Source organism: Kitasatospora sp. NBC_00039 (genome assembly GCF_045160625.1).
GTDB lineage: Bacteria > Actinomycetota > Actinomycetes > Streptomycetales > Streptomycetaceae > Kitasatospora.
In genome coordinates this window covers 3,137,128-3,194,798 of the sequence record NZ_CP108289.1, presented here as the reverse complement: position 1 = coordinate 3,194,798, position 57,671 = coordinate 3,137,128, and the positions used below count along the sequence as shown (strand labels likewise).

Sequence of the window (57,671 nt, the reverse complement as noted above, 5' to 3'; positions counted from 1 at the left end):
CTGGGCAAGGTCAAGCGGGTCGTCGAGAAGCACGGCCCGGTGGACGAGGTGCTGCTGGTGCTGGACGCCACCACCGGCCAGAACGGGCTGATCCAGGCCCGGGTCTTCGCCGAGGTGGTCGACATCACCGGCATCGTGCTGACCAAGCTGGACGGCACCGCCAAGGGCGGCATCGTGGTCGCGGTCCAGCGGGACCTGGGCGTGCCGGTCAAGCTGATCGGTCTCGGCGAGGGCGCGGACGACCTGGCGCCGTTCGAGCCGGGTGCGTTCGTGGACGCGCTGATCGGGGACTGATCCCCTTCCTGCCGGTGAAGGGTCCGCCTCGCGAGGGGCGGGCCCTTCGGCGTTCTCCGCCGGTGTCTACGAGGCGAGCCAGGCGGGCTCGGCGGTGCGCTCGCGTCCGCGGTGGCAGGCGTAGGCGAGGGTGCCGAGGAGCAGCCGGGCCTCGGGCGGGCAGCCGGCGTTGTCGCGGGTCGGCCGGCGCAGCCAGCGGACCGGGCCGAGGCCGCCGAGAACGGTGGGCGGGGCGGCCACGTAGCTGCCCTCGCCGTGGCAGGTGAGGTCGAGCGCGGCGTCGTCCCAGCCCATCCGGTAGAGCAGGTCGGGCAGCCGGCGGGCGGTGCCGGCGGCGACCAGGAACTGCAGCCGGCCGGTGGGCGCGGCCAGCACCGGGCCGACCTGGGTGCCCATCCGCTCCAGCCGGACCAGCGCCTGCAGGCCGGCCTGCTCGGGGACGTCCAGGACGTCGAAGGCGCGGCCGGTGGGGAACAGTACCGAGACGTCCGCTCCGGAGCGGGCGGCCGGTTCGCCGCCGGGGGCGGGGTGCAGGCCGGGCGCCGCACAGCGGGGGGTGCCGCAGTGACAGCGGGCCGCGGCACCGTTCGGGCTGCCGACGGCGACCGCCCAGCCCCAGCGGCCGGTGTACTCCGCGGCCGCCTGGGACGCGGTGACCCGGGTGCGGCGGCGCGCGCCCAGCGGGGCCAACCGCAGGTGCCCCAGTCGAAGTTCGCCGAACAGGTTGTCCATGCCTCCCCCAACAGGTTCTCGTTGCCGATGGTTACGGGATGGTGACTTTGTGTTGATTGTCCGTTGCGTTGTGCGTTGTGCGGTGGCGGCGCGCAGCGCGTGGCGTGCGCCGGTTGCGGGGTTGCACCTCGGGCGCCGCCTTGTGGCGGGCGATGCCGATGCCGGATCGTCGTGTGCGCGGACGGCCGCCGATCGGGGCGGGCGGCAAACTCGCCTGTGGCCGCTGTGGATTGCCGCGCTGAGCGGGAGTGCCGGTGGGGACTTGGCGGCCCGCATATGCCGGACCGTCGGGACTATCCAGTGAAGCGTGTGCCGACTTGCTTGGGTTCACTCCTGGGGGTGGCGAAAGGTGGCGTTTCGCCAGGGTCGCTCCCACGGGTACCACGCGGGGCATTACGTTCAGCACACGGACGCCGTCGGAGAGTCCGCTCCAGGCCCTTGGGGGACGGGAGTTGGGGAAGCTGACGACTCGTCCGCCAGGATGGCACACCAGTACGACCAGCGGTTCGACGAGCGGTTCGGCAGCACTCAGGTACGGCACGTCTGGCAAGAGCCCGCAACCGTCGGGCGGTCACGATCGGGGGCCCCGAAGCAGGGGCCGGGCGGGATGGGGACGTTCCCATGGCAGAGAAGCAACCCAACGAGAAGCTGACCACGTGGTTCGCCCGCAGCGGTTGGTCCAAGGGCGAGTTGGCACGTCAGGTCAACCGCCGGGCCCGCCAGATCGGCGCCCACCATGTCTCCACCGACACCTCCCGGGTGCGCCGCTGGCTCGACGGCGAGCAGCCCCGCGAGCCGATCCCCAAGATCATGTCGGAGCTGTTCTCCGAGCGCTTCGGATCCGTGGTCTCCATCGAGGACCTCGGGCTGCGGGCCGCCATCCCCGTCTCCACCGTGGGCGGCGGCGTCGACCTGCCGTGGAGCGCGCCGCAGACCGTCCAGCTGATCAGCGACTACTCGCGCAGTGACCTGATGCTCAACCGGCGCGGCTTCCTGGGCACCTCCCTCGCCCTGACGGCCGGCGCCGCGCTCATCGAGCCGATGCAGCGCTGGCTCACCCCCGGACCGACCGGCATGCCCACCCCGATCCTCACCGCGGCCAACGGCGGCGAGCCCTTCACCGGCCGGCTCTCCGAGCCCGAGCTGGAACTGCTGGAGCAGACCACCGTCATGTTCCGCCAGTGGGACGCCCAGAACGGCGGCGGGCTGCGCCGCAAGGCCGTCGTCGGCCAGCTCCACGAGGTCACCGACCTGCTCCAGGAGACGTACCCCGAGCAGGCCACCCGGCGGCTCTTCCGGCTCACCGCCGAGCTGGCCCACCTGGCCGGCTGGATGTCGTACGACGTCGGCATGCACCCGAGCGCGCAGAAGTACTACGTGCTGGCGCTGCACGCCGCCAAGGAGGCCGGCGACCGCCCGTTCGGCGCGCTGATCCTCACCGACATGAGCCGCCAGATGATCCACCTCAACCGTGGCGAGGACGCCCTGGAGCTGATCCACCTGGCCCAGTACGGCAGCCGCGACACCGCCACCCCGCGCCAGCAGTCGCTGCTGTACGCGATGGAGGCACGCGCGTACGCCACGATCGGCGAGGTGAACCGCTGCGCCCGGGCGGTCCGGCTGGCCGAGGACACCTTCACCGACATCCGCGAGGGCGACGGCGACCCGGACTGGCTGAAGTTCTTCTCGCCGGCCGAGCTGAACGCCGAGAACGCGCACTCCTTCCGCGACCTCGCCTACCACTCCGACCGGGCCGAGCTGTACGCGTCGATGGCCGCCCCGGTGATGGAGCGCGCGGTCGACCTCTTCCGCCAGGACGGCGACCACGTCCGCTCGTACGCCTTCAACCTGATCGGCATGGCCAGCGTCCACCTGCTGCAGAAGGAGCCGGAGCAGGCCGTGGAGTACGCCGAGCAGGCGGTGGAGATCGCCGGCAAGGTGCGTTCGGAGCGGCTGAACTCGCGGGTGCGCAAGACCACGGAGGCCGCCTCCGTCCGGTTCACGGGCGTGGACGCGGTGAGCCGGCTCAAGGAGCGGGTGGTCCAGGACATCCCGGAGTACGTCTCGGTGGTCTGACCCGCCTGCCTGCCCGACCGCCCGACCGCCCGTCTGTCCGACTGCCCGGTCGGGCCTGGGCCGGGCGCCCCCGAGGACCCCGCCGACCGTGACGGCCGCCGCCGCCACGGTCGGTGGCCGTTGCCGCACTCCTCGTGTCGCGCGGCGGCACGGTAACCCATTCGGCGGCGCGGCACGGCCGTGGTTCACGCAGGCGTAACCCCTGCGTCGCCGTCGTCACGGTCGCGAAACAACGGGCCGCATCGGCCGAAACCAGCCTTCGGCACTCTCCTTCTCATCGCCGACACCCCGGGTGGCACGGGACAGGAAACCCGGGTGTGGAGCGGCTTCCATTCATGAGGAGACGCCGATGCCGGACGGCTTCAGCGCGGGCGATACCGCCTTCGTGCTCATTTGTGCGGCCCTGGTCATGGTGATGACCCCGGGCCTGGCCTTCTTCTACGGAGGCATGGTCAGGGCCAAGAGCACACTCAACATGCTGGCGATGAGCTTCCTCTCGCTCGGCATCGTCAGCGTGCTCTGGGTCCTCTACGGGTACTCGCTCAGCTTCGGGCCCGACGCGGGCGCCGGCCTGATCGGCAACCTGGACTTCCTCGGGATGCGCGGGATCGGGCTGAACGACCTGGCCGGCACGATTCCGGTCACCGCGTTCTCCGCGTTCCAGCTGATGTTCGCGATCATCACCCCGGCGCTGATCAGCGGTGCGGTCGCGGACCGCGCCAAGTTCACCGCCTGGGGCCTGTTCATCGCCCTCTGGGTGACCGTCGTCTACTTCCCGGTCGCGCACTGGGTCTTCTTCTTCGACGGCGGCAACGGCGGCTGGCTCGGCGACCGCAACGGCGTGATCGACTTCGCCGGCGGCACCGCCGTGCACATCAACGCGGGCGTCGCGGGCCTGGCGCTCTGCCTGGTGCTGGGCAAGCGGGTCGGCTTCCGGAAGGACCCGATGCGCCCGCACAGCCTGCCGCTGGTCATGCTCGGCTCCGGGCTGCTCTGGTTCGGCTGGTTCGGCTTCAACGCGGGCTCGGCGCTGGCCGCCAACGGCGTCGCCGCGATGGCCCTGGTCAACACCCAGGTCGCCACGGGAGCCGCGCTGGTCGGCTGGCTGGTCTACGAGAAGCTGCGGCACGGCGCGTTCACCACGCTGGGCGCAGCCTCCGGCGCGGTGGCCGGCCTGGTCGCCATCACCCCGGCCTGCGGCTCGGTCAGCCCGCTCGGCGCGGTGGCGATCGGCCTGATCGCCGGCGCCGTCTGCGCCGCCGCGATCAGCCTCAAGTACCGCTTCGGCTTCGACGACTCGCTCGACGTGGTCGGCGTGCACGCGGTCGGCGGCGCGATCGGCTCGCTGCTGGTCGGGCTCTTCGCCACCGGCACCGTCGGCCAGACCGCCAAGGGCCTCTTCTACGGCGGCGGTCTGGAGCAGCTCGGCAAGCAGGCGATGGGCGTGGCCGTGGTCGGCGCGTACTCCTTCGTCCTCTCCTGGCTGCTGGCCAAGGCGATCGACAAGACGGTCGGCTTCCGGGTCGCCGAGGAGGTCGAGGTCGCCGGTATCGACCAGGCCGAGCACGCCGAGTCCGCGTACGACTTCAGTGCACTGGGCTCCGGGCTCGCCCGGACCACCCCGGCCCCGGCCGCGGCCGTGGTCGCCGCCCCCGCCGGGTCCGCCGCCGCGAAGACCACCGACAAGAGCACCGAGAAGACCGAGGTCGACGCCTGATGAAGCTCATCACCGCGGTCATCAAGCCGCACCGCCTGGACGATGTGAAGGCCGCCCTGCAGGCCTTCGGGGTGCACGGTCTGACCGTGACCGAGGCCAGCGGCTACGGCCGCCAGCGCGGCCACACCGAGGTCTACCGGGGCGCGGAGTACACCGTGGACCTGGTGCCCAAGGTGAGAATCGAGGTCCTGGTCGAGGACGACGACGCCGAGCAGCTGATCGACGTCCTGGTCAAGGCGGCCCGGACCGGCAAGATCGGGGACGGCAAGGTCTGGAGCGTCCCGGTCGAAACCGCCGTCCGGGTCCGGACCGGCGAGCGCGGCCCCGACGCCCTCTGAACCGGGCACGGCCCGGGCCGGGCAGGACCTAGCATTCAGCTCGTTCAGCTTGATCACGCAGGCGGACCTGCGACCGGCCCACGGTCGCAGGTCCGCTGACGGCGTATCGGCGCCGTTGGTTCAATCGCACGACGGACGGGGACTCCGCATGGCCACCGAAACCGACGACCCCTGCGACTACGGCGCCGCCCGCGCCCGGCTGCTGGGCGAACCAGGACCCGCCGGCAGCGCCCGCCGCACCGCACTGGCCGCGCTCACCGACGACTGGCTGGCCGGTCTGCTCACGGCGGCCGGAGCCCCGCCCGGCGTCGCCCTGGTCGCCGTCGGCGGCTACGGGCGCGGCGAACTCTCCCCGCGCAGCGACCTCGACGTGCTGCTGCTGCACGACGGCCCGCTCGACCCGGCGCTGCCCGAACGGATCTGGTACCCGGTCTGGGACACCGGCACCGCCCTCGACCACTCGGTACGCACCCCCGCCGAGGCCCGCGCGGTCGCCGCCGCCGACCTCAAGGCGCAGCTCGGCCTGCTGGACGCCCGGCACGTCGCCGGCGACCCGGCGCTCACCGCCGGGCTGCGCTCCGCCGTCCTCGCCGACTGGCGCGCCGCCGCCCCCGCACGCCTGCCCGAGCTGCGCGACCTCGGCCGGGAGCGGGCCGAGCGGCACGGCGAGCTCTCCTTCCTGCTGGAACCGGACCTCAAGGAGGCCCGCGGCGGCCTGCGCGACGTCGTCGCGCTCAACGCGATCGCCGCCACCTGGCTGGCCGACGCCCCGCGGGACGGCCTGGACGCCGCCGCGCTGCGGCTGGCGGACGTCCGGGACGCGCTGCACCTGGTCACCGGCCGGGCCACCGAGCGGCTCAGCCTCCAGGACCAGGACCAGGTCGCCGAGCGGCTCGGCGTGCTGGACGCCGACACCCTGCTGCGCCAGGTCTACGAGGCCGCCCGCACCGTCGCCTACGCGAGTGACGTCACCTGGCGGGCGGTGGACCGGGTGCTGGCCGCCCGCTCGGGCCGGGTCCGGCGCCCCTCCCGGCTCTCCTTCCCCTTCACCGGCTCCGGGCGTGGCGCGGGCGCGGTGGCCCGGGGCGCCGTCGAGCGCCGTCCGCTCGCCGAGGGCGTGGTCGAGCAGGACGGCGAGGCGGTGCTCGCCCAGGGCGCCCGCCCGGCCGCCGACCCGGTGCTGCCGTTGCGCGCCGCGGCCGCAGCCGCGCAGAACGGCCTGACCATCTCCTACGCGACGGTGCGCCGGCTGGCCGCCGAGTGCCGTCCGCTGCCGGTGCCCTGGCCGGACGAGGCCCGCGAACAGCTGGTCACGCTCCTCGGCGCGGGCGAGGCCTGTCTGCCGGTCTGGGAGGCACTGGAGGCGGAGGGGCTGATCACGCGGCTGCTGCCCGACTGGGAGCGGGTCCGCTGCCGTCCGCAGCGCAACGCGGTGCACCGCTGGACGGTGGACCGGCACCTGGTGGAGACGGCGGTGCGGGCCGCCGCGATGACCCGCCGGGTGGCCCGGCCGGACCTCCTGCTGGTCGCCGCGCTGCTGCACGACATCGGGAAGGGCTGGCCCGGCGACCACAGCGAGGCGGGCGAGGTGATCGTCCGCGACGTGGCGGTCCGGATGGGCTTCGACCGGGAGTCGGTCGAGACCCTGGCGATGCTGGTCCGCCACCACCTGACCCTGGTGGACACCGCGACCCGGCGGGACCCGGACGATCCGGCCACCGTGGAGGCGATCACCAAGGTGGTCGCCACGCTGCCGCAGCTGGAGCTGCTGCACGCGCTGACCGAGGCCGACGCGACGGCGACCGGCCCGGCCGCCTGGAGCCGCTGGCGGGCCTCGCTGGTGGACGGGCTGGCCGCCCGGGCCGCCGCCCAGCTGGCCGGCGCGTACCCCGCCCCGGGGGAGGCCGCGCCGACCGCCGAGCAGGAGCGGCTTGCGGTGGAGGCCGCCCGGACGGGCGGTCCGGCGCTCTCGCTGCTGGCCCAGGCCGAGGTGGCGGCCCGGGCGGAGTCGGGAGGCCGGGCGGAGACCGCGGGCCGGGCCGGGGCGACGGGCGGGCCGGGCGCGGGCGAGCCGGGCACCGAGCCGATGGGCGTCCGGCTGACCCTCGCCGTACCGGACCGGCCCGGGCTGCTCGGCACCGTCGCCGGGGTGCTGGCTCTGCACCGGTTGGCCGTCCGCTCGGCGGGCCTGCGCGAGCTGGACCCGATCGGCGCCGGCCCGGTGCTGCTGCTCTCCTGGACGGTGGCCGCCGAGTTCGGCGAGCTGCCGGAGGCGGCCCGGCTCAGGGCCGACCTGCGCCGGGCGCTGGACGGTTCGCTGGACGTCTCGCGCCGGCTCGCCGAGCGCGACGCGGCCGCCCCGCGCCGGCGCGGCATCCCGACCCCGCCGCCGCTGGTCGCGGTGGCGCCCGCGGTGGTCTCGGCGACCGCGACCGTGCTGGAGGTGCGCGCCCACGACGCCCCCGGCCTGCTGCACCGGATCGGCCGGGCGCTGGACGGCGCCGGCGTCCGGGTCCGGACCGCGCACGTCTCCACGCTCGGCGCCGATGCCGTCGACTCCTTCTACCTCACCGACGATGCGGGGCGGCCGCTCACCGCCCAACGGGCCGGGGAGGTGGCGGCCGCCGTCCGCGCGGCGCTGGGCTGAAGCCCGCCCGGGGAGGGCACGTCAGGCCCCCTCCGGGCACCCTCCGGGGCAGGTCGTCCCGGGGGTGGAGACCGTTCCCAGGGCGGCCGGATACCCTTGGGGGCGACGACCGTACTGATACCGATGCCGCAGAGGACCCGCGACGACGTGTTCGACACCCTTTCCGATCGCCTCGCAGCGACGTTCAAGAACCTCCGGGGCAAGGGCCGCCTCAGCGAGGCGGACATCGACGCCACCGCCCGCGAGATCCGCATCGCGCTGCTTGAGGCGGACGTCGCGCTGCCGGTCGTGCGGGCCTTCATCAAGCAGGTCAAGGAGCGGGCGCTCGGCGCCGAGGTCTCCGGCGCGCTGAACCCGGCGCAGCAGATCATCAAGATCGTCAACGAGGAGCTCATCGCGATCCTCGGCGGCGAGACCCGTCGGGTGAGGTTCGCCAAGAGCGGCCCGACGGTGATCATGCTCGCCGGTCTCCAGGGTGCCGGTAAGACCACCCTCGCGGGCAAGCTCGGCCACTGGCTGAAGAAGCAGAAGCACACCCCGCTGCTGGTCGCCTGCGACCTCCAGCGCCCCAACGCCGTCAACCAGCTCCAGGTCGTCGCCGACCGCGCGGGCGTGGCCTTCTACGGCCCGCAGCCCGGCAACGGCGTCGGCGACCCGGTGCAGGTCGCCCGCGACTCGATCGAGTACGCGAAGCAGAAGCAGTACGACGTCGTCATCGTCGACACCGCCGGCCGCCTCGGCATCGACGCCGAGCTGATGCAGCAGGCCGCCGACATCCGGTCCGCGGTCAACCCGGACGAGGTCCTGTTCGTCGTCGACGCGATGATCGGCCAGGACGCGGTCACCACCGCCCAGGCCTTCCTCGACGGCGTCGACTTCACCGGCGTGGTGCTCTCCAAGCTCGACGGCGACGCCCGTGGTGGTGCCGCGCTGTCGGTCGCGCACGTCACCGGCCGGCAGATCATGTTCGCCTCCAACGGCGAGAAGGTCGACGACTTCGACGCCTTCCACCCGGACCGGATGGCCTCGCGCATCCTCGGCATGGGCGACATGCTCTCGCTGATCGAGAAGGCCGAGCAGACCTTCTCGCAGGCCGAGGCCGAGAAGATCGCCTCCAAGCTGCAGGGCGGCGGCAAGGACTTCACGCTCGACGACTTCCTGGCCCAGCTGGAGCAGGTCCGGAAGATGGGCTCGATCTCCAAGCTGCTGGGCATGCTGCCCGGCATGGGGCAGATCCGCGAGCAGATCAACAACATCGACGACAAGGACGTCGACCGCGTCGGCGCCATCATCAAGTCGATGACCCCGGCCGAGCGGACCGACCCGAAGATCATCAACGGCTCGCGCCGTGCCCGTATCGCCAAGGGTTCGGGCGTCCAGGTCGGCGAGGTCAACAACCTGGTCGAGCGGTTCTTCGATGCCCGCAAGATGATGTCGGCGATGGCCTCCGGCAAGGGCATCCCCGGCATGCCGGGGATCCCGGGCATGGGCGGCGGCTCGAAGAAGTCCGCGAAGAAGGCACCGGCGGCCAAGGGCAAGCGCAAGAGCGGCAACCCGCTGAAGCGCGCGCAGGAGGAGGCCGCGGCCGCCGAGCGCCGCGCGCTCGGCCCGGGCAGCGGCCAGGCCCCGGCCGAGGGCGGCGCGTTCGGACTCGGCGCGGGCAAGGGCCCGGCCGACTTCGAGCTTCCGAAGGAGTTCAAGGACCTGCTGTAGGGCTCCGAAGGGGCTCCGCAGGGCTTTAGGCCTGTAGGGCCCCTCCCCGTCGCGGGTGAACGGCCCGCCGTCCGGTTCCTCCGGGCGGCGGGCCGTTCGCATGTCCGATGATGAGGGGGTGAGAGTGACGATCAGGGCCCCGCGGGCCGAGGACGAGGTTGCGTACGCCGAGGCGGTCCGACGGTCCGCCGATCACATCGGACGATGGAACCCGGTCGAGCCGGACGGGCTGCCGGATCTCCTGGAGCGGCAGGGGGCCGGGCTGCGCACCTTCCTGATACTCGATCAGGAGACCGGCGGGCTGGTCGGCAAGGTCAACGTGGCCAACATCGTGATGGGGCGGTTCTGCAACGCCGCGCTCGGCTACGACTCGTACCTGCCGTTCGCCGGCACCGGGCGGATGACCGAGGGCATGCGGCTGGTGCTCGACCGCTGCTTCGCCCCGCAGACGGACGGCGGCCTGGGGCTCCACCGGCTGGAGATCAACGTGCAGCCGGACAACGGGCGTTCGATCGGGCTGGCCAAGCGGCTGGGCTTCCGGCACGAGGGGTTCACGCCGCGGATGCTGTTCCTGCAGGGCGCCTGGCGGGATCACGAGCGGTTCGCTCTCACCGCCGAGGAGTGGCCGGGGCTGGACCGGTAGCGGCCGGGCCCTCGGCGGCGCCCTCTGCGCTCCCGGGAGCGGCCGCTGCTCGTGCGCCGAGCCCTGCCGGCGCGGTCGGCTCACCGCCGTCGCCGGAGGTGGCTCTCGGGGTGACTCTCGACTTTCGCGGTGGCTCTCGGGTGGCCTTCGAAGGGGCGCTCGCGAGGTTGCGAGCGCCCCTTCGGTGTGGCACACCGTGCTCGTGGGTGCTGTTGCCCGGGGGCGCTGTGCCCGGTGGTGCTGTGCCTGGGGCGACGGTGTGGCTGTCGGTGCCGGGCTGGTGGGTGCTGAGCCTGAGCAGCCGGGTGGTCAGCGTGGCTGTTCGGCGACCAGGTAGCGGAAGACGTTCTCCATCCGGACCGATCCGTCCGGGCGCAGGTACGGGTGCAGCACCTCCGCCAGCTCCTTCGCCACCAGCGGCAGCCCCGAGAACTCCGCCGCCGCGTCGTACAGGCCGGTCGACAGCAGTCCGCGGACCGCGCTGTCCAGATCCGGGTAGGCGAACGGGCAGCTCACCCGGCCGCTGCCGGCCGGGCGCAGGCCGGCCGGTGCCAGCAGATCCTCCAGGGCACCGGGCGTACTCAGCCCGAACGGGTCACGCGCCGTGGTGCGCCCGGCCATCCGACGGGCCACGTCCAGCACGGCCGCGCTCTCGCAACGCTCCGGCGGGCCCCAGGCGGCCAGCACCACATGACCGCCGCGCAGCGTCAGCCGGGCCGCCTCGGTCACCTCGCGCTGGGGGTCGGCGGCCCCCGGCAGCTGCTCGAAAACCGTGACCAGCGAATGGGCCGACCGGGGGACGGCCGCCGCCGTCCGGGCACTCGCGCCGACCTGGAGCCGGCGGCCCCGGGCCAGTTCGCGCAGTTCGTCCTCCGGCTCCAGTCCGGCGACCTGCGCACCCCGCCCGGCCGCCAGCAGCAGGGCCAGGCCCGACCGGCAGCCCAGACCCAGCACGCTGGTCGCCGGGCCGACCTCCAGGCGGTCGTAGACCGCCTCGTAGAGCGGCACCAGCATGCGTTCCTGGATCTCCGCCCAGTCGCGCGCCCGCGCGGGCCACGCTGCCGCGGGCAGCGGGTCGTGCGGTCGTGCGCCCGCGGGTCGTACGGTTGTGCCGGTCGTTCGAGCTGAAGCCATCGCGGCCTCCCATCCGGTCCTTCGGTGTGCTGCTACGGCTCCCCCAAAGTCCCGCCCCACTCCAGCGAACAGCGGCTCGGGCGTGGCGTCCAGAGGGGTGCAGGGTGGTGCGCGCGTGTCGCGGTCGTGCGCCCCCCGGCAGCAGCCGCGTCACCGGTTCCGTTCACCGGGCCGGTACCGATTCGAAGTCGGGGCTCCTGGCGCCGTAACATTCGCCCCATGGCAAAGGCACCCGTTCTCACCCCCCAGGCGGACGACTTCCCGCGCTGGTACCAGGACCTCATCAACAAGGCCGAGCTGGCCGACAACGGTCCGGTGCGCGGCACCATGGTCATCCGACCGTACGGCTACGGCCTGTGGGAGCGGATGCAGCAGGAGATGGACGCCCGCATCAAGAAGGCCGGCGCGCAGAACGCCTACTTCCCGATGTTCATCCCGCAGTCCTACCTGACCAAGGAAGCCGAGCACGTCGAGGGCTTCGCCCCCGAGCTCGCGGTGGTCACCCACGGTGGCGGCAAGCAGCTGGACGAGCCGGTCGTCGTCCGGCCCACCTCCGAGACGATCATCAACGAGTACTTCTCCAAGTGGGTGCAGAGCCACCGCGACCTGCCCCTGCTGATCAACCAGTGGGCCAACGTGGTCCGCTGGGAGCTGCGCCCGCGCGTCTTCCTGCGCACCACCGAGTTCCTCTGGCAGGAGGGCCACACCGCCCACGCCACCTACGAGGACGCCCGTGACTACGCGTCGATGATCCACACCCAGGTCTACGGCGACTTCATGACCAACGTGCTCGGCATCGACGTCGTGCTCGGCCGCAAGACCGCCAAGGAGCGGTTCGCCGGCGCCATCAACACCCTCACGCTCGAAGGCATGATGGGCGACGGCAAGGCGCTGCAGATGGGCACCAGCCACGAGCTGGGCCAGAACTTCGCCAAGGCCTTCAACACCACCTACCAGCTCCAGGGCGCCGAGCGCGAGTACGTCTGGCAGACCTCCTGGGGCGTCTCGACCCGTATGGTCGGCGGCCTGATCATGTCCCACGGCGACGACAACGGCCTGCGGGTGCCCCCGCGGCTGGCCGCCGTGCAGGCCGTCGTCCTCGCCATCAAGGGCGACGACGCGGTGATCGCCAAGGTCCGCGAGATCGGCGCCACGCTGGAGGCCGCCGGCATCCGGGTGGTCGTCGACGACCGCACCGACACGCCGTTCGGCCGCCGCGCGGTCGACTGGGAGCTCAAGGGCGTGCCGCTGCGCATCGAGGTCGGCCCGCGCGACCTGGAGAACGGCACCGCGATGCTGGCCCGCCGCATCCCCGGCGGCAAGGAGCCGGTCTCGATCGACGCCCTGGCGTCGCTGCTGCCGGGCGTGCTGGAGGAGGACCAGGCGCTGCTGCTGCGCCAGTCCCGCGAGCGCCGCGAGGCCCGCACCGTCGACGTGAGCAACCTCGACGAGGCCGTCGAGGCCGCCGCCACCGGCTGGGGCCGCATCTCCTGGGCCGAGCTGGGTCCGGAGGGCGAGGCCAAGCTGGCCGAGCAGGGCGTCTCGGTGCGCTGCCTCGTGGCCGCCGACGGCTCGGTGCCGGCGACGGACGACCAGGACGGCAACATCGCCATCGTCGCGCGCGCCTACTGATCAGTTCAGTAGCGGGCGGACCGGCGGCAGCGGTTCGGTGCTGGACGGTTCCGTACTGGACGGTTTGGTTTCGGTACTGAGCGGTTCGGGGTGTTCCATCGTGTTTTCGAGGCGTCCGGGTTGTCGGAAACCGACATGTACTGATGAGTAGTGACGGGCGCCCACAACCATCGCCGGGAATTCCGGCGGTAACCGCACGGGCGTTGTCTCAACTGACGACATACCTACTGACCGGTCAACTCCCGGTATTAACGGAATAGCGGTACGGTGTACGGCCCGTGGCCCTGTCAACTCGACAGGATCATGGGCCGTACGTACGTCCGGGGGTCGACAGCCCGTTCCCCGAGGCGGAAAAGGACGAGGCCCGCCGACTGCGACGGGCCCAAACGTGCAGGGGGTTGGTCTTGCGTCAGATCCGGAACGCGCAATTTGCGCGCGCTCGTACATTCCTGAGAGTTTCCTGGGAATTCCCGGGGAACGGGAACACGCGGAACATCGGCTCGCACTCCGTCGTTGGTCTAGCGTGAGCACGACACAGCCCCTCGTTCTCGCGGCCGAACTGGCCGCCGCCTGGAGCGACATCCAGGCCTTCCATCAGGACCTCCCCGACCTCGCCTCGCCCGAGGCGTTGATCGGCGAGTCCTCCTCGGCCTGTGGCACGCGGCTCGGTTTCGAGCGGCTCCTCCACGAGGCTGCCCACGGTCTGGCCGCGGCCCGGGACATCCGGGACACCTCGCGCGCCGGCCGCTACCACAACCGACGCTTCCTGCTCCTCGCCTCGGAGCTGGGCCTGGCGCACCCGGTCGAACCGCACGCGAGCAGCGGTTTCTCCCAGGTGACGATGCTCAAGGAGACGCGTGAGCGGTACGCGGAGACCATCGAGCGCCTGGACCGCGCCCTCGGCGCGCACCAGGAGGCGGTGACCGGCGACGGTGCCTCGCGCGCCTTCCGCGGCCCGGCCGCTCGGCACGGCTCCTCCGGGGGCGGCGTCCGGGTCAAGGCGGTCTGCGGCTGCGGGCGCAACGTCCGGGTCGTTCCGTCGGTGCTCGCGCAGGCGTCCATCGTCTGCGGCGCCTGCCAGCAGCCGTTCAAGATCGCGTAGTCGGCGGCCAGGAGAAACGGCCGGCAGCTGTGCGGGCAGTCGGTCCGGCCGGAGCGAATCTGCGCGGCGCCGATCGGCACTCGGCCGATCAGTGGTGGTGAGTTGGGCTGACCGGGAGCGGGGGCTCCCGGTCGACCTGTCCCTCCCGGCCCTGCGCCCCGCACTCTTCTTGCTCCACCCCCGCTCCCTCCCCGCTCTGGCGTCGTGCATGCTCTGGTGCCGTGCCTGCTCGTGCGCCGGCCCCTCCTCGGCGTCGTTTCCCGGGATTCCCTGCCGTCCGGCCGCTCCGGGCTGCCGGCTCCGAGCCGCCGAGGTCCGTGTCGGTGCGTGTTGGGCCGTGCCGATCGGTGTCGGGCCGTGTCCGTCCCTGCCGGTCCGCCCGGAGGTCGGTCAAGGCCGTTCGCGGCGGTGTGGCAGAATGGACAGCTGAGTACTCGGCAGCCGAGCAGGACCCCTCTCTCCTACGGCTGGCGTGTCCCTTGAACGGCCCACCCCCGCAACCCCACGCGAGGGCAAGGCTGCTCACCCACGTCAACACCAGGAGAATCCACTCCCGTGGCAGTCAAGATCAAGCTCAAGCGTCTCGGCAAGATTCGCTCCCCGCACTACCGCATCGTCGTCGCCGACGCCCGCACCAAGCGTGACGGTCGCGCGATCGAGGAGATCGGCATCTACCAGCCGACCTACAACCCCTCGAAGATCGAGGTCGACAGCGACCGCGCTCAGTACTGGCTGTCCGTCGGCGCCCAGCCGACCGAGCCGGTGCTCGCCATCCTGAAGCTGACCGGCGACTGGCAGAAGTTCAAGGGCCTGCCGGCTCCGGCTCCGCTGCTGGTGGCCGAGCCCAAGGTCGAGGACTTCTCGCACCTGTTCGCGAAGGCCGTCGCCGGCTTCGAGGACGCCACCACCGGTGTTGCCATCACCCCGAAGGCCAAGAAGTCGGACAAGGCCGAGGCTGAGGCCGACGCCGCCGCCGAGGCCTGATCGTGATCGAGGACGCCCTCGACCACCTGGTGAAGGGCATCGTCGAGCACCCCGACGAGGTGCAGGTGCGTTCGCGCAACCTGCGTCGGGGTAACACCATCGAGGTGCGAGTGCACCCCGATGACCTCGGCAAGGTGATCGGCCGGGGCGGCCGCACGGCGCGCGCACTGCGCACCGTGGTCGGCGCCCTCGGCGGTCGCAACGTCCGGGTCGACCTGGTCGACGTGGACAGCATTCGCTGACGCTGCTGCTCGTTCAGCCGTCAGGCTTGAGGCCGGTCGGGACGCATGTCGTCCCGGCCGGCCTTCGCCGTTTTTCTCCAGTCTTTTCAATGCTCTGCCTTCCCTAGGCCTTCCCTAGCACCCATCCAGGAGAACGATCACCGTGCAGCTCGTCGTCGGCAAGATCGGCCGCGCCCACGGCATCAGGGGGGACGTCAGCGTCGAGGTCCGCACCGACGAGCCGGAACTCCGGCTCGGCCCCGGTGCTGTGGTGCTCACCGACCCCGCGTCGGCCGGACCGCTGACCGTCGAGTCCGGCAAGGTGCACAGCGGCCGGCTGCTGCTGCGTTTCGCCGGCGTCAAGGACCGCAACGCCGCCGAGGCGCTGCGCGGCACCATCCTGATCGCCGAGGTCGACCCGGACGAGAGCCCGGACGACCCGGAGGAGTACTACGACCACCAGCTGATCGGCCTGGACGTGGTGCTGCTGGACGGGACCCGGGTCGGCGAGCTGACCGAGGTCGTCCACCTGCCCTACCAGGACCTGCTCACGGTGGAGAAGCCTGACGGTACGGAGGTGCTGGTGCCGTTCGTCACCCGCATCGTGCCGACCATCGACCTCGAGAACCAGCAGGTGGTGATCGACCCGCCGCCCGGGCTGATCGACCCGGAGCGGGCCGAGGTCGTGAAGGCCTCGGCGGAGGAGCCGGAGGAGTCGGAGTGACCGCCGGGGGACTGCCGCCGCAGGAGCGCCCCGAGGCGCCGTCCGGCGCGTCTTCGCCGCCCGCAGAGTCTGCGTCGTCTGCCGCGCCTGCGTCGTCCGTGCAGGACGGGATGCGGATAGACGTCGTCACGATCTTCCCGGAGTACCTGGAGCCGCTGGACATCTCGCTGGTCGGCAAGGCCCGCGCCCGCGGCCAGCTCGACGTCCACGTCCACGACCTGCGCACCTGGACGCATGACATCCACCGGACCGTGGACGACAGCCCCTACGGCGGCGGCCCCGGCATGGTGATGAAGCCCGAGCCGTGGGGCGAGGCGCTGGACGCCGTCATCGGCCAGGGCCCGGCCGGCGAGGTGCCCACGCTGGTGGTGCCCACCCCCAGTGGGCGCCCGTTCACCCAGGAGCTCGCGCAGGAACTCGCCGGGCGTCCGTGGCTGACCTTCACCCCGGCCCGGTACGAGGGCATCGACCGGCGCGTGATCGATGAGGCGTCCACCCGGATGCCGGTGGTCGAGGCGTCGATCGGCGACTACGTCCTGGCCGGCGGCGAGGTTGCCGTCCTGGTCATGGTCGAGGCGATCGCCCGGCTGCTGCCGGGTGTGCTCGGCAACGCGGAGTCCCATCGGGACGACTCCTTCGCACCCGGTGCGATGGCCGACCTGCTGGAAGGCCCGGTCTACACCAAGCCCGCCGAGTGGCGCGGCCGGACTGTCCCGGACGTGCTGCTCAGCGGCAACCACGGCCGGATCGCCCGCTGGCGGCGCGAGCAGGCGTTCGCCCGCACCCTGGCGAACCGGTCCGACCTGGTGGAACGCTGGCAGTACGGCGCCTTCGACAAGAAGGACCGCGAGGCGCTCAGCATCCTCGGCCTGGCCTGGGACGATCGGCTCGGCCGATTTCGGTCCCTGGCCGATGGTGTGGAAGAATAGGCCGCTGCTGTCTGTCGCTGGGCTCCTCCTGTAGGAGTCACGTGGTCCGGTGCCCCCGCCACGGGGGGATCATCGCCAACCGACGCGGCCCGCAGCAGACCCCATTGTGACGAACTTCCGTGGGCGGCCCGTGGCGCCTGCGATGGAGAGCAACATGAGCAACAAGCTCGCTGCTGTCGACGCGGCTTCGCTGCGTAGCGACATTCCGGCCTTCCGCGCCGGTGACACCCTGAAGGTTCACGTCCGGGTCATCGAGGGCAACCGCTCCCGTGTCCAGGTCTTCCAGGGCGTCGTCATCCGCCGCCACGGCGCCGGTGTCGGTGAGACCTTCACCGTCCGCAAGGTCAGCTTCAACGTCGGCGTGGAGCGCACCTTCCCGGTGCACACCCCGGTCGTCGAGAAGATCGAGGTCGTGACCCGCGGTGCGGTTCGCCGCGCCAAGCTGTACTACCTGCGTGACCTCCGCGGCAAGGCCGCGAAGATCAAGGAGAAGCGCGACCGCTGATCCACCGGCCCCCGGTTCTGCCGGGGGATCGGAGCGCTCTGGGGGGCGCCGCTGCCGCAAGGTAAGCTCAGCCCCCGATGAGCACGCACGAACCATCCGCGGACCGCGACGCCAGTCCCGCACCCACCGGTGCGGACTCGCCGTCGCGGTCCGCGGTCGTTTCTGCGGTCCCCCCGGCGCCGGGCTCCGAGCAGGAGCCTGGGCAGGGCCCCGGGCGTGAGCCGGCGGCCGCTGAGGCGGCGGAGGATTCCGAAGGGGGTTCCCCGGAGGGTGCCGAAGAGGGCGCTGATGAGGGCGCTGATGAGGGCGGTGACGAGGGCGGTGACGAGGACGCGGACGTGGGCGTCGAAGAGCCGGGTCGTTCTCGGTCGCGTGACCTCCTCCTGCTGGTCGGCATCTGCCTGCTCACCCTGCTGCTGGTGAATGCCTTCGTGGCACGGCCGTTCGCGGTGCCGTCCGCGTCGATGGAGAACACCCTGCGCACCGGCGACCGTCTGATCGCGAACAAGCTGGCCTACTCCTTCGGTGGCCACCCCCGGCGCGGCGATGTCGTGGTCTTCGACGGAACGGGCTCCTTCCGGCAGGGGCCGGCCGAGCCGTCCGGCTTCTGGGACGGACTGCGGGCGCTCGGCCAGGACCTCGGACTGGCCCCCGCCGGCGACTCGATCTACGTGAAGCGCGTCATCGGCGTCGGCGGCGACCGGGTGACGAGCACCGGCCCGGGCGGGCGGATCACCGTCAACGGCGTGCCGATCGACGAGTCCTCCTACCTCGCGCCGGGGGACGATCCGTCGAGCGTGGCCTTCGATGTGGTGGTGCCGTCCGGCGCGCTCTGGGTGATGGGCGACCACCGCAGTGCCTCCCGTGACTCCCGCGACCACCTGGGCGAGCCCGGTGGCGGGTTCGTCCCGGAGGACAAGGTGATCGGACGGGCGGAGTGGGTGGTCTTCCCGGTCGGCCACTGGACCAGCCTGGACCGGCCGGCGGCGTTCGCCGCGACAGGGGGGACCGGTGGACATGGGGACCAGAGGTAGAGGCCGACTGGCCGCCCGCCCGGCCGACCGCGCGGCGGGCCGGTCCACCGACCGGTTCGCCGACCGGCCCGCCGCAGGGCCTGCGGAGGAGGCAACGGGTGCGGCCGCCCCGGAGGCGCCGGCACGCGGCCGGGCCGAGCGCCGTCGCACCGCCCGCCGGGCGGCCCGCCGGCGCAAGCGCTCGTTGCTGCGCGAGTTCCCGTTGATCGTCCTGGTGGCGCTGGTGGTGGCGCTGGTGATGAAGACGTTCATGGTGCAGGTCTTCGTGATTCCCTCCGGTTCGATGGAGCAGACCATCCAGATCGGGGACCGGGTGCTGGTGGACAAGTTCACCCCCTGGTTCGGTGCCGAGCCGGAGCGCGGCGATGTCGTGGTGTTCAAGGATCCGGGCGGCTGGCTGGAGGCCGATCGCAAGCCGTCCACGGACGGGCCGGTTCTGCGTGGGGCCAAGCAGGCCCTCACCTACGTCGGGCTGTTGCCGTCCGCCGGCGAGCAGGATCTGATCAAGCGCGTGATCGGGGTCGGTGGGGACACCGTGGAGTGCTGTGACGAGCAGGGCCGGCTGAGCGTCAACGGCACCCCGGTGGACGAGCCGTACCTGGCTCCGGGAAACCCGCCGTCACGCCAGCCCTTCAAGGTGAAGGTGCCGGAGGGGCGGCTCTGGGTCATGGGCGACCACCGGGACGTGTCCGCCGACTCCCGCTTCCACATGGGGAATCAGGGACAGGGCACCATCCCGCTGAGCGGTGTGGTGGGCCGGGCGTTCGTGATCGCCTGGCCGGTGGGTCGGGTGCATCAACTTGATGTGCCGGCTTCACTCTCCAAGGTGGCGAGGGCTCCGGATGCTCGCGGAACTGCGCCGAACTCGATGGGGGTTGGGCCGCTTCCGGAGGAACCTCCGCTCGTTATGGGTGTGTTGGGCATCCTTCCGCTTGTCGGCCGAAGGCCGGAGCGATCTCCGGAGTAGCGCGGGCCGGCCGGTGACCGGCCGGGCCGGGCGCGTGGGAGCGCGAGCCGGACGCCTGGGAGTGATAGAGAAGTGCTGATGCGGCCGGTGTGCGACAACGGCCGCGTCCGAAGGCTGTGCTGGTGTCAGGTGTGCCCGAGACGGGCGGCCCTGGGGCGTTCACGGTCGATGGTGGAGCGAGGTGCCCGCTGTGCGGCACTGTGAGCGCGGGCGCACAGGCGTCCGCACAGCAGGGAGGAGACGTTGTGGGGGATTTGGTGATCGGCGCCCGCTCAGGCGCCGGAGAGCCCGAGGGCTCCGGCGGCCGGGCGGCCCGGTCCGCGGAGTCCGCAGTGTCTTCGGCATCCGCCGAGGACTCGGCGGCCCAGTCCGCCGACGAACAGGGCAACGGCACCGGTGACGTGCCGGACGACTTCCAGGACGAGGTGGGGTCGGCCGAGCAGTCGGAGGAGAAGCCCGCCGACCAGGAGCGCAAGCAGCGGTCCTTCTGGAAAGAGCTGCCGATCCTGGTCGGTATCGCGCTCGTCCTGGCACTGGTGATCAAGACGTTCTTCGTCCAGGCGTTCTCCATTCCGTCGGAATCGATGCAGAACACGCTTCAGGTCGGCGACCGTGTCCTGGTGGACAAGTTGACCCCGTGGTTCGGGGCCGAGCCCGAGCGCGGAGAGGTCGTGGTGTTCCACGATCCGGGCGGCTGGCTGGCCGACGAGCCCACCAGCCAGAGCAGCAACTCCTTTGTCCGGGGCGTCCAGGACGTGCTCAGCTTCGTCGGCCTGATGCCCTCCGACAACGAGAAGGACCTCATCAAGCGCGTCATCGCCGTTGGCGGGGACACCGTCGAGTGCCATGGCGACGGGCCGGTCAAGGTCAACGGGATCGCACTCAACGAGCCGTACGTCTTCCCCGGGAACACCCCCTGCCAGCTGAAGGACTTCGGCCCGGTGAAGGTGCCGGAGGGCCGGATCTGGGTGATGGGCGACCACCGTGGGGACTCGCTGGACTCGCGCTTCCACATGGACCAGCCGGGCGGCGGCACCGTCCCCGTGGACGACGTGATCGGCCGCGCGTTCGTGGTGGCCTGGCCGGTCGATCACTGGGCGACGCTCCCGGTGCCGGCCACCTTCGATCAGAAGGGGCTGGCGGCGGCCGCGCCGCTCGTGCCGCCGGTGGCCGGGGCCGTCGGCGCCGTCGGCCTGTTGCCGCTGACGCGTCGGCTGAGGGACCGGGCGGACCGCAAGAAGACGTCCTGACCTCAGCCGGGTCGACCCCGGGTCTTGCGCGGGCCGTAGTACCGACGAGTAATCTGCTCGGACGTGCCACGGCCCGCCGGGTTTTCCGCCTGTGGCCCCGGCGCGCCATGAGCGTTTCCGGTTCGGTCGGGGTTGGACGGTGTCGATGAGCAGTATCGTGGACGAGACGACGGATCGCCCGCCTGCCGTCACGCGGCCCCGGCGCCGTACTGCGGCCGTGCTTCAGGGCCTGCTGATCGGGCTCGGCCTGGTGCTCATGGTCGGTGGCTTCGTCGTCATGGCGGTCGACTACCGGCCGTACGGCATTCCGACGGGCTCGATGACCCCCACGCTCCAGGTCGGGGACACCGTGGTCGCCCGGCAGATCGACGGCAAGACCGTCGGCCGGGGCGATGTCGTGGTCTTCCGCGACCAGGCCTGGGGCGGTGAGCTCATGGTCAAGCGGGTGGTCGCGGTCGGCGGCGACACCGTGGCCACCACCGGGGACGACCAGCGTCTGACCGTCAACGGCAAGCCGGTGGACGAGCCCTACCTGGCGGCGCAGGGCCCCCAGGGCAGCGCGTTCAGTGTGGAAGTACCGCCTGGCCGCCTCTTCCTGATGGGCGACAACCGGCAGGGGTCGCTCGACTCCCGTCTCCATCTGGAGATCGACGGAGGCACGATCCCGGCCAGTGAGGTGCAGGCCCGGGTCGAGGCCACCGTCCTGCCGTTCGGCCGCACCGGAATGTTCGCCCGGACAACGGCCTTCGACGGGATCGGCGGGCCGAAGGCCGGTGAACCGGGACCGCTGGAGCCCGCCTTCTACGCCACCGTTGTAGGCGCGGCGACGATCGTGGTGACCTCCGCGGTGGGTGGGGTGGCGGGCCTGGCCCGGCGGCTCGGCCGCCGCCGCGCGGAGGCCTGACCACCACGGCCGCAGCGATCGCCGTCGGATCAGCCGGAACGGCGACCGCAGCCGGGGCCGCCGCAGCCAGCGCCACTGCTGCCGCACGTGTGGCTCTGCCGAACAATGCCCCGCACGGTCGTGCCGGGTGGCAGGATCGGGAGAGTCAGCGAGGTACACGAGGGGAGGGGGAAGAGCCGTCATGGAACCGCAGCGCCGCAAGGCCGCCCGGATCCTGCTGCTCGACCGGCAGGACCGCCTCCTGCTCTTCCGGGGCTCCGACCCGGCGGTGCCGGGCGTCACCTGGTGGTTCACCCCCGGGGGCGGTTTGGAGGCCGGCGAGGGAGTGCACGAGGCCGCGGTGCGGGAGCTCTCGGAGGAGACCGGGCTACGGGGCGTGGAGCTCGGTCCACTGGTTGCGTACGGCACGGCTTCGTTCTCCTTTCGGGGACAGCGCTACGAGCAGGAGCAGTGGTTCCATCTGGCGCGGACCACGGAGACAGCGCTCGACCACTCGGGAATGGGGGCGGACGAGCACGCGCAACTGCTGGCGGTGCACTGGTGGACGATCGAGGAGTTGAGGGAAACCGCCGAGACGGTCTACCCGGTCGGGCTGGCGGACTTCCTGGAGCAATTGGTGGCCGAGGGGCCCCCAGTCGTTCCGGTAAGGCTCTGAGGGCGGGTGCGGTGGTCCACAATGGGTGGACGTGACAAGTTGAGGGGACGCCTGGATGAGTGCCGAAGATCTCGAGAAGTACGAGACCGAGATGGAGCTCAAGCTCTACCGGGAGTACCGGGACGTCGTCGGCCTGTTCAAGTACGTGATCGAGACCGAGCGACGTTTCTACCTCACCAATGACTACGAGTTGCAGGTGCACTCGGTCCAGGGCGAGGTCTTCTTCGAGGTGTCGATGGCGGATGCGTGGGTCTGGGACATGTACCGGCCGGCCCGGTTCGTCCGCAAGGTCCGGGTGCTGACCTTCAAGGACGTGAACATCGAGGAGCTCGCGAAGAGCGATCTGGAGATGCCCTCGGACGAGCCGGGCTTCGGGAACTGACGTTGGACCGCCCGGTCCCGCGGTGTCCAGGGGAATTTCGACTATTCCGGGATTCTCACCCCTGCGGGTGACAGAAGTTATCCACAGGCCCGAGTTGTCCACAGGAATCGACAACTCTCTGGTCCCGTCCCGGGCCGCACGGCAACCTCCCCGGCGGAGGTGGTCACCGTGCAGGACACCAAGCGCACCACACGCAAGCAGGCACCGTCGGCGCAGGCACCGAAGGCCCAGCAGGGCGCTCAGCCCCGACGCAAAGCGGCGCGACGGCCGGAGGGAGGGCCGTCCGCGCCGGGTGGGTCCGCTCCGCCGCGCGCGGAACGGGCCGGGCCGGACAGGGGCGGCGAGGCCGGAGCCGCCGCGGAGAGGCCGCGTCCGGACGCGGCAGGCGCCGGGCGCAGCACCAACAACGGCCTCGGCCGCTACGGGGAGCGGGTGGCCGCCCGCCGCCTCGCCGAGGACGGGCTTCGCATCCTGGACCGCAACTGGCGTTGCGTCGAGGGTGAGCTCGACATCGTCGCCCTCGACGGGGACACCCTCGCGGTCTGCGAGGTCAAGACCCGTTCCGAGCGAGGGTTCCAGCAGCCCAGCGAGGCCATCGACCGGGCCAAGGCCGCCCGGCTCCAGCGCCTCGCCGAGCGCTGGATGGCCGAGCGCTGGCCCAGCCACTTCGCCAGGCTGGCCGGCCCCGAGTACCAGCCCGCTCCCGCCGACCCGCAGTGGCCGCCGATCCCGCCCGGCGGCGTCCGGATCGACCTCGTGGCCGTGATCAACCGGGTCCGCGGCGCCGCCTCGGTGGACCACCTGCGGGGGGTGGTCTGAGATGGCGTTCGCCCGTACCTGCTCCGTCGCCCTGGTGGGCGTCGACGGTGTGATCGTCGAGGTCCAGGCCGACCTGGAACCGGGAGTCGCCGCGTTCGCCCTGGTCGGCCTTCCCGACAAGGCGCTGTCCGAGGCTCGCGACCGGGTGCGCGCGGCCGTCGTGAACAGCGGTGAGGCGTGGCCGCAGCGGAAGCTGACGGTGGGGCTCAGCCCCGCCGCGGTGCCCAAGAGCGGCAGTGGCTTCGACCTCGCCGTCGCCTGCGCCGTCCTCGCCGCCGCCGAACGGCTGGACCCGTCGTCCATCGCCGATCTGCTGATCATCGGCGAGCTGGGGCTGGACGGCCGGGTGCGCCCGGTGCGCGGCGTTCTTCCCTCGGTGCTGGCCGCCGCCGACGCCGGGTACCAGCGGGTCGTGGTGGCCGAGCAGACCGCCGCCGAGGCCTCGCTGGTCCCGGGCGTCACCGTCATCGGGGTGCGCAGCCTGCGCCAACTGGTCGCCGTCCTCACCGGCGCTCCCGCGCCGGAGGAACCACCCGACCCGATCGTTGGCCGCCCCGACCCGCTGATGGCAGGGTTGATGCTCCCCACCGCAGGCGTGCGGGGACTGCCCGACGACAAGGCCTCCCGCCTCGACCTGGCCGATGTGGCAGGCCAGTACGAGGCCCGCCGAGCCCTGGAGATCGCTGCCGCGGGCGGTCACCATCTGTACCTCAAGGGCCCGCCGGGCGCGGGGAAGACGATGCTGGCGGAGCGGCTGCCGGCGCTCCTGCCACCACTCACCCAGAAGGAGGCCCTGGAGGTCACCGCCGTCCACTCCGTGGCGGGGCTCCTCCCGGCCGGCAGGCCGTTGATCGCCAGCCCGCCGTACTGCGCCCCGCACCACTCGACCACCATGCCGGCGATCGTCGGCGGCGGCAGCGGCCTGCCCAGGCCGGGCGCGGTGTCCTTGGCGCACCGGGGAGTGCTGTTCCTGGACGAGGCCCCGGAGTTTCCGGTCAGGGTTCTCGACGCGCTGCGCCAGCCGCTGGAGTCGGGCGAGGTGGTGATCGCCCGCTCGGCCGGATCGCTCCGGCTCCCGGCCAGATTCCTGCTCTGCCTGGCGGCCAATCCGTGCCCGTGCGGGCGGTACTCCCGCCGGGGCGAGGGCTGCGAGTGCACCCCCGCGATGGTCAGCCGGTACCAGGGGAGGCTCTCGGGGCCCTTGCTCGACCGGGTCGATCTCCAGGTCCAGGTGGCCCCGGTGACGAGGGTCGAGCTCATGGAGCGGGACACCACGGCCGAGAGCACGGAGATCGTCGCGGCCCGGGTGCTGGCCGCGCGGGAGCGTGCGGCGGCCCGCCTGGCGAACACACCGTGGCGGACCAATGCCGAGGTGCCCGGCCATGAGCTGCGCACCCGCTGGGACCTCGGGTCCGGCGCGCTGAACGACGCCGCGCGCCAACTGGAGCGAGGGCTGCTGACCGCCCGCGGCCTGGACCGGGTGCTCCGGGTCGCCTGGACGGTCGCCGATCTCGCCGGGAGGGACCGCCCGGACCAACGGGACGTGCGGACCGCCCTTGTGCTGCGGACCGGCGTCGAGCACGGGCTGCCGCTGACCGAGCGCGCCTTCGGCCCGCTCGGCGTCGGCAGGGCAGCAGGAGACACGCCGAAGGGCGGAAAGGCGGCCCGGCCCGGCCCGGCCGGTAGCGGCGGATGACCGGGACTCAGCAGACCAGGACACGAGGAGACGAGACCGTGAACCAGACGATCGACCACCGTCAGCCTCCCTCCGAGACGGCTGCGGCGGCCGGGACCGAGCGCTACGCCAGGGCGGTGCTGAGCCGGCTCAGCGAACCGGGCGATGCAGTCCTGGGGCGATGGCTGTCCCGACTCACCGCCGTCGATGTCGTCCAGGCGATCCGGGACGGCACCGTGCCCGACCATCCCGGGCTGGACGCGGACCGGCTCGCGGCGTACCGGGCCAGACTCGTGGACGTGGACCCCGTCGCGGATCTGGAGCGGGTGCGAACCGTCGGCGGGCGCTTCATCATTCCGGGCGACACGGAGTGGCCGAGCCAGCTGGACGACCTGGGGGACGGGCGGCCGATCGGGCTCTGGCTGGCCGGGACGGGTTCGCTGCGGCTGCTCGCCCTTCGCTCGGTGTCGGTCGTCGGCGCACGGGCGTGTACGGCCTACGGCGCCCATGTGGCCGGGGAGCTGTCGGCACAGCTCGCTGAGCGAGGGTGGGTGGTGGTCTCCGGTGCGGCGTACGGGATCGACGCCTCGGCCCACCGGGGTGCGCTGGCCGTCGGCGGTATGACCATCGGTGTCCTCGCTTGCGGTGTGGACGTCGCCTACCCGCGCGGCAACGCGGAGCTGATCCGGCGGATCGTCTCGCAGGGGCTGCTGTTGAGCGAACTCCCGCCGGGAGAGCACCCGAACAGGTTCCGGTTCGTGCTGCGCAACCGGGTCATCGCAGCGCTCACCCGGGGCACCGTGGTGGTCGAGGCGGCGTTGCGCAGCGGGGCGCTCAGTACGGCCAGACGTGCCCGTGACCTCAACCGGCACACCATGGGCGTCGCCGGCCCGGTGACCTCGGAGCTCTCCGCAGGGGTGCATGCCCTGATCCGCAGCGGCGCGACCCTGGTCACCGACGCGTCAGAGGTGGCCGAGTTGATCGGCGCGATCGGCGACGACCTGGCGCCGCAGCGAAGTGGTCCGGTGCTGCCCCGGGACCTGCTGGAGCCGGCGGTCGCCCGGGTGCTGGAGGCCGTGCCCGCCACCGCGGAGGGCGCCCCGGTGGAGCGGTTGGCCCGGCAGTCCGGGCTCCTGCCGGACGAAGTGCTGCACCGGCTCTATGAGTTGGGGTCGCTCGGCTATGTCGAGCGGCACGGCGCGCACTGGCGGCTGGTGCGGAGAAGGGGAGGCGACTGACCAGGGCGGCGGGTCGGGGCCGGCGAGGGCAGAGGCAAGGGAGCGGGCGGGGGAGGGCGAGGAATCGGACGAGGGCACGGCCTGACGAGGGTGCGGGCAAGGGGCTGGCAAGGGGCTGGAAGGAGGCGGCAGAGCCCGGGGGAGTCCCGAATGAAGGCCCGGCTACGACCGGGAGGGGAGGAGTAAAGGGGGAGGGGTTGCGGCTCGTCGACCTCCGGTGCCCGGATCCGGTGACACGAACGCCACCGGATCGGGGGACGACCGAGTGGCGGTAGCACATTGCAGTGAGTCGGTCACGCTACGCTCGCCATGCCTTCCCTATCAGCACATGACTCGGCAGAACGGCGCAGACCAACGCATGCCCACACACATTCCCGGACACAGAGTGACCGGTGGCGCCCGGTCGTCGGGAGGGCCGCGGACCGAGCGGCGCCCCGTGACCGAGTTCCCGCCCAAGGCGACGGGTGCGATGGGGGCCCTCGCCCGGCAGGGCGGCCGGCCGGCGCACACCGGGGCGTACGCCGACCGGCCGGACGCGCCCGGTGCGCCGGACGCCGCCCCCGAACAGCCCGCTACTCCCACGCAAGCAGGTGTCCCCGACCAGCCCGATGTTCCCGACCAGCCCGGGGCCCCCGACCAGAGTGTGGTGCCCCCGCTGGCCGAGGTGCCCCCGCCCGCGCCCCGGCGGGACACGGGCGGCCAGGAACGCACGGCGCTCGAAGTGCTCTGGCGCTCCTACAAGGAGACGGGTGACCAGCGGCTCCGGGAGCAGCTGATCCTGCATTACTCACCACTCGTCAAATACGTCGCGGGCCGGGTCGGCGTCGGCCTGCCCTCCAACGTCGAGCAGGCCGACTTCGTCTCCTCCGGCGTCTTCGGGCTGATCGACGCGATCGAGAAGTTCGACATCGACCGCGCCATCAAGTTCGAGACGTACGCCATCAGCCGGATCCGCGGCGCGATCATCGACGAGCTGCGGGCACTGGACTGGATCCCGCGCTCGGTGCGGCAGAAGGCCAAGGCCATCGAGCGGACGTACGCGACGCTAGAGGCCCGGTTGCGCCGGACGCCGCACGAGCCCGAGGTCGCGGCCGAGATGGGCATCGCGATCGAGGACCTGCACGCCATCTTCAGCCAGCTCTCCCTCGCCAACGTGGTGGCGCTCGATGAGCTGCTCCACCCGGTCGGCGAGGGCGGGGACCGGCTGAGCCTGATGGACACCCTGGAGGATCACAGCGCGGACAACCCCGTCGAGGTCGCCGAGGACAGGGAGCTGCGCAGGTTGCTGGCGCAGGCGGTCAACACCCTCCCCGAGCGGGAGAAAACGGTGGTGACGCTCTACTACTACGAGGGGTTGACCCTCGCCGAGATCGGACAGGTCCTGGGGGTGACGGAGAGCAGGGTCAGCCAGATCCACACCAAGTCGGTGCTGCAGCTGCGGGCCAAGCTGTCCGACATCCGGTAGGGCACAGAGCACCCGCCCGCACACAGCACCCGCCCGCCCGCGCCCTCGCCCGTGCCCACTTGCCTCCACTCGCGCAGCCGCCCGCATGCGCCAGCCCACGCCCGCAATCGTCCGGCATGCGCGGCGCCGTATCGGCGGGATGTAGGGCTCCGTACAGTGGGAGGGTGCCGAAGATCCGAGCGGCCACATTGGCCGAGCATCGCCAGCTGCAGCGGGCAGCTCTCCTCGACGCTGCCCGCAGCCTCCTCACCGAGGGGGGCATGGAGGCCCTGACCTTCCCCGCGCTCGCGGCGCGCACCGGGCTGGCGCGTTCCTCGGTCTACGAGTACTTCCGTTCCCGTGCCGCGGTGGTCGAGGTGCTCTGCGAGGTCGACTTCCCGCTCTGGGCGGCCGAGATCGAGGCCGGGATGGAGAGCTGCGACACCGCGGCCGGCCGGATCGAGGCGTACGTCCGGGGTCAGCTCGCACTGGCCGGGGATCCTCGCCACCGGGCGGTGACGGCGATCTCGGCGCTGGAGCTGGACGAGGCGGCGCGCGAGCGCATCCGGGCGGCGCACGGAAAGCTGGTCGGACTGGTGATCCAGGCCATGGAGGATCTCGGCCACGAGCAGCCCCGGCTCGCGGCGGCACTGCTCCAGGGGATCGTGGAGGCTGCCGTCCGGCATGCCGAGCAGCGGGCGGCCGGCGGCCTGTCCGAGAACCAGGACGTGATCGCGGACGCCGCCGTCGCCCTTGCGCTGCACGGCCTGGGCGGTAGCTGAGCGGAGGCGCTCACCGGTCCCGGCCGAGCGGGAGCAGTCGTGACCTTCCCCCGCCGAACAGCGCCAGCGGGTCCAGGTAGCGCTCGCCGCGCAGCAGCCCCCAGTGCAGGCAGTCACGGCCGGCGCAGTGACCGGTGGCGGGCGCGAGCTGTCCGATCACCTGGCCGGCGGTGACCGTGGTGCCCACGGGGACGGAGCCGGTGACGGGCAGATAGGTGGTCCGCAGCGGGGGAGCACCGGACGAGGAGTGTGTGACGGTCACGACTGGTCGGCCCGCCACCAGGCCGGAGAACGAGACCACGCCCGGGGCGGCTGCCCGGACGTCGGTCCCGGGTGCGGCTAGCAGGTCGACACCCCGGTGTCCTGCGGCCCAGGGCGTCGGCGGCGCCTCGAACCGCGCGACCAGCCCGCCCGGCCCACCCACCGGCCACGCCCGCCCGGCACCAGGGCGAATCCCGGGACCGCCGCCGGCACCACCCCGGCTACCGGTACCGCCCCCGCCGCCGGCACCCTCCCCGGCAACGCTCCCAGCACCGCCCGCCGCATGCCCGACCGGTCCCGGCAGCGTGACCGCAAGCAGCGCCGTCAGCACCAGTTGAGCCAGGAGCACCAGCCGGACCCGGTGGCTGCGCCCAGGCCCAGGCGGCGGGGACGACAGCTCGGGGAGCGAGAGCTCCGGCAACGAACCGGGAGCACCTCCCGGACCTACGGCGGTCGCCCCGACCCACGACCGAACCCACGACCGAACCCATGACCCGACCCACGGCATGACCCACAGTGTGGCCCAAGGCCTGGCCCGAGGCCTGATCCACGACCGAACCCACGACCGAACCCATGACCCGACCCACGACCCGTTCCGGGCCCCACCCAAGGAACCGGTCACACCGGCAGCAGCGCTCATGCGCACGAGACTCCCCACAGCCCGCCACCCCGGCCAGCCCCGCCCCGATTCCTGTGGACAACCCGCCCTTGTGGACAACCGTCGTCCCTCGCCGGGTGTACACAGCCCCGGCAATCACTCAGCCGCCCACCCCGCCCACCCCGCCCACCCAGTACCCATCCACTCCACCCACGCACCCACTCCGCCGCACCCACCCCGCCCGCCCCACACCCACGCCGCCCAGCCCCTCCGCCCCACCCGCGCGCCCTCCGCTCACCGCTCCACCCCGCTGGAGTCGCCCGTCGCTCGGCGCTTCCCGTACACTTCACACGCGACCCGGTCCGCCGGGTCGACTTCGCACGCCCCGCCACCGGTGGACGGATGCGGCTCAGCCGCCGCCCCCGCCAGGTGCGAGTGCCGCTCGGTCCGCCGAGCCCGTACCGGTCTCCGGACCGCTCGGGCCGAAGCGGCTCGGCACGTTCGGGGCGTCAGGCGTGGCTGTCACCTGGCTGCCACGGACAAAACCGAGCCTGACCCGGCCGTACGCAGACGCGAGCGGGGAGCGCCACCGTGCGCACCACGACATCGGCTGCGCGGGAGCCGGGCGCAACACCTTAGGAGTACGGCTATGGCCGTCGTCACGATGCGGGAGCTGCTGGAGAGCGGCGTCCACTTCGGTCACCAGACCCGTCGCTGGAACCCGAAGATGAAGCGCTTCATCATCACCGAGCGCAACGGCATCTACATCATCGACCTCCTGCAGTCGCTGAACTACATCGACCGCGCCTTCGAGTTCATCAAGGAGACCGTTGCCCACGGCGGCAGCGTCCTCTTCGTCGGCACGAAGAAGCAGGCCCAGGAGGCCATCGCCGAGCAGGCCACCCGCGTGGGCATGCCCTACGTGAACCAGCGCTGGCTCGGCGGCATGCTGACCAACTTCTCGACCGTCTACAAGCGTCTGCAGCGCCTCAAGGAGCTCGGCGAGCTGGACTTCTCGGACGTGGCCGGCTCCGGCCTGACCAAGAAGGAGCTCCTGGTCCTCCAGCGCGAGCACGACAAGCTGGAGAAGACCCTCGGCGGTATCCGTGACATGCAGCGCGTTCCCAGCGCTGTCTGGATCGTGGACACCAAGAAGGAGCACATCGCGGTCGGTGAGGCCCGGAAGCTCAACATTCCGGTCGTCGCCATCCTCGACACCAACTGTGACCCCGACGAGGTCGACTACAAGATCCCGGGCAACGACGACGCGATCCGCTCCGTCACCCTGCTGACCCGTGTGATCGCCGACGCTGTCGCCGAGGGCCTCAAGGCCCGCGCCGGTGTCGCCAAGGGCGACGTCAAGGCCGAGCCGGGCGCCGACCAGCCGCTGGCCGACTGGGAGAAGGACATCCTCGAGGGCGAGAAGAAGGCCGAGGAGGCCCCCGCCGCCGCCGAGGCTCCGGCCGCTGAGGCCCCCGCCGCCGCTGAGGCCCCCGCCGCCGAGGCTCCGGCCGCCGAGGCCCCCGCCGCCGAGGCTCCGGCCGAGCAGGCCTGACGTACCAAGGGTGAGGGGCACCCACCGGTACGACACCGGTCGGTGCCCCTCTCTCCCGTGCCGGGACCGAACCAGCGGTCCCGGCGCAACCCCACGCAGACACGCGAGACGCGAGAAGAGATTCACACCATGGCGAACTTCACCGCCGCGGACGTCAAGAAGCTCCGTGAGCTCACCGGCGCCGGCATGATGGACTGCAAGAAGGCCCTTGACGAGGCCGAGGGCGACGTCCAGAAGGCCGTCGAGCTCCTGCGCATCAAGGGCCAGAAGGGCGTTGCCAAGCGCGAGGGCCGCGACGCCTCCAACGGCGCCGTTGCCGCGCTGATCGCCGAGGACAAGAAGTCCGGCGTTCTGGTCGAGCTGAACTGCGAGACCGACTTCGTCGCCAAGGGTGACAACTTCGTCAAGGTCGCCGACGCGATCGCCGCCCACGTCGCCAGCAGCGCCCCGGCCGACCTGGACGCCGCCCTGGCTTCCGAGATCGAGGCCGGCAAGACCGTCCAGCAGTTCGTGGACGAGGCCAACGCGACCCTGGGCGAGAAGATCGTCTTCCGTCGCTTCGCCCAGTTCGACGGTGACGGCTTCGTCGCGGTCTACCTCCACAAGACCAGCCCCGACCTGCCGCCGGCCGTCGGCGTCCTGGTCGAGCTGGACAAGGAGAACGCCGACGTCGCCAAGGACGTTGCGCAGCACATCGCCGCCTTCGCGCCGAAGTACCTCTCCCGCGAGGACATCCCGGCCGAGGACATCGAGAACGAGCGCCGCGTCGCCGAGGCCACCGCTCGCGAGGAGGGCAAGCCGGAGGCCGCCCTCTCGAAGATCGTCGAGGGTCGCGTCACCGGCTTCGTGAAGGAGAACTCCGTCCTGGAGCAGGCCTTCGCGAAGGACAACAAGAAGACCGTCGCCAAGGTCCTCGAGGAGAACGGCGTCGCCCTCAAGCGCTTCGCCCGCTTCCGCGTCGGCGCCTGAGCCACGTTCCACCGGACTCCCGGCACGCTTAGGCTGGGAACCGCCCCCGCCCGCTGACCAGGGCGGGAGGGACGCGCCGAACGGGCTCACCCCAGCGTCATCCGTCTATGGGCGGGCCGCGTCGGCACCATGAACGACGAGGAGGCCATTGCCGTGCAGGACACCGAACCGGTTCCCGCGGCAGTGGCCTCCTCGCGTGTACGCGCAGGCCTGGGATCCGCACCCCAGCGTCTGTGAACCAGTAGGTGTAGAAGGAGAAGTCCATGCAGGAGACGCAGGAGACCGCGCAGGACCCCCAGGCCGGCTCGCGCCGCCGGGTGCTGCTGAAGCTGTCCGGTGAGGCCTTCGCCGGTGGCGGCGGGCTCGGCGTCGACCCGGACGTCGTGCATGCGATCGCCCGTGAGATCGCCACCGTCGTCCGCGCCGGTACCGAGGTGGCGGTGGTCATCGGCGGTGGCAACTTCTTCCGCGGCGCCGAGCTGCAGGTCCGCGGCATGGACCGGGCCCGTTCGGACTACATGGGCATGCTCGGCACCGTGATGAACTGCCTCGCGCTGCAGGACTTCCTGGTCAAGGAAGGCATCGAGACCCGGGTCCAGACGGCCATCACCATGGGCCAGGTGGCCGAGCCGTACCTGCCGCTGCGTGCTGTCCGGCACCTGGAGAAGGGCCGCGTCGTGATCTTCGGCGCGGGGATGGGCATGCCCTACTTCTCCACCGACACCACGGCCGTCCAGCGGGCCCTGGAGATCCACGCCGACGTCCTGCTGATGGGCAAGAACGGCGTGGACGGCGTCTACGACTCCGACCCCCGGACCAACCCGGACGCGGTCAAGTTCGACGCGCTGGAGTACTCCGAGGTCATCGCCCGCGACCTCAAGGTCGCCGACCTCACCGCGATCACGCTGTGCAAGGACAACAACCTCCCGATGCTCGTCTTCGAGCTGCTGGCGGAGGGCAATATCGCGCGTGCGGTGAAGAGTGAGAAGATCGGCACACTCATCAGCCAGGATTCTGTCCGGGCCTGAGCAGCAGTCAGCCGTACGGGAGGGCGCCGGCACCGCGACCGGTTCCCTCCACACCGCGACCGGCTTCGACGCCGACACCGGTCGGGACACCAGCAGATGAACCGGACAGGGAGTACACAGTGATCGAAGAGACCCTCCTCGAGGCCGAGGAGAAGATGGAGAAGGCCGTCGAGGTCGCCAAGAACGACTTCGCCGCCATCCGCACCGGCCGTGCCCACCCGGCGATGTTCGCCAAGATCGTGGCCGAGTACTACGGCGCCGTGACGCCGATCAACCAGCTGGCGTCCTTCTCCGTGCCGGAGCCGCGGATGGCGGTCGTCGCGCCGTTCGACAAGACCGCGCTGAAGGCAATCGAGCAGGCGATCCGCGATTCCGACCTGGGCGTCAACCCGAGCAACGACGGTTCCATCATCCGGGTGGTGCTCCCCGAGCTCACCGAGGAGCGCCGCCGCGAGTACATCAAGGTCGCCCGCGGCAAGGGTGAGGACGCCAAGGTCTCGATCCGGTCCGTGCGCCGCAAGGCCAAGGACGCCATCGACAAGCTGGTCAAGGACGGCGAGATCGGCGAGGACGAGGGCCGCCGCGCGGAGAAGGAGCTCGACGACACGACGGCCAAGTACGTGGCCGGCGTCGACGAGCTGCTGAAGCACAAGGAAGCCGAGCTGCTCGAAGTCTGATGAACGACGCCCCTGACGCCCCTGGCTACTGGGGCCCATCCGACCAGCAGTACCCGCAGTACCAGCCGCAGCCTCCGTACCGGCCCGCGCCGGCTCCGCAGCCGGCCGGGCCGGAGCAGCCCCCGCAGTACCAGCCGCAGCCCGGGCAGCACCGGCCCTCGCAGCAGCTGCAACACCGGCAGCCGCAGCAGCCGGCCGGCCCGGGCGCCGCTGCGGGTGACCCCGGCCACCGAACGGGTCACCCGCAGCAGCCTCCGGTGTACTGGGGCGGCGACGCGGAGGAGACTCAGGTCATGCCTCCCGTACCGGCCGACCCAGGGCCCGACCCCGCCGAGGGGCCGGCCCGGGAGGCCGGGCGGCTGAGCGGCCCGCTGTTCCGGGACGAGCAGCCCCGGACGGTGGTGCCGGGTGCGGCGGAGACGGTCGTGCTGCGCGCGATCACCGACGACGTCGCCCCCACCCCCGGCCACGGCGGTCAGCCGCCGCACCCGGGGGCCCCGGCGTTCGCCGCGCCGCCGCAGAGCCACCCGGCGGCCGGGCAGCCCCACCCTGTGCCGTCGTTCCCCCCAGGGCAGGAGACACCCGTGGCCCAGCCCGACCCGCAGCCGCAGCCGCGCAAGCAGCGCGGTGGTCGCAACCTCCAGGCCGCGATAGGCGTGGGGGTCGGCCTCGGCGCGGTGATCATCGCCTCGTTGTTCGTCGTCAAGGCGCTGTTCCTGGTCGTGGTGATGGCGGCGGTGTCCGTCGGCGTCTGGGAGCTGACCAGCCGGCTGTCCGAGCGCAAGCAGATCAAGGCGCCCCTGATCCCGCTGGTCGCGGGCGGCATCGCGATGATCGCCACCGGCTACTGGTCCGGGGTGCAGTGGGCGGCGGCATCGCTGGCCCTGACCGGGCTGGCGGTGATGGTCTGGCGGATGGCCGAGCCGCCGGAGAACTACCTGCGCGACATAACGGCCGGCATCTTCACCGCCTTCTACGTGCCGTTCCTGGCCACCTTCGTGGCGCTGATGCTGGCGGCCGACGACGGCCCGCAGCGGATCGTGCTGTTCCTGATCGTCACCGTCTGCAGCGACACCGGCGCCTACGCGGTGGGCTACAAGTTCGGCAGGACCAAGCTGGCCCCGACGATCAGCCCGGGCAAGACCCGCGAGGGCCTGGCCGGCGGCATCGGCCTGTCGATGCTGGCGGGCGCGCTGTTGATGCAGCTGATCATCGACGACGGAAGCTGGTGGCAGGGCCTGATCCTGGGCGGCTGTGCGGCGGTCGTCGCGACCCTGGGCGACCTGGGCGAGTCGATGATCAAGCGGGACCTCGGCATCAAGGACATGGGCACGCTGCTGCCCGGGCACGGCGGAATCATGGACCGGCTGGACTCGCTCCTGCCGACCGCCCCGGTGGTCTGGCTGCTGCTGGCAGCCTTCGTCGGCAGCTGACCGACCGCAACCGGTCGGACCGGTACGAGCGGGGCCCCGGACGCCTGGCGTCCGGGGCCCTGTGCCGTCTGCGCACCCCGCGGCGTCTGCGACACTGGATGAACCATGCCTAAGCCCGGAGAACTGACCTTTGTCGCGCCGCGTGGCGCCAAGCCCCCGCGACACCTCGCCGACCTGAGCCCCGCCGAGCGCAAGGAGGCCGTCGCCGAGCTGGGCGAGCAGCCGTTCCGCGCGAAGCAGCTCTCCAACCACTACTTCGGCCGGATGTCGAACGACCCGGCGGCCTGGACGGACATCCCCGCCGCCAGCCGGGAGAAGCTCACCGAGAGCCTGCTGCCCGAGCTGATGTCGGTCGTCCGCCACGTCTCGTGCGACGACGACACCACCCGCAAGACGCTCTGGAAGCTGTTCGACGGCACGCTGGTCGAGTCGGTGCTGATGCGTTACCCGGACCGGGTCACGATGTGCATCAGCTCGCAGGCCGGCTGCGGCATGAACTGCCCCTTCTGCGCGACCGGCCAGGCCGGGCTGACCCGTAACCTCTCCACCGCGGAGATCGTCGAGCAGATCGCCGCCGGGATGCGCGCGCTCAAGGCCGGCGAGATCCCGGGCGGCGAGGCGCGCCTGTCCAACGTGGTCTTCATGGGCATGGGCGAGCCGCTGGCCAACTACAACCGGGTGCTGGCCTCGATCCGCCGCCTCACCGACCCGGCGCCGGACGGCTTCGGCCTCTCCCAGCGCGGCATCACCGTCTCCACCGTCGGCCTCGTCCCGGCCATGAACCGGCTCGCCGACGAGGGTCTGTCCTGCCGGCTCGCGCTGTCGCTGCACGCCCCGGACGACGAGCTGCGTGACGAGCTGGTGCCGGTGAACACCCGGTGGAAGGTGGCCGAGGTGCTCGACGCGGCGTGGAACTACGCGGAGAAGTCCGGCCGCCGGATCTCCATCGAGTACGCGCTGATCAAGGACATCAACGACCAGGCGTGGCGGGCGGACCTGCTCGGGCGGCTGATCAAGAACCACCGGGTGCACGTCAACCTGATCCCGCTGAACCCGACTCCGGGCTCCAAGTGGACGGCCTCCCGGCCCGAGGACGAGCGCGAGTTCGTCCGCCGGCTCCAGTCCCACGGTGTGCCGACGACCGTCCGGGACACCCGAGGCCAGGAGATCGACGGCGCCTGCGGCCAGCTCGCCGCGGCGGGCTGACGAGGCCCGGCCGGCCGCGGCGCCCCGGGGGCCGGCAGCAGCCGACCGGCAAAGCCCGGAGCGGCAGCTCAGCGCAGCCCGGCGGCCGCCAGGACGGCGGTGAGCCCGCCGGTGACCAGCAGGACGGTGCCGGCCGCCAGCGTCCGCAGTGCCACCGCCCCGGCCAGCAGCCGGGGTGAGGCACCGAGCCGCAGCAGGGCGTCGGCGACGTCCTGGCGGGCGGTGCGCAGCTCGGCCAGCCGGGCCGCCACGGCGGCCGCCGTGCAGCCGAGCACCAGGCCGGCCTCGATCGCCGGCAGGGCGTCGGCGCTGTCGGGCGTGCCGATCCAGTAGCGGATGGTGGTGAGCACCAGTGCGAGCGCCAGGGCGAGCACGGCCAGCGGGGGCCCGAGCCGGCGGGCCTGCGCGGTCAGGCCCCGCCCGGCCAACAGCCGCAGCGGGGTCGGCCGACCGAGCGAGAGCAGCCGGCCGGCCCAGGAGAGCAGCGGACCGGTCAGCAGGGCGAGGCCGAGGGCGCTCGCGGCCCAGCCGCCGAGGGCGGCGGTGCTGGTGGTGCCGAGTCCGGCCGGCAGGTGGATCGGGCGGCCGTCGACGGCGGCGCCGGGCCGCAGGGCGATCAGCTCCAGTGCGAGGCCGATCACGGCCAGGCCGACCGGCAGTGCGATCCGCGCCGGGCCGAAGCCGGTCCGGACCGGCCGCGGACGGCCGGGCAGGGTCTCGGCGAGCGGCACCGCGCCTGCAGCGGCGATCCCGGCGGTGAGCGGTACCAGGGCGAGCAGGGTGACCGGCGCGGCGGCCGGCAGCTTCACCCCCATGCCGAGGTCGGCGGCGAGCGAGGGCCCGGCGATGTCGTTGCGCAGGACCAGGAAGATCAGCAGGGTCAGTACGGAGCCGAGGGTGCAGGCGAGTGCGACCTCGCCGGCGATCAGGGCCCGGATCCGGGCCGAACCGGCCCCGGCGGCGGTGAGGCCGGTGATCCGCTCGGGCCGTTGGGCGGGCACCGCGCGGGCGGCCACGGCGGCGAACCAGGCGACCGCGGCCAGTGGGGGCAGGCACCAGAGCAGGCGGGCGACGGTGTCGCCGCCGCCCTGCGGGTCGCTCATCGCCCGGCCGAGGGCCCGCAGCAGGAAGGCGGCGACGACCGCGCCGGCCACTGCGGTGAGCAGCCAGCGGCCGAGGTCGGTCACCCGGTAGCCCCGGGCCAGACGGAGATAGAACACGTCGACTCTTTCAGCGGCGGGGCGGCGTCAGCGGCGCGTGGCCGATACGGCGGACGCCCCTGTGGCTCCCGGTGCGGCGGTGGTCCCGGCCGTCCCGGTGGATCCGGCGGTGGTGCGCGGGACGGGTGCGGCGGGTGCGGCCAGCCGTCCGTCGACGAGGGCGACGGCGCGGTCCGCGAACCGGACGAGCTCGGGGTCGTGGGTGGCCAGGACGAGGGTGAGCTGGTGCGAGCGGGCCGCGCTGGTCAGTATCCGCAGGACCTGGTCGGCGGCCTCGCGGTGGAGCGGGGCGGTCGGGTCGTCGGCGAAGACCACCGGGGGCAGCGGGGCGAGCGCCCGGGCGACGGCGATCCGCTGGCGCTGGCTCTGGATCAGCCGGTCGGGCCGGATCCGGGCGATGTCGCCGACGTCGAGGCGTTCCAGCCACTCGTCGGCGGCGGTGTACGCGGCCTTGTTGCCGGCGCCGGCCAGCAGCAGCGGCAGGGCGACGTTCTCCCGGGCGGTCAGCTCGGGCACCAGGTGCGGTTCGGAGCCGACGAAGCCGAAGCGGTCGCGGCGCAGCCGTTCGCGGCCGGCCCGGCCGAGGGTGTGGACGGGGGCGCTGTTGAACCAGACCTCGCCCTCGTCGACCGGGAGGAGGGCGGAGAGGCAGCCGAGCAGCGTGCTCTTTCCGGAGCCGCGCGGGCCGGTGACGGCCAGTACCTCGCCCTCCCGGACGCCGAGCGAGATACCGCGGAGGGCGGGGGTGCCGTGATGGGACTTGGCGATCCCCCGGGCCCACAGCACGTCGTTGTCAGGCGGGGCCGCTGACATGAGGTTCCATCCTGGGTGGCTGCAGGGATATGACAGTCGTCAGATTAGAACGATCGGGCCGTGGTGCGGTTGCGGCGCACTGGCCCATCAGGGGCAAATCACCCGTAATCAGGCGTGTTTGGTTCGTCTTCGATAAGGGATCCCGGCGGAAAACGTGCGGGAGCCCGCCGGAAATGGACGGCTGGCTGGTGGAAGTGGGACGGCCGCACGCTGGAACTGGGTGACCGCTGCGCTGGAAACACCGAAGGGCGGCCCCGCGGGGAGCGGGGCCGCCCTTCGGCGGAGGGTGAGGAAGAAAGATCAGGTCGTCAGATCTTCGCCCACGCGTCGGTGAGGCTGACCCGCAGGATCTGCTCGATCTCGTCGAAGGTCGACTGGTCGGAGATCAGCGGCGGCGCCAGCTGGATGACCGGGTCGCCACGGTCATCGGCGCGGCAGTACAGGCCGTTGTCGAAGAGCGCCTTCGACAGGAAGCCGTAGAGCACGCGCTCGACCTCGTCGTCGTTGAACGACTCCTTGGTGACCTTGTCCTTCACGAGCTCGATGCCGTAGAAGTACCCGTTGCCGCGGACGTCGCCGACGATCGGCAGGTCGCGCAGCTTGTTCAGGGTGCCGAGGAAGTTCGCCTCGTTGTCCAGCACACGCTGGTTCAGGCCCTCGCGCTCGAAGATGTCGAGGTTGGCCAGCGCCACCGCGGAGGAGACCGGGTGGCCACCGAAGGTGTAGCCGTGCAGGAAGGTGTTGTCACCCTTGTAGAACGGCTCGGCCAGGCGGTCCGAGATGATCGTGGCGCCGATCGGGGAGTAGCCCGAGGTCATGCCCTTGGCGCAGGTGATCATGTCGGGCTGGTAGCCGAACTTGTCGGCGCCGAACATGGTGCCCAGGCGGCCGAAGGCGCAGATGACCTCGTCCGAGACCAGCAGCACGTCGTGGCGGTCGCAGATCTCGCGCAGGCGCTGGAAGTACCCGGGCGGCGGCGGGAAGCAGCCACCGGCGTTCTGCACCGGCTCGACGAAGACGGCGGCGACGGTCTCGGCGCCCTCGTTGAGGATGGCCACCTCGATCTCGTCGGCGCACCAGCGGCCGTAGGCCTCGGGGTCGACCGTGCCGTCGGGGCTCTCAAGGAAGGCCGGGGCGCGGTAGATGTTGGTGTTCGGGGCCTTGTGGGTGCCCGGCACCAGCGGCTCGAACGGGGCCTTCAGGCCCGGCAGGCCGGTGATCGACAGGGCGCCCTGGGGGGTGCCGTGGTAGGCGACGGCGCGCGAGATGACCTTGTACTTGGTCGGCTTGCCGGTCAGCTTGAAGTACTGCTTGGCGAGCTTCCAGGCGGTCTCCACGGCCTCGCCACCACCGGTGGAGAAGAAGACCTTGTTCAGGTCGCCCGGGGCGTAGTTGGCCAGGCGCTCGGCCAGCTCGACGGCCTTCGGGTGGGCGTAGCTCCACACCGGGAAGAAGGCGAGCTCCTTGGCCTGCTTGGCAGCGGCCTCGGCCAGCTCCTCGCGGCCGTGGCCGGCCTGGACGACGAACAGGCCGGCGAGGCCGTCGAGGTACTTGCGTCCCTTGTCGTCCCAGACGTAGGTGCCTTCGCCCTTGACGATCGTCGGCACGGGGGAGTTCTCGTACGACGACATGCGGGTGAAGTGCATCCACAGGTGGTCGTAGGCGGTCTTGGAAAGGTCCTTCTGCGCCGGGTCGGCTGTCATCGGGTGCCCCAGGTGTAGGTCTGTTTCCGGAGCTTCAGGTAAACGAAGCTCTCGGTGCTCCGCACGCCGGGAAGCGCGCGGATGCGCTTGTTGATCAGTTCGAGCAGGTGCTCGTCGTCCTCGCAGACCAGTTCGGCCAGGAGATCGAACGAGCCTGCGGTGCAGACGACGTAGTCGACCTCGTCGAGGGCGGCCAGCGCGTCGGCGACGGGCTCGATGTCGCCCTCCACCCGGATTCCGACCATCGCCTGGCGGGTGAAGCCGACGGTGAGCGGGTCCGTGACGGCGACGATCTGCATCACGCCCTGGTCGAGCAGCTTCTGGACGCGCTGCCGTACGGCTGCCTCGGACAGGCCGACGGCCTTGCCGATGGCGGCGTACGGGCGGCGCCCGTCCTCCTGGAGCTGCTCGATGATCGCCTTGGAGGCGGCGTCGAGGGGAACGCTGGCGTTCCGGTCGCGGTTGGCCACGCCGCAACTGTGCCTGATCGTTCCTGCGTTCGCAAGCGCGGTAGCTGCTGATTTCGTCGTGATCTTGGAAATCCCATGCGGATTTCATCGTGATATCCGAGTTGGCCTGTCGATAACCGCAGTCGTGCGGCTACCCTGGCCCGGTACGCGCGCAGCTTCGCAGCGCAGCGGGCGTACCCCCAACCAGTGGACGGCGCCGCTTCCGGCCCGGCCACTCGGCACCCTTCGTCCGGCGGACCCGCCGACGTACCATGGCGCCGGAATCTGCAACGCCGCAGGCCCAGACCGAGGAGAGACCCGTGAGCGACCTTCGCACGCTGCGCAACTACATCAACGGTGAGTTCGTCGATGCGGCGGACGGCCGCACGCTCGACATCGTGGACCCCACCACCGGCGAGGTCTACGCGACGTCCCCGCTCTCGAGCGCCTCCGACGTCGATGCCGCCATGGCCTCCGCCGCCGCGGCCTTCCCGGTCTGGCGCGACGCCACCCCGAGCACCCGGCAGAAGCTGCTCCTCAAGATCGCGGACGCGGTCGAGGCGCGTGCCGACGAGATCGTCGACGTCGAGGTGCGCAACACCGGCAAGCCCCGCGCGCTGACCCTCTCCGAGGAGATCGGCCCGATGGTGGACCAGATCCGCTTCTTCGCCGGCGCCGCGCGCCTGCTGGAGGGCAAGGCCGCCGGTGAGTACATGGACGGGATGACCTCGATCATCCGCCGCGAGCCGGTCGGCGTCTGCGCCCAGGTCGCGCCGTGGAACTACCCGATGATGATGGCCGTCTGGAAGTTCGCCCCGGCCATCGCCGCCGGCAACACCGTCGTGCTGAAGCCCTCCGACACCACCCCGGCCTCCACCGTGCTGCTCGCCGAGATCATCGGCGGCGTGCTCAAGGAGCTGGACCTGCCGGCCGGCGTCTTCAACGTGATCTGCGGCGACCGCGAGACCGGCAAGGCCATGGTCGAGCACCCCACCCCGGCGATGGCCTCCATCACCGGCTCGGTGCGCGCCGGCATCTCGGTCGCCGAGTCCGCCTCCAAGGACGTCAAGCGCGTCCACCTGGAGCTGGGCGGCAAGGCCCCGGTCGTGGTCTTCCAGGACGCCGACATCGCCGAGGCGGTCGAGGGCATCTCGGTGGCCGGCTTCTTCAACGCGGGCCAGGACTGCACCGCCGCCACCCGCGTGCTGGTGCACGAGTCGATCCACGACGCCTTCGTCGAGGCGCTGGCCAAGGCCGCGGCCGAGACCAAGACCGGTGGCGTGGACGACGAGGACGTGCTCTACGGCCCGCTGAACAACGCCAACCAGCTGCAGCAGGTCACCGGCTTCATCGAGCGCCTGCCCGCGCACGCCAAGGTCGAGGCCGGTGGCCACCGGGTCGGCGACAAGGGTTACTTCTACGCCCCGACCGTCGTCTCCGGCCTGAACCAGGACGACGAGATCATCCAGAACGAGGTCTTCGGCCCGGTCATCACCGTGCAGAAGTTCTCCGACGAGGACCAGGCCGTCGACTACGCCAACGGCGTGGAGTACGCGCTGGCCTCCTCGGTGTGGACCAAGGACCACGCGCGGGCGATGCGGATGTCGCGCCGGCTGGACTTCGGCTGCGTCTGGATCAACACCCACATCCCGCTGGTCGCCGAGATGCCGCACGGTGGCTTCAAGAAGTCCGGCTACGGCAAGGACCTCTCCTCCTACGGCTTCGAGGACTACACCCGCGTGAAGCACGTCATGACGGCGATCTGAACGGGATCCGCACGGCGGTCCGAGCCGCGTTCTGAGTCGCGCGCCGAGCCGCGTTCTGAGTGATCGTGTGATCTGACAATGGGCCCGGGTCTCTGTGACCCGGGCCCTGTGTCTTGTCACCCTGTCGGCCGTTCGCGTGACCGCCTGACAAGATGAAGCTGCATTTCATGGCCGTGACTCCCTAGCCTTGCCGCATGAGCATCCCCACCGCTGACTCAGCTGCCGGCCAGGCCGTCAAGGCCGCCGACCGCGCGCACGTCTTCCACTCGTGGTCCGCCCAGGCACTGATCGACCCCCTCGCGGTGGCCGGTGCCGAGGGCTCCTACTTCTGGGACTACGAGGGCAACCGCTACCTGGACTTCTCCTCACAGCTGGTGAACACCAACATCGGGCACCAGCACCCGAAGGTGGTCGCGGCGATCCAGGAGCAGGCCGCGAAGCTCTGCACCATCGCGCCCGGCTTCGCCGTCGAGGCCCGCAGTGAGGCGGCGCGGCTGATCGCCGAGCGCACCCCCGGTGACCTGGACAAGATCTTCTTCACCAACGGTGGCGCCGAGGCCGTCGAGAACGCCATCCGGATGGCCCGGCTGCACACCGGCCGGCAGAAGATCATGTCGACCTACCGCTCGTACCACGGCGCCACTGCCAACGCGATCGCCCTCACCGGTGACCCGCGCCGCTGGGCCAACGAGACCGGCGTCTCCGGTGTGGTCCATTTCTGGGGCCCGTACGCCTACCGCTCCCCGTTCCACGCCGAGAACGAGGCGCAGGAGTGCGAGCGCGCGCTGCAGCACCTGGAGGAGATGATCGCCTTCGAGGGCCCGGGCACCGTCGCGGCGATCGTCCTGGAGACGGTGGTCGGCACCGCCGGGATCCTGATCCCGCCGCAGGGCTACCTGGCCGGGGTGCGGGAGATCTGCGACCGGTACGGGATCGTCTTCATCCTGGACGAGGTGATGGCCGGGTTCGGCCGCACCGGCGCCTGGTTCGCCGCCGATCACTGGGACGTCACGCCGGACCTCATGACCTTCGCCAAGGGCGTCAACTCGGGCTACGTCCCGCTGGGCGGCGTGGCCATCAACGCCGAGATCGCCGCGACCTTCGCCGAGCGGCCGTTCCCCGGCGGGCTCACCTACTCCGGCCACCCGCTGGCCTGCGCCTCGGCCGTCGCGACCATCAACGTGATGGCGGAGGAGGGCATCGTCGAGAACGCGAAGCACATCGGCGAGAACGTGCTCGGCCCCGGCCTGCGCGAGCTGGCCGAGCGCCACCCCTCGATCGGCGAGGTGCGCGGCCTCGGCGTGTTCTGGGCGCTGGACCTGGTCAGGGACCGCCCCACCCGCGAGCCGCTGGTGCCGTACAACGCCGCCGGCGCGGCCAACGCGCCGATGGCCGAGCTGGCTGCGGCCTGCAAGCAGCGCGGGCTCTGGCCGTTCGTCAACATGAACCGGTTCCACGTCGTCCCGCCGTGCACCGTCACCGAGGAGGAGGCCAAGGCCGGCCTCGCGGTGCTCGACGAGGTGCTGTCGCTCACCGACGCACACACTGTCTGACCTACCGACAGGACGGCCCCGGGTTGCCCGTGCGCCCGGGGCCGTCCCATGCCCCGGAGGCCCCACCATGTCCAGCACCACCCTCACCCGCCGCCCGGCCGCGCGCCGCCGGCCGACCCGCCGCAGCGTGCTCGGCACCGCCGGGCTGCTCGGCCTCGGCACGCTGACCGGCTGCGGCATCCCGTCCGCGTACGTCGCCGAGGACCGCCGCTCCGCCCCCGACCGCTCGGAGCGCGAGCAGCGGCTGGCCTTCTCCAACTGGACGCAGTACATCGACACCGACGACGAGGGCGGGCGCCCCACCCTCGACGCGTTCACCGAGCGGACCGGGATCAAGGTCACCTACACCGAGGACATCAACGACAACGACGAGTTCTTCGGCAAGATCGGCCCGGTGCTCACCCAGGGCACCGACCCCGGCCGCGACCTGATGGTGGTCAGCGACTGGATGGCCGGGCGGTACGTCTCGCTCGGCTGGGTGCAGACCATGGACCGGGCCAACCTGCCCAACGTCACCGCCCAGTTGGACCCGCAGCTGGCCAGCCCGGCGTTCGACCCCGGGCGCCGGCGCAGCGTGCCGTGGCAGTCCGGGATCACCGGCATCGCCTACAACCGCAAGGAGCTCGGCCGGGAGATCAAGTCCACCGCGGACCTCTGGGCGCCCGACCTCAAGGGCCGGGTCACCCTGTTCGCCGGGTTGGACGAGGCGCTCGGGCTGCTGATGCTCGCGCACGGCGCCGACCTCGCGGCCTTCACCGAGGACGACGCGCACCGGGCGATGGACGTGGTGCAGAAGATGGTCGACGCCCGGCACATCCGCCGCTTCACCGGCAACGACTACACCAGCGAGCTGGCCTCCGGCGCCGCGCTGGCCTGCCAGGCGTACTCCGGCGACGCCGTCCAACTCACCGCCGAGAACCCGGACATCGCGTTCGTGGTGCCGGAGGAGGGCGGCGAACTCTGGGCGGAGAGCCTGCTGATCCCCAACCGGGCCGGGCACAAGCGGAACGCCGAGCTGCTGATCGACAACTACTACCGGCCCGAGGTGGCCGCCGAACTGGCCGCCGCCGTGCAGTACATCTGCCCGGTGCCGGCCGCCCGCGAGGTGCTGGCGGCCAGCGGGGACAAGGAGAAGGCCGAGCTGGCGGAGCACCCGCTGGTCTTCCCGACCGAGGAGATGCGGGCCCGGCTGCGCACCATGCGCGACGTCACCTCGGCCGAGCGGCCCGGTCTGCACAAGGTCTGGGGGCGCATCACCGGGGTCTGACCCTCGGCGACGCCTCACCGGGGTCTGACCCTCGGCGACGCCTCACCGGGGTCCGGCCCCCGGCGACGCCTCATCTGGGTCCGGCCCTCACCTGCGTACCGCGTCCAGGGCGAGCAGCGCGACGTGCAGGGAGAGGCAGGACTCCACCTGGTCGAGGTCGACGCCGAGGATCCGCTCGACCTTGTGCAGCCGGTCGTAGAAGGACGGCCGGGACAGGTGCGCGGCGTCGGCCGCCGCGGACTTGTTCCGGCCCTGCTCCAGGTAGATCCGCAGCATCTGCACCAACTGGGCGTTGTGCTCGGCGTCGTAGGCGAGCAGCGGGCCCAGCTCCCGCTCCACGTAGGTCTGCAGCCGGGCGTCGTCGCGCAGCAGGTGCAGCAGGCCGCGCAGCCGGACGTCGGGCAGCCGGTAGTAGGCGGCGGCCCGGCCGCCGGGGGCGTCGTGCAGGGCGGCGTCGGCGACCTGGGTGGCCTCCAGCAGGGTGCGGCGGGCGTCGCGGACGGAGCCGACCGAGGAGCCGACGGCGACCACCGGGGCCGGGGCGGGCGCGGCGTCCCGGTGGGCCTCCGCGTTCAGCCGGCGCAGCGCCGCGGCGAAGGCGTCCAGCGCGGCGTGCTCGTCCTGCTGGGTGCCGAGCGCGATCAGGACGCCCACGCCCTCGTCGTCCAGCGCGCCGACCAGGGCGGAGAGCCGGCAGACGCGGACGGCGCTCGCCGCCAGCTCGGTGAAGTCGCGCAGCCGGGCCTGCGCCTCCAGCGCGGCCGGGATCGGCCCGCGGCGCTGGCGCAGCACCACGCCGACCAGCCGCCGGCCGTCCAGCGGCACGCCGAGCGCCTGGGCGCGCAGTGCCACCTCGGAGACGGTCAGCGCGTGGGTCAGGATGCCGGAGAGCAGGGTGCGGTGGGTCTGCCGCTCCAGGCTCTCCCGGTCGCGGACCACCAGCCGGTTGAGCGCCAGCGCGGAGGCCCCGCGCTCCAGCAGCATGGTGTGCGGGTGGGTGCCGCCCTCCGGCAGCGGCCCCGGGTCCTGCACCAGGACGAGCCGGCCCCAGTCCTGGCCGCGCGCTCCGACGGTGGTCACCAGCCAGCCGCTGCGCGGGTCGTGGCCGGTCCGCCCGGCCGGGCGGACCCCGCGCGAGCGGCGCTCCCAGTCCTCCAGCAGCTCGGTCTCGGGCCGGCCGGCGGTGTCGTGCGCGAGCACCTGGTGGGCGAGGTTCTCCAGGACGACGGGCCCGCCGGCCATCCGGGCCACCTGGCGGACCACCTCGGCCGGTTCGGCGCCCTCCACCACCAGCTCGTTGAAGACCTGGTGGACTGCCTCGGAGATGCGCAGCTGCTCCAGCTGGGCGTTGACCACCAGGGCGTGCACGGCCTCGGTGACGGCGACGAAGCGCAGCTCGCGGCGGAGTGCGATCAGTGGCAGGCCGCGCTGCTCGGCGGCGTGCACCAGGGCGCGCGGCAGTGAGTCGAAGTACCGTCTTCCGAACTCGATGACCAGTCCGGCCACCCCGACCTCGTCCAGCTCGCGCACGTACTGCGCCAGGCCCTCGCGGTGCTCGGGCAGGGCGATGCCGGTGGTCAGCACCAGTTCGCCGCCCTGGAGCACGCCGGCGACGTCGGGCAGTTCGCTGACGTGGACCCAGCGGACCGGGCGCTCAAGATGGCCGGCGCCGGCGACGACCTGGGGGAGGCCGCGCCGCATCACCTCCAGGTCGAGCACACGGGCGACGGTGGGGAGCATCGCGGGCCTCCAGGGTTCAGAGTGTCAGGTAAATCATCCCTCGCGGCGACGATCTGTTGCCCTGCCCGAACCCTTCCACCCTGTAAGGCCCTTTGCGCCGCGCTTGTCGCAGTGACCCTTGTCACGCGCAGGCGGCACCGGGCATGGTCAGCGGGTCGGCTGTGGCGAAACACGACATCACCGCCGGAATCCGTCGCGTAACCAGAAAGCAACAGCGGAATCCCTTGTCGAGGTAACGCAGTGCTGTCAGGATCGCGCTCCTCGGTGATCAACCGGACCGGATTCCCCCGTACCCGGGGCGCGGCGACTCGACCAGTCGTACGACGCCGGTACGGGCCCCGTGCCCGCCGGCACGGGCAGCATGACGGGGGATCAGCCGATCGGCAGGCCGTACGGGCAGTCGACGCGCAGGCCGCCGAACCACCGGGCACTTGGAGGAACCAGATGGACCTGACCGACTTCGGGGCAGGCGCGCAGTACATCGCGGGCCGGCAGAGCCGGGGGAGCGGCGAGCCCTTCCAGGTCGTCAACCCGGCCGACGGCAGCGTCGTCGAGAAGGTCGCCCTGGCCTCCACCGAGCAGGTCGACGCCGCCGTGGCCGCCGCCCGGGCCGCGCTGCCCGAGTGGGCCGGCGCCACCCCGGGCGCCCGATCCGAGGCGCTGACCCGGCTGGCCGCCGTCCTCACCGACGCCGCCGCCGACCTCGCCGCGGTGGAGACCGCGCAGACCGGCAAGCCGGTCAAGCTCGCCACCGAGTTCGACGTCCCCGGCACCATCGACAACACCGCCTTCTTCGCCGGGGCCGCCCGCAGCCTGGAGGGCAAGGCGGCCGGCGAGTACTCCGGCGACCACACCTCGTACGTGCGGCGCGAGCCGATCGGCGTGGTCGGTTCGATCTCGCCGTGGAACTACCCGCTGCAGATGGCCGCCTGGAAGATCCTCCCGGCCATCGCGGCGGGCAACACCATCGTCCTCAAGCCGGCCGAGCTGACCCCGCTGACCTCGCTGATGTTCGCCCGGGCCTGCACCGCGGCCGGCATCCCGGACGGCGTGGTCAACGTCGTCACCGGCGCGGGGCGCACCGCGGGCGAGCACCTGGTCTCCCACCCGGACGTCGCGATGGTCTCCTTCACCGGCTCCACCCCGGTCGGCCGGCGGGTCGCCGAACTCGCCACCGCGAGCGTCAAGCGCACCCACCTGGAGCTCGGCGGCAAGGCCCCGTTCGTGGTCTTCGACGACGCGGACCTGGACGCCGCCGTACACGGCGCGGTCGCCGCCTCCCTGATCAACGGCGGCCAGGACTGCACCGCCGCGACCCGCGCCTATGTGCAGCGCCCGCTCTACGAGGCCTTCGTGGCCGGCGTCGCCGAGCTGTACGGCGCGATCCGCCTCGGCGACCCGCTGAACCCGCGGACCGACCTGGGCCCGCTGGTCTCCTTCACCCACCGCGACCGGGTGGCCGGCTTCGTCGAGCGCGCCCGCTCGTACGCGACCGTGGTGACCGGCGGCCACGCCCCCGCGAAGGGCCACGACGGCACCGACCTCACCCGCGGCGCCTACTACGCGCCCACCCTGGTCACCGGCGCCGCCCAGGACAGCGAGATCGTCCAGGGCGAGATCTTCGGCCCGGTGCTGGTCGTGCTGCCCTTCGACGGCGACGACGAGGGCCTGCGACTCGCCAACGACACCCCGTACGGCCTGGCCGCCTCGGCCTGGACCAGCAACATCCACCGCTCGCTGCGGGCCACCCGGGAGATCGCGGCCGGCTGCGTCTGGGTCAACGACCACATCCCGATCATCAGCGAGATGCCGCACGGCGGCTACAAGTCCTCCGGCTACGGCAAGGACATGTCGCAGTACTCGCTGGACGAGTACACCCAGGTCAAGCACGTCATGTTCGACACCACCGCGGTCGCCCGCAAGGACTGGCACCGCACCGTCTTCGGAGACAGATAACCCTCAGTCAGGGGCGCCCCCCACCGCCCCGACCTCTCCCCAGGAGGCCCGTTCCATGGCGTTCAACGAGCTCACCGACGGTCTGTCGGAACCGGTCCGCAAGGCCTGGGAACGCAGTCTGACCAGCGGCCGGGCCGCCCTCAGCCGGCGGACCGTGCTGCGCGCCGCCGCCCTCACCGCCGGCGCGGGCAGCCTGGCGGCCTGCGGCATCCCGCCCGCGAAGACCGCCGCAACCGGTGACTCCACCGCGAACGCCGCCAAGGACCTCTCGGACAGCGAGAAGGAGGTGAACTTCTCCAACTGGCCGCTCTACGTCGACACCGACGAGGTGGACAAGGAGAAGCACGGCACGCTGGAGGCCTTCACCGCCGCGACCGGGATCAAGGTCAGGTACACCGAGGACGTCAACGACAACGTCGAGTTCTTCGGCAAGGTCAAGCCGCAGCTCGCGGCCGGCCAGGACACCGGCCGGGACCTGATGGTGCTCACCGACTGGATGGCCGCCCGGCTGATCCGGCTCGGCTGGGCGCAGAAGCTCGACCCGGCCAACGTCACCACCGCCATCACCACCATCGAGTCCCGCTTCCGCGCTCCCGACTGGGACCCGGGCCGGCTCTACAGCTACCCGTGGGCCGGCATCCAGACGGTGGTCGCCTACAACAGGAAGGCCACCAAGGGGAAGGAGGTCACCAGCATCGCGCAGCTGCTGGAGGACCCGGACCTCAAGGGCCGGGTCACCTTCCTCTCCGAGATGCGCGACACCGTCGGGATGACCCTGCTGGACATGGGCAAGGACCCGGCGAAGTTCACCGCGGACGACTACGACGCGGCGATCGCCCGGTTGCAGAAGGCCGTGGACAACAAGCAGATCCGCCGCTTCACCGGCAACGACTACGGCCAGGAACTCTCCTCCGGCGACATCGCGGCCTGCGTCGCCTGGGGCGGCGACCTGATCCAGTTGCGGGCCGACAACCCGGACATCGAGTTCGTGATCCCGGAGAAGGGCTTCGTCACCGCGACGGACAACATGCTCGTCCCGGCCAAGGCACAGCACAAGGCCAACGCCGAGAAGCTGATCGACTTCTACTATCAGCCCAAGATCGCGGCGCAGCTGGTCGCGGGCATCGGGTACGTCTCCGCCGTCACCGGGATGCAGGAGGAACTGGCCACCCTCGCCCCGGACAGCGCGGCCAACCCGCTGGTCGTCCCCACCCCCGAGATGTCGGCCAAGGCGCACGTCTTCCGGACCCTCACCGAGACCGAGGAGAGCGGCTTCGAGGAGAAGTTCTCCAAGCTCATCGGCGCCTGACCCCCACTGACGGCAGAGAAACCAGAGAGACACCACCACCCATGACAGAGCAGCAGCGCTCGGCGGCCACCGGCGGCGACATCCGCCTCACCGGCATCGGCAAGACCTACGGCTCCTTCACCGCCGTCCACCCGCTCGACCTGACCGTCCCGCAGGGCTCCTTCTTCGCCCTGCTCGGCGCCTCCGGCTGCGGCAAGACCACCACCCTGCGGATGATCGCCGGACTGGAGGAGCCCACCAGCGGCACCGTCCTGATCGGCGGCCAGGACGTCACCGCCCTCCCCCCGTACAAGCGGCCGGTGAACACCGTCTTCCAGAGCTACGCGCTCTTCCCGCACCTCGACATCTTCGAGAACGTCGCCTTCGGCCTGCGCCGGCGCGGCCGCAAGGACGTCAAGAAGCAGGTCGACGAGATGCTGGAACTGGTCGAACTCGGCCAGTACGCCCGGCGCAAGCCGCACCAGCTGTCCGGCGGCCAGCAGCAGCGGGTCGCCGTCGCCCGCGCGCTGATCAACCACCCGCAGGTGCTGCTCCTGGACGAGCCGCTCGGCGCCCTCGACCTCAAGCTCCGCCGCCAGATGCAGCTGGAGCTCAAGCGGATCCAGACCGAGGTCGGCATCACCTTCGTCCACGTCACCCACGACCAGGAGGAGGCCATGACCATGGCCGACACCATCGCGGTGATGAACGGCGGCCGGGTCGAACAACTCGGCGCGCCCGCCGACCTCTACGAGAACCCCGCCACCACCTTCGTGGCCAACTTCCTCGGCCAGTCCAACCTGCTGCCCGCCGAGGTCACCGGCAGCGAGGGCGACGACCTGCTGCTCACCGCCGGCGGCATCCGGCTCGCCGTCCCGAAGGCCCGCTGCGCCACCGACGCGAAGAAGGTCCACCTCGGCGTGCGGCCGGAGAAGATCACCATCGAGCACACCTCCGCCGAGGTCGCCGAGGGCCGCAACCGGCTGGCCGGCACCGTGGTCGACTCCAGCTTCATCGGCGTCTCCACCCAGTACCTGGTGCGCACCGACGGCGGCCAGGAGGTCACCGTCTTCGAGCAGAACATGGAGCGCGACGCCCGGATCGTCCCCGGCGCACCGGTCGTCCTGCACTGGAACCCGGCGCACTCCTTCGCCCTGGACGCCGCGCAGGCGATCGACGCGGGCACCGGGGAGGAGGCGGCATGACCACCACCACCCCGGCGGCACCGCCGCAGGCGATACCACCCGACGGCGGCCCGCTCCCCGGAGCCGCTCCGAAGCAGAAGCGCCGGCTCACCCCGTACTGGCTGCTGCTGCCCGGCATCGCCTGGCTGGTCGTCTTCTTCGCGGTGCCGATGGTCTACCAGGGCTCCACCTCCCTGCAGACCGGCTCGCTGGAGGACGGGTTCCGCGTCACCTGGCACTTCGCCACCTACTGGGACGCCCTGGTCGAGTACCGCTGGCACTTCGTCCGCTCGTTCGGCTACGCCGCCACCGCGACCGTGATGTGCCTGGCCATCGGCTACCCGCTCGCGTACACGATCGCCTTCAAGGCGAGCAAGCGCTGGCGCAACGTCATCCTGATCCTGGTGATCGCGCCGTTCTTCACCAGCTTCCTGATCCGCACGCTGGCCTGGAAGACGATCCTCTCGGACGGCGGCCCGGTGGTCGGCGTGCTCAACACGCTGCACGTCCTGGACGTCACCAGCGCGATCGGCCTCACCTCCGGCGACCGGGTGCTGGCCACACCGCTCGCCGTGGTCTGCGGCCTCACCTACAACTTCCTGCCGTTCATGATCCTTCCGCTGTACACCTCGCTGGAGCGGATCGACCCGCGCCTGCACGAGGCGGCCGGCGACCTCTACGCCCGCCCGTTCACGACCTTCCGCAAGGTGACGTTCCCGATCTCGCTGCCCGGCGTGGTGGCGGGCACGCTGCTCACCTTCATCCCGGCGTCCGGCGACTACATCAACGCCCAGCTGCTGGGCTCGCCGAGCGAGCAGATGGTCGGCAACGGCATCCAGAAGCAGTTCCTGAACGTGCTCGACTACCCCACGGCGGCCGCGCTGAGCTTCATCCTGATGGCCCTGATCCTGGGCATGGTGACGGTCTACATGCGCAAGGCCGGGACGGAGGAACTGGTCTGATGTCCCGAGTGTTCACATGGATCCGCGCCCACCTGGTGGTGCTGGCCGGCCTGCTGGCCCTGGCCTACCTGGTGCTGCCCAACCTGGTGGTCCTCGCCTTCTCGTTCAACAAGCCGGTCGGCAAGTTCAACTACGAGTGGTCCGAGTTCTCCACCGACGCCTGGACCGACCCCTGCGGCGTCGCCGACATGTGCCAGTCGCTCTCGCTGAGCCTCCAGGTCGCGGTGCTCGCCACCATCGGCGCCACCGTCCTCGGCACCATGGTCGCCTTCGCGCTGGCCCGCTACCGCTTCCGAGGCCGCTCCGCCACCACCGCGATGATCTTCCTGCCGATGGCCATGCCCGAGGTGGTGATGGCCGCCTCGCTCGGCACCCTCTTCCTCAACATGCGCATCCCGTTCGGCTTCACCACCATCCTCATCGCGCACATCATGTTCTGCCTCAGCTTCGTGGTGACAGCGGTCAAGGCGCGCGTGATGAGCATGGACCCGAGGCTCGAACAGGCCGCCCAGGACCTCTACGCCACCCCCGTCCAGACCTTCCTGAGGGTCACCCTGCCGCTCGCCGCCCCCGGCATCGCCGCCGGCGCGCTGCTCAGCTTCGCGCTCTCCTTCGACGACTTCATCATCACCCAGTTCAACTCGGGCCCGACCACGGTCACCTTCCCGATGTTCGTCTGGGGAGCCTCGCAGCGGGGCATCCCGGTGCAGGTGAACGTCATCGGCACCGCGATGTTCATCGCCGCCGTCGGGCTCACCGTGGCCGGCCAGTGGCTCGGCAACCGCCGCAAGGCCACGGCCTGACCGCCCGGGCCGCCTCCCGGGCATACCGTCGGGAGGCGGCCCCACCACCATCGATGTGCAGAAAGTGGCTGATAATGCATGGACTCCGCCCGCGCACTCAGTGACGCCAGGCCCACCCCCTTCTGGCTGGAGGACCCGGGCCGGCCGGAGGCGCTGTCCGCCCTGGTCGGCGACGTCAAGTGCGACCTGCTGGTCGTCGGCGGCGGCTACTCCGGCCTCTGGACCGCGCTCGTCGCCAAGGAACGCGACCCCTCGCTCGACGTCGTCCTGGTCGAGGGCAACGAGGTGGGATGGGCCGCGTCCGGACGCAACGGCGGATTCTGCGCGGCCAGCCTGACCCACGGCTTCGGCAACGGCCTCCAGCGCTGGCCCGGCGAACTCGCCCAGCTGGAACGCCTCGGCGCGGCCAACCTGGACGGCATCGAGGCCACCCTCAAGCGGTACGGCATCGACGCCGAGTGGGAGCGCACCGGCGAGATCGACGTCGCCACCCAGCCCCACCAGGTCGAGGAACTGCACGAGATTGCCGAGGCCGTCGCCGAGTACGGCCTCGACGTCACCGTCCTCGACGCCGACGCGCTGCGCGCCGAGGTCGACTCGCCGACCTTCCTCGGCGGGATCTGGGACAAGGAGGGCGTGGCGATGGTCCACCCCGCCAAGCTCGCCTGGGGCCTCAAGGACGCCTGCCTGGGCCAGGGCGTGCGGATCTTCGAGCACACCCGGGCCCTCGGCCTGCGCGAGTACGGCAGCGGCATGGCCGTCCGCACCCCGTACGGGCGGGTCTTCGCCCGCCGCGTCGCGCTCGGCACCAACGTGTTCCCGTCCCTGGTCAAGCGGGTCCGCCCATACGTCGTACCGGTGTACGACTACGCGCTGATGACCGAGCCGCTCAACGCCGAGCAGCTCGCCGCGATCGGCTGGCGCGGCCGCCAGGGGCTCGGCGACAGCGCCAACAAGTTCCACTACTTCCGGCTCTCCGCGGACAACCGGATCCTGTGGGGCGGCTACGACGCGGTCTACCACTACGGCGGGCGCGTCCGGCACGAGTACGACCAGCGGCCGGAGACCTTCCGGACCCTGGCCCACAACTTCTTCCGCTGCTTCCCCCAGCTGGAGGGGCTGCGCTTCACCCATGCCTGGGGCGGCGCGATCGACACCTGCAGCCGGTTCTCGGCGTTCTTCGACACCGCCTACCGGGGCCGGGTCGCCTACGCGACCGGCTACACCGGGCTCGGCGTCGGCGCCACCCGGTTCGGCGCCGAGGTGATGCTCGACCTGCTGGAGGGCGCCCGGACGGAGCGCACCTCACTGGAGATGGTCCGCAGCAAGCCGCTGCCGTTCCCGCCCGAGCCGGTCCGCTGGGCCGGGATCGAGATCACCACCCGCTCGCTCGAGTACGCCGACCACCACGGCGGCCGGCGCAACCTCTGGCTGCGCACCCTCGACCGGATGGGGCTGGGCTTCGACAGCTGAGCCGTGGCTGAGCCGTTCGGATCACGTGATCCGGTACCTGTGTAAGAGAGACCCGCCGTCCGCCTCTTGTCGGTGACGGCGGGTCTCGGTTTCCCGCCGCGCCACGATGAGCAGCTACGACCGGTAGCGGGCTGAGAGACGGGGACAGGACCATGGAGAGCACCGGACTGCACTGGCTCGCCGAGGCGGCACCCGACCCGGAGGCCTTCCGGGAGCCGTGGGAACGCACCGGACTGGGCCTGATGCTGCTGCCCGCCGGCCGGCGCTGGGACGTCCTCTCGGTGCCGGGCCGGCTCGGCCGTCCCGTCCTCGACATCCTGGACGGCCGCTCCTGCGGTCCGGTCCTCACCGACTTCGGCGGCGAGAGCGTCGGCTTCCTCGTCCCCGTCGGCACCGCCGCCCGCTGGATCGGCACCGGTGTGCGCACCGCGGGAGACGGCACCTGGATCGTCGTCCCGCACCCCGCACCCCGCGCGGCGCAGCCGGGGCATGCGCTGGCTCGTCCCGCCCGATGGGTCCGGGCGGCTCAACGACCCGGTCGTGCTGGAACTCGCCCTGCACGAGGCCGCCGCCAGGCTCACCGTCCGGTGAGCGCAGTCCCGGGCCGGTAGCTCCCGGGGAGGAGGACGCCCGGCGCCGTGGGCGCGCCGGGCGGGCGGCCGCGTCAGACTGGACGTGTGACCACCGTCCCCGACGCCGTCGACGCGTCCCTCCGCCCCGGCCCGGCGCAGTTGCGGCTCGCCGAGCTGGCCCGGCCCGTCTGCGACCGGCTCGGACTCGCCCTCGCCGGCGGGCACGCCCTGCGCGCGCACGGGGTGCCGGCCGGCGCCCAGGACGGGCTCACCCTGGTGACCAGCGGCGGCACCGACCTGCCGCAGGCCGCCGCGGAGCTGGCCGCCGCCTACCGCGAGGCCGGTGGCGGGGTCGCCGAACGCCCCGGCACGCCGCGCCTGGAACAGCTCTCCGTCCGGCTGACGCTCGGCGGGCGGACGCACACGGTGGAGCTGCGCAAGGAGCCGCTGGCCCACCGCCCGGTCCGCCTGGACCTCGCCGCACCGGAGGCGCCCTTGCCGATGACCGCCGTCGCCCTGGAGGACGCGGCCGCGCTGACCACCGCACTGCTAGCCGACCGCGGTCTGCCGCGCGACCTGGTCGACGTGCACGCGCTGACCGCCTGCTACCGGGAGGGCGAGCTGCTCGCGCTGGCCGGCGCGCTGGACACGGACTTCCAGCCCACCGTCCTCGCCGACCGGCTGGAGACGCTGGCCGACGCCGCCGACGGGCGGTTCCGCGCCAGGGGCGTCGCAGGCAGCGCCGTCGACGGGCTGAAGCGGTGGGCGCTGGCCTGGGCACAGGACCTCCGGCTGGACCTGCTGGAGACACTGGAGGCCCCGGACGGGCTGCACGACCCGTATCTGGAGGACGTCGAGGAGGAGGCCGCGGAGGCGGAGGAGCGCTGAGCTTCGCCCGTTCGGCCCAGCCGGCCTACGACCTGTAAGGCTGAATCCCCGATGCCCGTCAGCCTGTTCGTTGAGGCCGGGCACGACGCCCACCAGACTGGGTGGTGAGCGCGGTAGCCCCGTGATCCCGTCGCCCGGCCCACTCGCGGGCGGCGCCAGACAAGGGACCGACGGCAGGACGCCGCCCGGGACTTCGGAGGCAGACGGACTTGAGCAAGCACATCATCCACTGGATCGGCGGCGCGCCGGTCGCCACCGCCGGCACCGCTCCCCGCCGCGGTGACATCTTCGACCCGGCCACCGGCCAGGTCGCGGGCCACGTCGACTTCGCGGAGATCGCCGAGGTCGACCAGGCGGTGGCCGCCGCCGCGTCGGCCTTCGCCGAGTGGCGCAACGCCTCGGTGGCCAAGCGCAGCACCGTCCTCTTCAGCTTCCGCGAGCTGCTCAACGCCCGCCGCGACGAGCTGGCCGCGATCATCGTCTCCGAGCACGGCAAGGTGCACTCCGACGCGCTCGGCGAGATCGCCCGCGGCCTGGAGGTCGTCGAGTTCGCCTGCGGCATCCCGCAGCTCCTCAAGGGCGGCTTCACCGAGCAGGCCTCCACCGGCATCGACGTCTACTCGATCCGACAGCCGCTCGGCCCGGTCGCGATCATCTCGCCGTTCAACTTCCCGGCCATGGTACCGATGTGGTTCTTCCCGATCGCCATCGCGGCCGGCAACACCGTCGTGGTGAAGCCCTCCGAGAAGGACCCGTCGGCGGCCAACTTCCTCGCCGAGCTGTGGAAGGAGGCCGGCCTGCCGGACGGCGTCTTCAACGTCGTGCACGGTGACAAGGTCGCCGTCGACCGTCTGCTGGAGCACCCCGACATCAAGTCGGTCAGCTTCGTCGGCTCCACCCCGATCGCCCGGTACGTCTACGAGACCGGCACCCGCTACGGCAAGCGTGTCCAGGCGCTCGGCGGCGCCAAGAACCACATGCTCGTCCTGCCCGACGCCGACCTCGACCTCAGCGCCGACGCCGCCATCAACGCCGGCTTCGGCGCGGCCGGCGAGCGCTGCATGGCCATCTCGGTCCTGGTCGCGGTCGACCCGATCGGCGACGAGCTGGTCGAGAAGATCAAGCAGAGGATGGCCGGCCTGAAGGTCGGTCCCGGCTGCAACGGCGAGTCCGAGATGGGCCCGCTGGTCACCGGCCAGCACCGGGACAAGGTCACCTCCTACGTGGAGTCCGGCGTCGCCGACGGCGCGGAGCTCGCGGTCGACGGCCGCAAGCACCCGATCACCGCCGAGGACCGCAACGGCGCCCCGACGGCGGACGGCTTCTGGCTCGGCCCCACGCTGTTCGACCACGTGAGGCCCGGCATGTCCGTCTACAACGACGAGATCTTCGGCCCGGTGCTGTCCGTCGTGCGCGTCGCCTCCTACGAGGAGGGCGTCGCCCTCATCAACGCCAACCCGTACGGCAACGGCACCGCCATCTTCACCAACGACGGCGGCGCGGCCCGGCGCTTCCAGTACGAGGTCGAGGTCGGCATGGTCGGCATCAACGTGCCGATCCCCGTCCCGGTCGCCTACTACTCCTTCGGCGGCTGGAAGGCCTCCCTGTTCGGCGACACCCACGCGTACGGCCCGGACGGCGTGCAGTTCTTCACCCGCGGCAAGGCCGTCACCCAGCGCTGGCTCGACCCCTCGCACGGCGGCATCAACCTCGGCTTCCCGACCAACAGCTGAGCCCGCTTCGCTGCGGCCGCCGGCCGGACCCCT

50 protein-coding genes and 1 pseudogene (1 of these 51 running past the window's edge) are annotated in these 57,671 nt (G+C 71.8%); 43 read left to right on the top strand and 8 right to left on the bottom strand.

Features of this window, described 5'->3' with window-relative positions; all coding sequences use genetic code 11:
* Positions 1–294 carry the 3' end of a signal recognition particle-docking protein FtsY gene (gene ftsY, locus OG286_RS14115; RefSeq protein ID WP_396325477.1) on the top strand. The gene continues 915 nt to the left of window position 1, outside the view, so the window shows 294 of its 1,209 coding nt (coding positions 916–1,209); its start codon lies beyond the left edge, outside the window; the stop codon is at positions 292–294.
* A 66-nt stretch (positions 295–360) separates the two neighbouring features.
* Here the strand turns inward: ftsY and OG286_RS14110 are convergent, their stop codons facing one another.
* Entirely contained in the window at positions 361–1,026 is a 666-nt protein-coding gene (locus tag OG286_RS14110) for a bifunctional DNA primase/polymerase (protein ID WP_396325478.1), read from the bottom strand.
* A gap of 621 nt (positions 1,027–1,647) precedes the next feature.
* Between OG286_RS14110 and OG286_RS14105 the strand changes: the two genes are divergently transcribed.
* The 6 genes from OG286_RS14105 to OG286_RS14080 all read left to right on the top strand — a co-directional run bounded on the left by OG286_RS14105 (position 1,648) and on the right by OG286_RS14080 (position 10,160).
* Positions 1,648–3,102 carry a tetratricopeptide repeat protein gene (locus OG286_RS14105; protein ID WP_396325479.1) on the top strand — a complete coding sequence of 485 codons (1,455 nt, stop codon included), beginning with the start codon at positions 1,648–1,650 and terminating at the stop codon, positions 3,100–3,102.
* 349 nt (positions 3,103–3,451) lie between these two features.
* Positions 3,452–4,819, top strand: a complete 1,368-nt coding sequence (gene amt / locus OG286_RS14100) for an ammonium transporter (RefSeq protein WP_396325480.1) — start codon at positions 3,452–3,454, stop codon at positions 4,817–4,819.
* Positions 4,819–5,157 carry a P-II family nitrogen regulator gene (locus tag OG286_RS14095; RefSeq protein WP_371479378.1) on the top strand — a complete coding sequence of 113 codons (339 nt, stop codon included), beginning with the start codon at positions 4,819–4,821 and terminating at the stop codon, positions 5,155–5,157. Before amt ends, OG286_RS14095 begins: the two co-directional genes overlap by 1 nt.
* A gap of 148 nt (positions 5,158–5,305) precedes the next feature.
* Complete coding sequence (locus OG286_RS14090; protein WP_405365312.1) at positions 5,306–7,804, top strand: [protein-PII] uridylyltransferase; 2,499 nt, start codon at positions 5,306–5,308, stop codon at positions 7,802–7,804.
* A gap of 147 nt (positions 7,805–7,951) precedes the next feature.
* The gene (gene ffh / locus OG286_RS14085) at positions 7,952–9,517 is read left to right on the top strand and encodes a signal recognition particle protein (protein WP_396325498.1); all 1,566 of its coding nucleotides are present in this window, start codon (positions 7,952–7,954) and stop codon (positions 9,515–9,517) included.
* A gap of 100 nt (positions 9,518–9,617) precedes the next feature.
* Entirely contained in the window at positions 9,618–10,160 is a 543-nt protein-coding gene (locus tag OG286_RS14080; protein ID WP_396325482.1) for a GNAT family N-acetyltransferase, read from the top strand.
* 309 nt (positions 10,161–10,469) lie between these two features.
* Here the strand turns inward: OG286_RS14080 and OG286_RS14075 are convergent, their stop codons facing one another.
* Positions 10,470–11,294: a class I SAM-dependent methyltransferase gene (locus tag OG286_RS14075; protein WP_396325483.1), complete on the bottom strand. Its 825-nt coding sequence runs from the start codon at positions 11,292–11,294 to the stop codon at positions 10,470–10,472.
* A gap of 219 nt (positions 11,295–11,513) precedes the next feature.
* Here OG286_RS14075 and proS point away from each other — a divergent pair, with 219 nt between their 5' ends.
* From proS to OG286_RS13985, 18 genes are all read left to right on the top strand, one after another.
* Positions 11,514–12,926: a proline--tRNA ligase gene (gene proS, locus OG286_RS14070; RefSeq protein ID WP_396325484.1), complete on the top strand. Its 1,413-nt coding sequence runs from the start codon at positions 11,514–11,516 to the stop codon at positions 12,924–12,926.
* A gap of 523 nt (positions 12,927–13,449) precedes the next feature.
* Positions 13,450–14,028 (top strand): hypothetical protein, encoded by a 579-nt coding sequence (locus OG286_RS14065; protein WP_380327407.1) that lies wholly within the window; start codon positions 13,450–13,452, stop codon positions 14,026–14,028.
* Between the two features lie 555 nt (positions 14,029–14,583).
* Complete coding sequence (gene rpsP, locus OG286_RS14060; RefSeq protein WP_396325485.1) at positions 14,584–15,012, top strand: 30S ribosomal protein S16; 429 nt, start codon at positions 14,584–14,586, stop codon at positions 15,010–15,012.
* 2 nt (positions 15,013–15,014) lie between these two features.
* Positions 15,015–15,254, top strand: a complete 240-nt coding sequence (locus OG286_RS14055) for an RNA-binding protein (protein WP_030306741.1) — start codon at positions 15,015–15,017, stop codon at positions 15,252–15,254.
* Positions 15,255–15,396: 142 nt separating this feature from the next.
* Positions 15,397–15,957, top strand: coding sequence for a ribosome maturation factor RimM (rimM, locus tag OG286_RS14050; RefSeq protein WP_396325486.1), 561 nt, complete (start codon positions 15,397–15,399; stop codon positions 15,955–15,957).
* A gap of 110 nt (positions 15,958–16,067) precedes the next feature.
* A complete protein-coding gene (trmD, locus tag OG286_RS14045; RefSeq protein WP_396325487.1) occupies positions 16,068–16,886 on the top strand; it encodes a tRNA (guanosine(37)-N1)-methyltransferase TrmD in 819 nt (272 codons plus the stop codon).
* A gap of 154 nt (positions 16,887–17,040) precedes the next feature.
* On the top strand, positions 17,041–17,391 hold the full coding sequence (rplS, locus tag OG286_RS14040; RefSeq protein WP_063347674.1) for a 50S ribosomal protein L19: 351 nt from the start codon (positions 17,041–17,043) through the stop codon (positions 17,389–17,391).
* Between the two features lie 338 nt (positions 17,392–17,729).
* The gene (lepB, locus tag OG286_RS14035) at positions 17,730–18,425 is read left to right on the top strand and encodes a signal peptidase I (protein WP_396325488.1); all 696 of its coding nucleotides are present in this window, start codon (positions 17,730–17,732) and stop codon (positions 18,423–18,425) included.
* The gene (gene lepB, locus OG286_RS14030) at positions 18,409–19,392 is read left to right on the top strand and encodes a signal peptidase I (protein WP_396325499.1); all 984 of its coding nucleotides are present in this window, start codon (positions 18,409–18,411) and stop codon (positions 19,390–19,392) included. Before lepB (OG286_RS14035) ends, lepB (OG286_RS14030) begins: the two co-directional genes overlap by 17 nt.
* A 245-nt stretch (positions 19,393–19,637) precedes the next feature.
* On the top strand, positions 19,638–20,642 hold the full coding sequence (gene lepB / locus OG286_RS14025) for a signal peptidase I (RefSeq protein ID WP_396325489.1): 1,005 nt from the start codon (positions 19,638–19,640) through the stop codon (positions 20,640–20,642).
* Between the two features lie 145 nt (positions 20,643–20,787).
* The gene (gene lepB / locus OG286_RS14020; protein WP_405365310.1) at positions 20,788–21,546 is read left to right on the top strand and encodes a signal peptidase I; all 759 of its coding nucleotides are present in this window, start codon (positions 20,788–20,790) and stop codon (positions 21,544–21,546) included.
* Between the two features lie 181 nt (positions 21,547–21,727).
* Positions 21,728–22,201, top strand: a complete 474-nt coding sequence (locus tag OG286_RS14015) for an NUDIX hydrolase (protein WP_396325491.1) — start codon at positions 21,728–21,730, stop codon at positions 22,199–22,201.
* A 55-nt stretch (positions 22,202–22,256) separates the two neighbouring features.
* A complete protein-coding gene (locus OG286_RS14010) occupies positions 22,257–22,583 on the top strand; it encodes a DUF2469 domain-containing protein (RefSeq protein WP_396325492.1) in 327 nt (108 codons plus the stop codon).
* A 168-nt stretch (positions 22,584–22,751) separates the two neighbouring features.
* Entirely contained in the window at positions 22,752–23,402 is a 651-nt protein-coding gene (locus tag OG286_RS14005) for a YraN family protein (protein WP_396325493.1), read from the top strand.
* 1 nt (position 23,403) lies between these two features.
* Positions 23,404–25,098 carry a YifB family Mg chelatase-like AAA ATPase gene (locus OG286_RS14000; RefSeq protein ID WP_396325494.1) on the top strand — a complete coding sequence of 565 codons (1,695 nt, stop codon included), beginning with the start codon at positions 23,404–23,406 and terminating at the stop codon, positions 25,096–25,098.
* A 38-nt stretch (positions 25,099–25,136) separates the two neighbouring features.
* A complete protein-coding gene (gene dprA, locus OG286_RS13995; RefSeq protein ID WP_396325495.1) occupies positions 25,137–26,315 on the top strand; it encodes a DNA-processing protein DprA in 1,179 nt (392 codons plus the stop codon).
* 436 nt (positions 26,316–26,751) lie between these two features.
* On the top strand, positions 26,752–27,780 hold the full coding sequence (whiG, locus tag OG286_RS13990) for an RNA polymerase sigma factor WhiG (RefSeq protein WP_396325496.1): 1,029 nt from the start codon (positions 26,752–26,754) through the stop codon (positions 27,778–27,780).
* Positions 27,781–27,968: 188 nt separating this feature from the next.
* Positions 27,969–28,541, top strand: coding sequence for a TetR/AcrR family transcriptional regulator (locus tag OG286_RS13985; RefSeq protein WP_396325500.1), 573 nt, complete (start codon positions 27,969–27,971; stop codon positions 28,539–28,541).
* A gap of 10 nt (positions 28,542–28,551) precedes the next feature.
* Here the strand turns inward: OG286_RS13985 and OG286_RS13980 are convergent, their stop codons facing one another.
* A complete protein-coding gene (locus tag OG286_RS13980) occupies positions 28,552–28,965 on the bottom strand; it encodes a M23 family metallopeptidase (RefSeq protein ID WP_405365308.1) in 414 nt (137 codons plus the stop codon).
* Between the two features lie 1,084 nt (positions 28,966–30,049).
* On the opposite strand from OG286_RS13980, the gene rpsB reads away from it, so the two are divergent.
* From rpsB to rlmN, 6 genes are all read left to right on the top strand, one after another.
* A complete protein-coding gene (gene rpsB, locus OG286_RS13975) occupies positions 30,050–30,955 on the top strand; it encodes a 30S ribosomal protein S2 (protein ID WP_405361457.1) in 906 nt (301 codons plus the stop codon).
* A gap of 129 nt (positions 30,956–31,084) precedes the next feature.
* Positions 31,085–31,924, top strand: coding sequence for a translation elongation factor Ts (gene tsf, locus OG286_RS13970; protein WP_396325954.1), 840 nt, complete (start codon positions 31,085–31,087; stop codon positions 31,922–31,924).
* Between the two features lie 263 nt (positions 31,925–32,187).
* Positions 32,188–32,952 carry a UMP kinase gene (pyrH, locus tag OG286_RS13965; protein WP_148642763.1) on the top strand — a complete coding sequence of 255 codons (765 nt, stop codon included), beginning with the start codon at positions 32,188–32,190 and terminating at the stop codon, positions 32,950–32,952.
* Positions 32,953–33,071: 119 nt separating this feature from the next.
* Positions 33,072–33,629, top strand: a complete 558-nt coding sequence (gene frr / locus OG286_RS13960; RefSeq protein ID WP_148642762.1) for a ribosome recycling factor — start codon at positions 33,072–33,074, stop codon at positions 33,627–33,629.
* Positions 33,630–33,922: 293 nt separating this feature from the next.
* Entirely contained in the window at positions 33,923–35,062 is a 1,140-nt protein-coding gene (locus OG286_RS13955; protein WP_405363805.1) for a phosphatidate cytidylyltransferase, read from the top strand.
* 105 nt (positions 35,063–35,167) lie between these two features.
* Positions 35,168–36,268, top strand: a complete 1,101-nt coding sequence (rlmN, locus tag OG286_RS13950) for a 23S rRNA (adenine(2503)-C(2))-methyltransferase RlmN (RefSeq protein ID WP_396325956.1) — start codon at positions 35,168–35,170, stop codon at positions 36,266–36,268.
* 68 nt (positions 36,269–36,336) lie between these two features.
* Here rlmN and OG286_RS13945 read toward each other — a convergent pair whose 3' ends face one another.
* The 4 genes from OG286_RS13945 to OG286_RS13930 form a co-directional block, all read right to left on the bottom strand.
* Positions 36,337–37,488 carry a hypothetical protein gene (locus OG286_RS13945; protein ID WP_396325957.1) on the bottom strand — a complete coding sequence of 384 codons (1,152 nt, stop codon included), beginning with the start codon at positions 37,486–37,488 and terminating at the stop codon, positions 36,337–36,339.
* 27 nt (positions 37,489–37,515) lie between these two features.
* Complete coding sequence (locus OG286_RS13940; RefSeq protein ID WP_396325958.1) at positions 37,516–38,301, bottom strand: ABC transporter ATP-binding protein; 786 nt, start codon at positions 38,299–38,301, stop codon at positions 37,516–37,518.
* A 308-nt stretch (positions 38,302–38,609) separates the two neighbouring features.
* On the bottom strand, positions 38,610–40,004 hold the full coding sequence (locus tag OG286_RS13935; protein WP_396325959.1) for an aspartate aminotransferase family protein: 1,395 nt from the start codon (positions 40,002–40,004) through the stop codon (positions 38,610–38,612).
* Positions 40,001–40,474 (bottom strand): Lrp/AsnC family transcriptional regulator, encoded by a 474-nt coding sequence (locus tag OG286_RS13930; protein ID WP_030243538.1) that lies wholly within the window; start codon positions 40,472–40,474, stop codon positions 40,001–40,003. The genes OG286_RS13935 and OG286_RS13930 overlap by 4 nt, the downstream gene beginning before the upstream one ends.
* A 251-nt stretch (positions 40,475–40,725) precedes the next feature.
* On the opposite strand from OG286_RS13930, the gene OG286_RS13925 reads away from it, so the two are divergent.
* The 3 genes from OG286_RS13925 to OG286_RS13915 all read left to right on the top strand — a co-directional run bounded on the left by OG286_RS13925 (position 40,726) and on the right by OG286_RS13915 (position 45,039).
* Complete coding sequence (locus OG286_RS13925; protein WP_396325960.1) at positions 40,726–42,219, top strand: gamma-aminobutyraldehyde dehydrogenase; 1,494 nt, start codon at positions 40,726–40,728, stop codon at positions 42,217–42,219.
* Positions 42,220–42,413: 194 nt separating this feature from the next.
* Positions 42,414–43,772 (top strand): aspartate aminotransferase family protein, encoded by a 1,359-nt coding sequence (locus tag OG286_RS13920; RefSeq protein ID WP_396325961.1) that lies wholly within the window; start codon positions 42,414–42,416, stop codon positions 43,770–43,772.
* 67 nt (positions 43,773–43,839) lie between these two features.
* Positions 43,840–45,039, top strand: a complete 1,200-nt coding sequence (locus tag OG286_RS13915) for a spermidine/putrescine ABC transporter substrate-binding protein (protein WP_396325962.1) — start codon at positions 43,840–43,842, stop codon at positions 45,037–45,039.
* A gap of 87 nt (positions 45,040–45,126) precedes the next feature.
* Here OG286_RS13915 and OG286_RS13910 read toward each other — a convergent pair whose 3' ends face one another.
* Entirely contained in the window at positions 45,127–46,779 is a 1,653-nt protein-coding gene (locus OG286_RS13910; protein ID WP_396325963.1) for a PucR family transcriptional regulator, read from the bottom strand.
* Positions 46,780–47,223: 444 nt separating this feature from the next.
* Between OG286_RS13910 and OG286_RS13905 the strand changes: the two genes are divergently transcribed.
* From OG286_RS13905 to OG286_RS13865, 9 genes and pseudogenes are all read left to right on the top strand, one after another.
* Positions 47,224–48,735: a gamma-aminobutyraldehyde dehydrogenase gene (locus OG286_RS13905; RefSeq protein WP_396325964.1), complete on the top strand. Its 1,512-nt coding sequence runs from the start codon at positions 47,224–47,226 to the stop codon at positions 48,733–48,735.
* Positions 48,736–48,790: 55 nt separating this feature from the next.
* A complete protein-coding gene (locus OG286_RS13900; protein WP_396325965.1) occupies positions 48,791–50,044 on the top strand; it encodes a PotD/PotF family extracellular solute-binding protein in 1,254 nt (417 codons plus the stop codon).
* A gap of 41 nt (positions 50,045–50,085) precedes the next feature.
* The gene (locus tag OG286_RS13895) at positions 50,086–51,228 is read left to right on the top strand and encodes an ABC transporter ATP-binding protein (protein WP_396325966.1); all 1,143 of its coding nucleotides are present in this window, start codon (positions 50,086–50,088) and stop codon (positions 51,226–51,228) included.
* Positions 51,225–52,169 carry an ABC transporter permease gene (locus OG286_RS13890; protein WP_396325967.1) on the top strand — a complete coding sequence of 315 codons (945 nt, stop codon included), beginning with the start codon at positions 51,225–51,227 and terminating at the stop codon, positions 52,167–52,169. Before OG286_RS13895 ends, OG286_RS13890 begins: the two co-directional genes overlap by 4 nt.
* Positions 52,169–52,972, top strand: a complete 804-nt coding sequence (locus OG286_RS13885) for an ABC transporter permease (RefSeq protein ID WP_396325968.1) — start codon at positions 52,169–52,171, stop codon at positions 52,970–52,972. Before OG286_RS13890 ends, OG286_RS13885 begins: the two co-directional genes overlap by 1 nt.
* Positions 52,973–53,050: 78 nt before the next feature.
* Entirely contained in the window at positions 53,051–54,445 is a 1,395-nt protein-coding gene (locus OG286_RS13880) for an NAD(P)/FAD-dependent oxidoreductase (protein WP_396325969.1), read from the top strand.
* A gap of 152 nt (positions 54,446–54,597) precedes the next feature.
* Positions 54,598–55,036 (top strand): annotated as a pseudogene (locus OG286_RS13875) (hypothetical protein).
* 86 nt (positions 55,037–55,122) lie between these two features.
* Complete coding sequence (locus OG286_RS13870) at positions 55,123–55,905, top strand: hypothetical protein (protein ID WP_396325970.1); 783 nt, start codon at positions 55,123–55,125, stop codon at positions 55,903–55,905.
* A gap of 209 nt (positions 55,906–56,114) precedes the next feature.
* A complete protein-coding gene (locus OG286_RS13865; RefSeq protein WP_396325971.1) occupies positions 56,115–57,638 on the top strand; it encodes a CoA-acylating methylmalonate-semialdehyde dehydrogenase in 1,524 nt (507 codons plus the stop codon).
* Positions 57,639–57,671: the final 33 nt, after the last annotated feature.

What these genes read in the sequence shown, in the direction of transcription:
- OG286_RS14110 (WP_396325478.1), bottom strand. Translation starts at nt 1,026, where the DNA reads ATGGACAACCTGTTCGGCGAACTTCGACTGGGGCACCTGCGGTTGGCC.
- OG286_RS14105 (WP_396325479.1), top strand. Translation starts at nt 1,648, where the DNA reads ATGGCAGAGAAGCAACCCAACGAGAAGCTGACCACGTGGTTCGCCCGC.
- amt (WP_396325480.1), top strand. Translation starts at nt 3,452, where the DNA reads ATGCCGGACGGCTTCAGCGCGGGCGATACCGCCTTCGTGCTCATTTGT.
- OG286_RS14095 (WP_371479378.1), top strand. Translation starts at nt 4,819, where the DNA reads ATGAAGCTCATCACCGCGGTCATCAAGCCGCACCGCCTGGACGATGTG.
- OG286_RS14090 (WP_405365312.1), top strand. Translation starts at nt 5,306, where the DNA reads ATGGCCACCGAAACCGACGACCCCTGCGACTACGGCGCCGCCCGCGCC.
- OG286_RS14080 (WP_396325482.1), top strand. Translation starts at nt 9,618, where the DNA reads ATGTCCGATGATGAGGGGGTGAGAGTGACGATCAGGGCCCCGCGGGCC.
- OG286_RS14075 (WP_396325483.1), bottom strand. Translation starts at nt 11,294, where the DNA reads ATGGCTTCAGCTCGAACGACCGGCACAACCGTACGACCCGCGGGCGCA.
- proS (WP_396325484.1), top strand. Translation starts at nt 11,514, where the DNA reads ATGGCAAAGGCACCCGTTCTCACCCCCCAGGCGGACGACTTCCCGCGC.
- trmD (WP_396325487.1), top strand. Translation starts at nt 16,068, where the DNA reads ATGCGGATAGACGTCGTCACGATCTTCCCGGAGTACCTGGAGCCGCTG.
- rplS (WP_063347674.1), top strand. Translation starts at nt 17,041, where the DNA reads ATGAGCAACAAGCTCGCTGCTGTCGACGCGGCTTCGCTGCGTAGCGAC.
- lepB (WP_396325499.1), top strand. Translation starts at nt 18,409, where the DNA reads ATGGGGACCAGAGGTAGAGGCCGACTGGCCGCCCGCCCGGCCGACCGC.
- lepB (WP_405365310.1), top strand. Translation starts at nt 20,788, where the DNA reads ATGAGCAGTATCGTGGACGAGACGACGGATCGCCCGCCTGCCGTCACG.
- OG286_RS14015 (WP_396325491.1), top strand. Translation starts at nt 21,728, where the DNA reads ATGGAACCGCAGCGCCGCAAGGCCGCCCGGATCCTGCTGCTCGACCGG.
- OG286_RS14010 (WP_396325492.1), top strand. Translation starts at nt 22,257, where the DNA reads ATGAGTGCCGAAGATCTCGAGAAGTACGAGACCGAGATGGAGCTCAAG.
- OG286_RS14000 (WP_396325494.1), top strand. Translation starts at nt 23,404, where the DNA reads ATGGCGTTCGCCCGTACCTGCTCCGTCGCCCTGGTGGGCGTCGACGGT.
- rpsB (WP_405361457.1), top strand. Translation starts at nt 30,050, where the DNA reads ATGGCCGTCGTCACGATGCGGGAGCTGCTGGAGAGCGGCGTCCACTTC.
- tsf (WP_396325954.1), top strand. Translation starts at nt 31,085, where the DNA reads ATGGCGAACTTCACCGCCGCGGACGTCAAGAAGCTCCGTGAGCTCACC.
- pyrH (WP_148642763.1), top strand. Translation starts at nt 32,188, where the DNA reads ATGCAGGAGACGCAGGAGACCGCGCAGGACCCCCAGGCCGGCTCGCGC.
- OG286_RS13955 (WP_405363805.1), top strand. Translation starts at nt 33,923, where the DNA reads ATGCCTCCCGTACCGGCCGACCCAGGGCCCGACCCCGCCGAGGGGCCG.
- rlmN (WP_396325956.1), top strand. Translation starts at nt 35,168, where the DNA reads ATGCCTAAGCCCGGAGAACTGACCTTTGTCGCGCCGCGTGGCGCCAAG.
- OG286_RS13940 (WP_396325958.1), bottom strand. Translation starts at nt 38,301, where the DNA reads ATGTCAGCGGCCCCGCCTGACAACGACGTGCTGTGGGCCCGGGGGATC.
- OG286_RS13935 (WP_396325959.1), bottom strand. Translation starts at nt 40,004, where the DNA reads ATGACAGCCGACCCGGCGCAGAAGGACCTTTCCAAGACCGCCTACGAC.
- OG286_RS13925 (WP_396325960.1), top strand. Translation starts at nt 40,726, where the DNA reads ATGGCGCCGGAATCTGCAACGCCGCAGGCCCAGACCGAGGAGAGACCC.
- OG286_RS13920 (WP_396325961.1), top strand. Translation starts at nt 42,414, where the DNA reads ATGAGCATCCCCACCGCTGACTCAGCTGCCGGCCAGGCCGTCAAGGCC.
- OG286_RS13915 (WP_396325962.1), top strand. Translation starts at nt 43,840, where the DNA reads ATGTCCAGCACCACCCTCACCCGCCGCCCGGCCGCGCGCCGCCGGCCG.
- OG286_RS13910 (WP_396325963.1), bottom strand. Translation starts at nt 46,779, where the DNA reads ATGCTCCCCACCGTCGCCCGTGTGCTCGACCTGGAGGTGATGCGGCGC.
- OG286_RS13905 (WP_396325964.1), top strand. Translation starts at nt 47,224, where the DNA reads ATGGACCTGACCGACTTCGGGGCAGGCGCGCAGTACATCGCGGGCCGG.
- OG286_RS13900 (WP_396325965.1), top strand. Translation starts at nt 48,791, where the DNA reads ATGGCGTTCAACGAGCTCACCGACGGTCTGTCGGAACCGGTCCGCAAG.
- OG286_RS13895 (WP_396325966.1), top strand. Translation starts at nt 50,086, where the DNA reads ATGACAGAGCAGCAGCGCTCGGCGGCCACCGGCGGCGACATCCGCCTC.
- OG286_RS13890 (WP_396325967.1), top strand. Translation starts at nt 51,225, where the DNA reads ATGACCACCACCACCCCGGCGGCACCGCCGCAGGCGATACCACCCGAC.
- OG286_RS13885 (WP_396325968.1), top strand. Translation starts at nt 52,169, where the DNA reads ATGTCCCGAGTGTTCACATGGATCCGCGCCCACCTGGTGGTGCTGGCC.
- OG286_RS13880 (WP_396325969.1), top strand. Translation starts at nt 53,051, where the DNA reads ATGGACTCCGCCCGCGCACTCAGTGACGCCAGGCCCACCCCCTTCTGG.